Origin of the sequence: Streptomyces sp. NPDC020747, from assembly GCF_044334695.1 — a bacterium.
GTDB lineage: Bacteria > Actinomycetota > Actinomycetes > Streptomycetales > Streptomycetaceae > Streptomyces.
The window spans coordinates 169,287-225,538 of record NZ_JBIRTJ010000015.1; the positions used below are offsets into that span (position 1 = coordinate 169,287).

Consider the following 56,252-nt stretch of genomic DNA (forward strand, 5'->3'; position numbering starts at 1 on the left):
GCCAGTGCAGCAGATCGAGCAGGACGGAACTGTGCGCGCGCCGGTCCCACTCGGGTCTGCCGGTCAGCCGCGCCAGGGTGAGGGCGGTGGCGGCCTGTTCCAGGATCATCGTCTGCTCGGGACCGATCGGCGGACCGGACGCGTGGGGCAGCATGATCAGCCGCCCCCACCGTCTGCCCCGGTCCTCGACCGGCGCCACGAGCCAGCCCTCGGGCCCGCTCGCCGCCGCCCGGTCCGGCGTCGGGGCGTTGCGCGAGCGCCGCGGCCAGGCCTCCAGGACCTGTCCGTCGGGAGGGCCGGCGGTCCGGCAGATCACCGCATGGTGGATCAGGTTCTCCAGGACCACCGGACACCCGGTGAGGTCCGCCGCGGCCTGGACGAACTCCTCCGGGTCGGCGCCGCGCAGGGTGAGCGAGGTGAACAGCTCGCGCACCTGCTGAGCGCGGCGCAGCAGCTCGCCCTGCGCGTCCAGGATCAGCGCGTGGACGGTCTGGGTGACCTCGATGAACCGCACCCCGCGTGCCAGCACGATCAGCGGCAGGTCCCTCTCCCGGCAGGCGGTGACCAGTTCCTGCGGCGCGTGCTGGTAGCGGCGGCCCAGTTCCACGACCAGCCCGGCCACGCCCACATCCGCCAACGAGTCGACGTAGCCCCGTAGTTGGGTGGGATCAGCCGGGTGCGGCATACCGGTGGTGAGGACGAGTTCGCCGCCCTCCAGGAAGGAGGCGGGGTCGAGCAGCTCGGTGACATGGACCCAGCGGACCCTGCGCGACAGCTGGTCCTCGCCTGCCGCCACCCGGGGCAGACCGGCGGCGATGACGGGCAGCCGCAGCACGTCCGCGACCGTGAGGAACGGCATGGGGACAGCTCCAGTCCGACGACGTGCCGACCGACCCGGCACGATGTCCGGACCACTCTGAAGGGTGAGACAGACCGGCGCAAGGCCCGATTCCCCAGCTCAGCGCCGTGCCCCGAAGGGGCGCGGGGAACGGCGCGGGCAACCACACCGAACCGGTAGCCGCGAACGCACCACGCGCCCCGGGACGAGAAGGCGAGCAGGCGACCAGAACGAGCGGGACGGATGTCAGGGCCGCCGCGCGATCAGATCCGCGACCGTGGCGATCGGAGACGTCCGGGCCCGCCCACCCGCCTCGTGCCGGTCCGCCCACCCGTAGGCGACGTACAGCCCGCGCACGCCCAGCCAGCGCAGCGGTTCCGGCTCCCAGGTGCCGGGGCGGTGCCCGGTCCATGGCAGCCGGGTCAGCCGGGACTCGCGCCGGAGCACCAGATCGGTGAGGGTGCGGGCAGCGAGGTTCGTGGAGGTCACCCCGTGCCCGACATAGCCGCCGGCCCAGCCGAGCCCCGTGGCGCGGTCGAGTCCCACGGTGGCGGACCAGTCGCGGGGCACGGCGAGCACACCGCACCAGGCGTGGTCGACCCCGGCACCGGCGGTCTGCGGCAGCATCCCGTGGAGCGTGTCGGTGAGCTGGCCGATCGTCCGGGCGTCCACCTGCCCCGCGTCGTCGGTGCGGGAGCCGAAGCGGTACGGGACACCGCGCCCGCCGATCGCGATCCGGTCGTCCGGGGTGCGCTGCGCGTACATGTGCCCGTGCGCCGTGTCGCCCAGCGTCTCGCGGCCCGCCCAGCCGATCTCCTCCCACACCTCCTTCGGCAGCGGTTCGGTGGCGATCATCGAGCTGTTCATCGGCAGCCAGGCACGGCGCAGCCCCTTGAACGAGGCCGTGAACCCTTCGGTCGCACGCAGGACGACGGGCGCACTGACCGTGCCGTGCGCGGTGACCGCCCGCCCGGGCTCGATGGCCGTGACCGGGGATTTTTCGTGGAGGGTCACACCGAGCCGTTCGACCGTCGCGGCGAGCCCCTGGACCAGGGCGGCGGGCTGCAGCCGGGCGCAGTGCGGGGTCCAGGCCGCGGCCGTCATACCGGCGACGCGGATGCGGTCCGCGGCCTCCTCCGGTGTGAGCATCACGGCATCCGGCACGCCCCACTCGTGGTCGGCCGCGGTCTTGTGGCGCAGCCGGGTCGCCTGCGCGGGGGTGCGGGCCACGCGCAGGGTGCCGCCCTTGACGATGCCGGCGTCGATGCCCTCGCGTTCGGCCACGGCGACGATCTCGTCGACGGACTCGTTCATCACGCGCTGGTAGTCGAGCACGGCATCCCGCCCGTACCGCTTCGCCAGCCGGTCACGGGCGCCCGGCACGAGCCCCGACGCCCAGCCGCCGTTGCGGCCGGAGGCACCGAACCCGGCGAACTCGGCCTCCAGGATCGTGATCCGCAGCGAGGGGTCGGCCAGTTTGAGGTAGTACGCGGTCCACAGTCCGGTCAGACCGGCGCCCACGATGCACACGTCGGCGTCGCGGTCACCGGGCAACGCGGCGCGTGGGGTGGGCAGTTCGGCGAACCAGTGGGAGATCCGGCCGTTGACCGGGCCGGGCCGGCCGAGCGTGCTGGCGCTCACGGGGTGTCCTTTCAGGGCGGCTGGACGAGGAGATGACGAAGCTCAGACGCCGAGCAGGCCAGGCAGCTCGGAGAGGTCGCTGATCTCCTCGTACGGCTGGTAGGCGGCCGACCCCGGGAAGCCGTACCGGTTGACCCAGATCCGCCGCATGCCCTGGTACCGCTTGGTCGGCATGATGTCGTACTCCCAGCCCTGCGCGGTGTGGATGATGTCCTCGGGGCCGCGCCCGGTGGCCTTCATCAGGTAATCGAAGGCCTGCGGCAGCGGCTTGTACGCTCCGGCCTGCTCGGCGGTGAGGACGTAGTCCCACTCCACGCCGAGCTCGTCGACGGCGTACGAGATGAGGTCGTCCTCGCTGTTGGAGAGGATGGCGATGTCGTACTCGCCCTTGAGGCGGCGCAGCGCGTCCGGGACCTCGCGGAACGGCGTGAACTTCTTGATGGCCTCGATCAGCGCCTCGCCGTCCTCGTCCCGGTACTCCAGGCCGTGCAGCAGCATGACGTTGCGCAGGGTGCGGCGGACGACCTCGCGGTAGGGGCGGTAGTCGTCCACGACGCCCTGGAAGCGCATGACGTACGCGTCGTGGTGGAACCGGTCCGGGTCGACGCCGAACTCGGCCAGGCGGTCCTTGACGATCTCGTGCGTGGCGGTCCGGGTGTCGAAGTTGATGAGGGTCCGGTAGCAGTCGAAGCTGACGACCTTGCGCATGGAGTGAACTCCTCTGTGTGGGACGGGGGTTGAGGTGTTTTACAAGCGATGTGGTGACGGGGCGAGCGGGTTCAGGACCGGCTGCTGGCCTCGGTCAGGCCCAGATCCTTGGTCTCGGGGGCGAGGAAGTAGGAGACGACGAGTCCCACCAGCGTGATCGCCACGGCGATGCCCAGCGTGCCGCGTACGCCAAGGTCCTCGGCGGCAATCGGCAGGAGGAACGTGGAGGAGGCGGAGCCCACGCGGCTCATGGCGGTGGCGATGCCCACGCCCGTGGCCCGCAGATCGGTCGGGAACAGCTCGCTCGGGTAGACGAACTGCAGACCGCTGCCCGCCGCCTCGAAGAACTGGAAGGCCGCGAACAGGGCCACCACCGCGAAGGCCCAGTGCAGCGGCAGGACCGCCAGCGCGATCAGCGAGATGTTGATGCACACGAAACTGCTGATCAGCAGCGAGCGGCGGCCGATCCGGTTGACGACCACCAGGCCGAGCCCGATGCCGGCCACCGCGATGGTGGTGATCAGCGCGCTGGCACCGTATGTGCTCCCCACGCCGAACGCGGACAGCATCTGCGGCTGGAAGGAGCGGACGGCGAAGGCGGGCGCGACCTGACAGATCCAGAACACGGAACAGAAGACGACGGGGACGGTGTAGCCGCGTTTGAAGATCTCGACGAGATTGCCGAGCCCGGAGCCGCCGCGCTGTTCCTGGCGGCCCTCCGCGAGCAGTTCCTCGTCGCTCACCTCCTGGCCGAGGTGCTTGCGGACGACGGCCTTCGCCTCGTCCATGCGGCCGCGTGAGGCCAGCCAGCGCGGGGACTCGGGGATGCCGGCCCGCATGAAGAGGAAGATCAGCGCCGGGACCGTGCCGGAGGCCAGCATCCAGCGCCAGGAGTCGTCGCCGAGGCCGGTCAGCGCCCAGCCCACCCAGTAGCTCACGCCGTAACCCACCCACCACGCCAGGACCAGGCCCGACAGGGCCGGGCCGCGCATCCGGCGGGGCACCAGCTCGGTGGTGAGGGCGGAGGCGATGGGGTAGTCGGCGCCGATCGCGATGCCGATCAGCAGTCGCAGCACCAGCAGCTGCCAGGCCTCGGTGACGAAGAACTGGAGCGCCGAGAAGACGACGAAGGTGGCCAGGTTGAGGACGTACATCAGATGGCGGCCGACCCGGTCGGTGATCGGGCCGAAGACCGCTCCGCCGATGAACACACCGACCAGGACGGAGGCGGCTATCAGGCCCGTCCACAGGGTGTCGAGGGCGAGTGCGGGCGTGATGAGGCCGAGGGCGACGCCCATCACTCCGAGCAGATAGCCGTCGCAGAAGGGGCCGCCCATGGCGACCACCATGATCCGGCGGTGGAAGGAACTGACGGGCGCGTCGTCGAGCGACGAGGCGCCGCCGGTGGTTGATGAGGTCATGGACATGCTTGAGGCTCCTGGGGGACGCGGGAAGGCGAGGGGGACGCGCGCCGGCAGGGGGACCGGGCGAAGGAGGCTTCGTACGTCAAGCATTGGAAAGCGGGGGTGGGGGGATTTTTTTGAGGGGGAAGGCGCACAACGCTGTACGCGGTGCGGACCGGTCGTCACCGGGGTGGCCGGGCGAGGCGGTCCGGGGTTGGCCATCACCCTGGTTCAGCGCGGATCCACCGTCAATGAACATGGTGTTCTCTTGAGGGACGGCGGGTGGACAGTGTGTTCCATGGCCGCAGACCGGTTGACACACTGTCCACAGCGGCCGTCCCGGGAGAACACCGTGGTCATTGACCCTTGCGGCACGTCCCCCGGAGGGTGGGAGCGGTACCTCGTACCAGCCGCCCCGCACCGTCTCACGCCGTGGGAGAACCGCCTTGGCCGACCGACTCGTCGTCCTGCACCGCGGCATCCTGCCGCACAACGCCGCCCGCGTCGAAAGCCTCGCGGACACGGTGTACGCCACCGAAGAGGAGCTGCCGCACCTCCTGCCCGGCGCCGACGCCCTGCTCTGCTGGCACTCGATCACCCCGGCGGTCGAGGCGGCCTGGCCCGCGGACCCGTCGAGCGCACCGAATTGGGTGCACGTGGCCGCCGCCGGCGTCGACTCACTGCTCTTCCCGGCCCTGGTCGACAACCCCCGGGTGCTGCTCACCAACTCGCGCGGCGTCTACGACCGGCCCATCGCCGAGTACGTACTCGGCCTGATCCTGGCCCTCGCCAAGGACTTCCCGGGCACCTGGGAACACCAGCGGCGCCGCGAATGGCGGCCCCGGGACAGCGAACGCATCGACGGCCGGACCGTCCTCGTGTGGGGCACGGGCCCCATCGGCCGTGCCGTGGCCCGCATGCTCCGCGCCGTCGGCATGCGGGTGAGCGCCGTAGGACGTACGGAGTGTGCGCAGGACCCCGACTTCGGCACGGTGCACGCCCTCTCCGGGCTGCGTCCCGCCCTCGCCGGGGCGGACTACGTCGTGCTCGCGGCTCCCCTCACGGCGGCCACCCGGGGCATGGTCGACGCGTCCGTGCTCGCGTCGATGAAGCCCGGCGCGCGGCTCGTGAACGTGGGCCGGGGCGGACTCGTCGACGAGGAGGCGCTCGTCCGGCACCTCACCGACGGCCGCCTGGCCGGAGCGGCCCTGGACGTCTTCGCCCACGAGCCCCTGGCCTCCTCCTCACCCCTGTGGGACCTGCCCGGCGTCATCGTCTCCCCGCACACGGCCGGCGAGGTCACGGGCTGGCGCGACGACCTCGCGGACCTCTTCCTCGACAACCTGACCCGCAGGACCGAGGGCAGGCAGCTGCGCAATGTGGTCGACAAGGCACACGGCTATGTACGGGAGGACCGGGTGGGGACGTCGCCGACGTGACCCGTTCTCGTGCCCCTGTACGTGTCGTCGGACCGGGTGGCGGACGGTGCGGCGGTGCGGTCGGCGGCAACAGGCAAGGCACCACACACGCACGGCCGCTGTCACCGCGGCCGCGCGTGTGTGGTGCCTCGGGTGGGCGTCAGTCGCGCTTCGGCGGCGTGTAGAAGTCGCCCTCGGACGTCCAGACCCCGTTCTTCACGACGACGCGCTGCACGCTGCGGGTGCCGAGATGGTTGGACGGGCTGAAGCTCATGACCGGCGACACGCCCGGATCCACCTTCGTCGCCTTCTGGTACGCCTTGTCGATGGCGTCGGACGTGACGGGCCCCTTGATGGTCTTCGCGATCTCCGCGAACACCTTCGCGTTGCTCCAGCCCCACAGCGCGAGGAATCCGGCAGTCTCGTCGGGCTCGTACTTGGCCATCGCGGTCCGGAACTCCTTCACCGCGGGATCGGGGTCGGAGGGCGCCTTGACCAGTTGCACGGCCTTGAGCCCCTCGGCCGCGTCCTTGGCCAGGGAGATCGTGGACTCGGCGGCGACGGGCGCGTAGGCGTACGTGGGCAGGGAGAGCCCCTGGAGCTTCGCCTCCTTCACGAACGCCGCGGCCTCGGGGGAGGTGAGGATCAGGATGACCGCCTGCGGCTTCTTCGCCTTCACCTTGCTGATCACGGGCGTGTAGTCGGTCGTCTGGAACTTGACCGTCAGCCGGTCCACCTCGACCGCGGGGTTCACCTTCTTCGCGACGGGCTCCACCTGCTTGGCGACATTGACGAACGCGGCCGGGTCGCTGTGCACGACGAGGATCTTCTTCGCCCCGTCCTTCGCCGCCCAGGCGGCGACCGCCGCGGCCTGGTCCTCGTACAGCGTCTGGGTGCCGAACAGACCGGGGCGCGGCGGGTCGTACCAGGACTCCGAGCCGCCGCCCTCGTTGACGATCGGCACCTTGGACTGCTGGAGGACGAACGGGAAGGCGGCCTCGGCCTGGGCGGTGCCGTTCGCGTTGACGATGGCCGCGACCTTGTCCTGGCCGACGAGCTGGCGTGCGATCTGCACGGTCTGCTGCGGGTCGAAGGCGTTGTCCTTGACGATCCAGCGGACCTTGCGGCCGTTGATCCCGCCCTTGGCGTTGAGCATCTTGAAGTACGCGTCGGCGCCCGCCTTCTGCGGCACTCCATATGCGGCGACGGCTCCGGTGAGGGGCATCCACGCACCGATGGTGATCTCTGAGGAATTACCGCCGGCTCCCGCGGAGTCCTGGCCCGCGCAGGCGTTGGCGGTCAGGGTGACTGCGGCCAGTGTGGCGACGGTCCCCGCGATACGGCGAAATCCATGGGTTCTCCGGAACACGATCCACCTCGTTTGCAACCTGAGTTCAATTCGGTTCAGTGGGCGCAGGCCGCCGTGACGGCGAACTGCGCCTGATCAGGCGGTGGTTGCGGCAGTCTGCCGCTCGCCGCTGAAGTACGCCGCCTCCGCGAGGGTCGCGAACGACGGATCGCCGGGCCGTCCCTGGGCGGCGATGACGCCCTCGTGCAGCACGACCACCTCATGGCACACGGACATGGCACGGCTGAGCAGTTGCTCCAGCAGTACGACCGTCAGTCCGTCGTGGGCCAGCCGGACCAGCCGGTCGTAGACCTCGTCGACCAGCGCGGGAGCCAGACCGAGCGCCGGTTCGTCGACGATCAGCACGTCCGGCCGCACGATCAGGGCCCGGGCGATGGCCAGCATCTGCTGCTCGCCACCGGACAGCCCGGCGGCGGACACCGACATCCGGTCCCGCAGCCGCGGCGGCAGCCACAGGGTGGTCTCCTCAAGACGCTCGCGCAGCGGCGCACCCGTGATGCCCGCCGCGTACGCCGCGACTTCGAGGTTCTCCTTGAGGGAGAGCGTCTTGAACAGGGCCCGCCCTTCGGGAGCCAGGCTGGTACGCACGGTTCCGCCGGTCCGCCGGTCGCCCCGGGAGGGTTTCAGCGAGCCGTGCAGGATCCCGGCGAGGGTGCTCTTGCCCGCGCCGTTGGCTCCGGCGATGCCCAGCACGACCCCCTCACTCACATCGAGGTCGATGTCGCGCAGGGCGACCACGCCGCCGTAGGTGTGGCCGATCCCGTCGAGCCGGATCACGCTGCGCTGCTCGCCGGTCCGTTCGGGCAACTGGGCCCGGCCGCCGACCGTGCCGAGATACGACGACCGCACCGCCGGATCGTCGAGCACCGTGTCCGGCGTGCCTTCGCCGATCGTGCGCCCGAAGTCGAACGCGAGCACCCGGTGGGCCACGGAGAACAGGTCGTCGAGGACGTGGTCGATGATCAGGACGGAGGTGCCGCTCTCGTGCAGACGCCTGATGTGCTGGGCCAGCAGCGCCCGTTCCCCCGCGTCGAGGCCGCCGAACGGCTCGTCGAGGACCAGCAGTTTCGGTTCCTCGGCGATCGCGCGGGCGAGGTCGAGACGCTTCTGCAGGCCGAACGGCAGCTCACCGGGCCGGCGGTCCGCCACGTCGGCGAGACCGACCGCCTCAAGCAGCTCAGCCGCGGCCACCCGGTCCCGGGGCCTGATCCGGCGCCGGGTGCACAACACGTTCTCGGCTACGGTCAGTTCGGAGAACACCTCCGCGTGTTGGAACGTACGGCCCATGCCGAGCCGCCGTCGCGCGGTCGACCTGGCCTTGAACAGCTGCGTACCGGCGAAGTCGGCGGTCCCGCTGACCCGGCCGCTCCCGGTGAGCCCCGAAAGGGCGTTCAACAGGGTTGTCTTTCCAGCCCCGTTGGGACCGATGACGGCCAGGACCTCGTCCTCCCGCAGCGACAGGGAGGCGTCCTCCAGCGCCTTGAGCCCGCCGTACGCGACCGACAGATGCTCCACCCGGAGCAGGACCGGCGCGTCCGCCCGGGTGGGTCGCATCGGCTGGAGTCCGCTCACGGTCTCCGGTGCGGGTCGCGCCGACGCGGGAGGCGGAGTCGGCCGCAGCTTCCGGAGCAGGGTCCGTGCGGGCCTGGCGAGGAACGGCACCACCCCGCCGGGAAGGAAGAGGAGCACCCCGACCAGGACGATGCCCTGCACGACCGGCTGGGGCAGTCCGACGGCGGACGACAGCGAAGGGTTCCAGGTCAGATAGATCCCGCCGGCGACCGCGCCGACGATCGTCCCCACGCCGCCGAGCACACACGCCGCGATCAGCGAGATGCCGAAGTTGAGCGAGAAGGGATCCGGGCTGACGAATCCGGTGATCAGCCCGAGCAGCACACCCGCGAAGCTCGTGGCCGCGGCGCTCGCCGCGAACGCCAGCGAGGACTGGGCCTCGGGCGCGATGCCGATCGTACGGGCCGCCAGAGGATGCGACTTGGCCGCCACCAGCCGCATCCGCAGCCCCGAGGCGGCGGCCGGCACGGCGATCGCGAGCACCACGGCGGCCGCTCCCACCGCGAGGTACTGGGGCTCGACGCCGCCGCCGGCCAGGGTGCCCAACCCGAGCGCGCTGTCCAGCTGGATCACCGGTATCCCCTGGTCACCGCCGGTCACACTGCTCCAGCGGTTGATCACCTCCAGTGCCACCATGGTGAAGGCGAGGGTCAGCAGGGCGATGTAGAGCGTCGAGAACCTGGCACCCGCGAAGCCCAGGAAGGCCCCGAGGACGGCGCCGGTCGTGACCGCGCCGAGGATCACGGCCTCCAGTGACCAGCCGTGACCGCTGCCGTACGCGGCGAAGTAGGCGCCGATGGCGAAGAACGCCGGGTGACCCACCGACCAGATGCCGGACCAGCCGGCCAGCAGACCGACCGACAGCACCACGATCGTGTACACGGCGGCGAGCGCCACCGAGTACATCTGGTAGGCCGGGATCGCGCCGGACGCCATGAAGGCCATGAGCACCGCGCCGGCGGCCGGCCCGAGTGCGGCCTTCGCGAGGAGGGAACGGTTGAAGACCATGGATACGACCCCTCAGACCCGTTGGAAGGTGCGGGTGCCGAAGATGCCCTGGGGGCGGATCAGCAGCACGAGAACAGTGAACGAGAAGACGAAGGTGTCCCGGAGGCTGGCGGAGGCGTAGTTCGCCGCGAGGTTGTCCAGCACACCGACCGTGAGCCCGCCGACGACAGCGCCGTACATGCTCGTCAGGCCGCCGAGGAAGATCCCGGCGAAGGCGCGGAACAGGGGTGCGACGAGGGCGGTCGGTACCAGCCCCGACCTCGGTGCGTACAGACACGCGGCGAGTGCGGCGAGGCCGAGGCCGAGTGCCCAGGCGATCCGGGCGAGGCGCTGGGCCCCGAGCCCGACGACGCGCGCGGTTTCCGCGTTCTCGGCCACCGCGCGCATCGCGGAGCCGAGCGTGGTGCGGGCGAAGAGGTAGCCCACGACCGCCATCGCCACCGCGGCGACGGCGATCGTCACCAGGCTCTGGACCGGCAGTGCCGCGCCCGACCAACTCACCGTGCCGTTGACCAGGTTGGGGAACGACTTCGGCTCGTCGCCCCAGACCGAGCTCGCGATGTTCTCGACCACCAGGGACACGCCCATCGTGACGACCAGCGCGGAGAACAACTGCCCCTGGCCCAGGGGCCTGATCACGGTCTCGCGCACCAACAGGCCCGCCACGACGGTGATGGTGACGGCCGCGACGATGCCGAGCACCGTCGCCACCCCCTGGTCCCGGAGCGAGATCGCGACGTACAGGCCCAGGGTCGCCAGGGACGCCATCGCGAAGTTCACGACGTCCGTGGCCCGATAGATGATGACGAGGCCGAGTCCCATGAGGCCGTACACGGCTCCGCTGGCCACGCCGCTGACCAGGACCAGCAGAAACTGACTCACGGTCCCTCCTTCTTCGAAGAGCTTCGAGAAGCGCGGGCGGCGTGTTCGCGCCACGTGCTCGAAAGCCGTGTTCGCGCCACTCGCCGCTTTAGTAAAGTGAACTCAATTCAGTAAGCTAGGCACTCCGGTGCCGGGCGGGCAAGACTCGTGCACGGGATTTGTCGGAGTGCGGGTGGTCTGGTGCCTGTCCGGCAAGATCCGCCGGACAGGCAGACAGGGCAGGACAGGCAGGCAAGCCCTAGCCCTGGCGCAGCGCGGTCCGTGCCGCCGCCAGGCCGAACACGAGCGCGGGGGCGAGGCCGCCCGCGTAGGCACGCCGGTAGAGCCCGCCCGCGTCCGCACCGGCCACGAGCAGGCCGGGCACGGGGTGCCGGCCGTCCGCCGACAGGGCGCGGGCCTCGGCGTCGATCAGCAGACCGCCGAAGGTGAACGTGATCGCGGGCGCGGCCTCGATCACGTAGAAGGGCGGCTCGTCGAGCGGTTGCCGGTCGAGCAGTCGCCCGGGGGCCGGCTCGCCGCCCCCGCCGACGGTGGCGTTGTACTCCTCGACCCGGTCACGGATCCTGGCGCCCGGGTAGCCCCACTCCTCGGGCATCCAGGCGAACTCCTCCAGGCTGTCGGCGACCGCGCTGCGGGCGCCCGCCCGATGGCAGAGCTGGAACTTGTCCACGCCGGGGATGCCCTCCACGTACGAGGCGGAGATCCATTCGCGGTGCACGCGCGCGTCGGCCACCAGCAGTCCACGGGCCTGCGGTCTTTCCAGCAGCGCCATGGTGGTCAGATGGTCCCCTACGGTCTCGTCGACGAACCGTTCGCCCGTGATGTCGAAGAGCAGGGCGTGCTCGCTGTAGTAGAGGGCGAGGTCCACGAATCGGGCGGGGTCGTCGAGGGAGACGCCCGCGGGCATCAGATGCCCGTAGAAACCGGCGTCCTTCTTGCCGAAGGCGGCGCCCGCCGCGAGACCGAGCGACAGCCCGTCGCCCCGGCTGTGCGGGTTGGCCCGCAGCTCGATGTCCGCGGCCTGGGGGTGTACGTGTTCCGTGCGCAGGCCCGGATCTCCCTGGAATCCGCCGGTCGCGAGCAGGGTCCAGGCGGCCTCGATCCTGCGGAGCGACCCGTCCGGCAGCACGCACTCCGCGCCCGTGACCGCGCCGTTCTCCGTCAGCAGGGTGCGTGTCGAGGTGGCGGTCAGTACCTCGCCGCCCCGGTCGCGGATCAACCGCTCGCACGTGTCGAGGTAGTGGTTCGTGTCGAGTTGATGCCCCCGGCCGAAGCCGAGGACGGGCACCGGCGGCCGGCAGTCCACGCCGAGCGACCGGATCCAGGCCACCGCGTCGGCGAACCCGTCCACCAGGGCCGCGGCGAGTTCCGCGTCGCCGTCCGGGTTGACGCGACGCAATTCGTCGAAGGTGGGGGTCGTCCATACGAAGCCGGCGAAGCGCGCGGAGCCGCCGGGGCGCTCCGCCTTCTCCACGAGAACCACGGAGCCGCCTTCCGCGGCCACCCGGGCGGCGGCCGAGAGCCCGGCCATTCCGCCGCCCACCACCAGCAGATCCACTGTTCCAACACCCATAGCGGGTCCCACCGCCTTGTCGTGTCATTGAGTGACCTGAACCCTAATTGAACTCACTTCTGTAGTCGAGAGGTGTGTCGGTACCAGCTTCGGCAGGACTGCTTTCGGCCGGGCGAGGCGGTCCGGATCAGTCGGGGACGAGTACCGTACGCCCCCGCGTGCGGCCGGAGCGCAGTCTGTCGATCGCCTCCGGCGCGCTCGACAGGGCGAACTCCTCCGTCTCCACCCTCACCGCGCCCTTGCGTGCCAGGGCGACGATCTCTTCGAGCTCCGGCCGCGTCCCCCAGAAGGGCAGCGAGATCCGTACCCCGGGAGGCAGTGCGCCGGGCTTGCGCACGGCGAGTTCCCCGCCGCCACTCCCGACGACGGCCAGCTCGCCGCCCGCCCGCAGGGCGCCGACCCCGAGCTCCAGGCTGGAGTGGCTGCCGACGAAGTCGAGCACGGCGTCCACGCCGACCCCGCCGACCCCGCCGGCCCGACGCCGGAGCACCGCCGCGGTGTCGGGCCTCAGCAGCGTGCCGAAGTGCGCGCCGCAGGCGTCGGCCAGCGACAGCGCTTCCTCGCGTACGTCCACGGCGAGGACCTGCGCCGACGTCGTGGCCCGCAGGATCTGGACCGCCAGATGCCCGAGCCCGCCGACTCCGATGACAGCCACGCTCGCACCGCCACCGCCACCGCCACCGCCACCGCCACCGCCACCGCCGTCGCCGTCGCCGTCGAGCGACAGCGTCGGCCGGATCCCGGCCACGGCGTGGTACGCGGTGAGCCCGGCGTCCGACAGAGGCGCGGCCTGCGAGGCGGGCAGATCGCCCACCGGAACCAGCAGCCGCCCGGACGGTACGAGCAGGAGGTCGGCCATGCCGCCGTCGCGCCCGAGCCCCACTCCCGTACCGGTCCGGGCCGCGTCGAGTTCCGTACGGCGGTCGCAGTAGTTCTCAGCGCCGGCCGCGCAGCGGCTGCACCGGCCGCAGCCCCAGGGGCCGTAGACGACCACGCGCTCGCCCACCGCCGGACCGGTGGCCCCGGGGCCACGCTCGGCCACGCGCCCGGCGACCTCGTGCCCGAGAGTGAACGGAGTTCGGTACGGCAGGACGCCGGGCCGGGCGTCCAGGACGTGGAGGTCGGAGCGGCAGACTCCCGCTGCCTCGACCCGGATCAGGACCTCATCTGCCCTGGGTGTCGGCCGTGCTAAGTCGGTCAGCACCGGTGGGCCGCCCCAGTGCGTCATCCGGACTGCTCTCATCCTGCCTGTTGACATGTGCGAAACGGTAGCAAAAATGAAGTCAGTTCAATAAGTGGGCGGAGGCGAGTGGATCCCATGAACGACGAAGACATGCCACACGGACGTTTCACAGGCAGAGCCGCGCTGGTCACCGGAGCCGGCTCCGGCATCGGCGCGGCGGTCGCCCGGCGACTCGCGGCGCAGGGTGCCGCGGTCTTCGCCGCGGACGTCGACGGCTCCGCGGCCGAGGCGGTCGCCAAGGAACTGTCCGGTGCGCGTCCGGTGGAGATGGACGTCTCCGACGCCGACCAGGTCGACCGCGCGATCGAAGAGGTCGTACGGGAACGCGGGCGCCTGGATGTCGTGGTGCACGCGGCCGGAGTCGACGACCCGCAAGCGAAGGAGTGGATCGCCGAGGCGCTGCTCGAACAACGGTCGCCCGAGGTCGTCACCCGGCTCGACGGTGCCGCGTGGCGGCGTGTCATGCGGGTCAACCTGGACGGCACCTTCCATGTGCTGCGCGCCGCGCTGCGGGTCATGGCGCCCCACCGGTCCGGGGCCATCGTCACCATTGGCTCCTCCTCGGCCTTCGACGCCCCGGTCGGTTATCCGCACTACGCGGCCTCGAAGGCCGGTGCGCACGCGTTGAGCCAGGCCGTCGCCAAGGAGGCGATCGCGTTCGGCGTCCGCGTCAACACGGTGGCGCCGGGGCCCACCGATACGGGGATGGCGGCGCGGACGCCTGCCGCGTTGCGGCAGGACCTGGCCGATCCTCGGGTCCGGCCGTACGCGACTGCGGACGAGATCGCCGATGTCGCGTTGTTCCTGGCGAGCGACGAGGCGGTCAATCTCGTCGGGGCCGTGCTGCTCGCCAACGGGGGGCGGTTCACGGTGTGAGGCGCCCGTGGGGGTTGTGGATCGCGTGATCGCCGCGGGTTGGTCGTGGCTGGTCGCGCCCACGCGGCGGAGTCGCCCGATGTCACAGCCTCGCGCCCCTGACGAGGCGCCCATGGAACCGGAGTTGTTCGATCTAGGGAGGCCTGGTGTGAACCGGCTCGATGTGGATCCGGCGGTGTTGCTGGAGACCGAGGAGCGGCGTCAACTGCGGGCGGTTCTGCGGGACTTGCTCGCCGAGACCTGTGGTTCCGAGGAAGTGCGCAAGCAGGTGGAGAGCCCGCGTGGATACGACCAGGTGCTATGGGCGCGGCTCTCCGGTGAGATCGGGGTGCATGGGCTTGCTCTGCCGGAGGAGTACGGAGGTGGGGGCTACACCTTCGCCGAACTCGCCGTGGCTCTGGAGGAGGTCGGGCGCGTGCTGTGTCCGGCGCCGCTGCTGTCGACCGTCGTGCTCGCGGGGCACGCCCTGCTGGGCAGCGGTGATCGGCGGGCCTGTGAGCGCTGGCTGCCCGGGATCGCCTCCGGCGCGGTCACGGCCACGGTCGCCGGGTTCGTGCAGGCCGCCGACGTGACGGCCGAGCGCGGGCCCGACGGCTGGGTGCTGCGCGGGGAGGCCGACTTCGTGCCCGACGGCGAGGGCGCCGATCTGCTGCTGGTGGTGGCCCGGGCGCCGGACGGGGAGCGGCTGTTCGTCTGTGAACCGGCGCCGCCGCACGGGACACACGGCTCGACCTGCGATCGCACGGCCCGGCGCGTCCTCGATCCCACCCGCCGCCAGGCGCTCGTCCGCTTCCGGGGAACGCCGGCCGAACCGGTCGGCGAACCCGGACAGGCGCCCGGAATCGTGGACGCCGTCCTGGACGCCGGGCGGGTGGCGCTCGCCGCCGAGCACGTCGGCGGCAGCGCGCATGCCCTGGACGCCATCTTGGAGTACGTCTCGCAACGAACTCAATTCGGCCGTGCCATCGGCTCGTTCCAGGCGGTCAAGCACCGACTGGCCGATCTGCTGGTCGAAGTGGAAGGGGCGCGGTCGGCATCGGCGTACGCGAGCTCCTGTCTGGCGGAGTGGACCCCGGACCTGCCGGTGGCCGCGAGCGCCGCGGCGGTGGCGTGCACCGGCGCGTACCGCCTCGCCACGACCGAATACGTGCAGCTCCACGGCGGTATCGGCTTCACCTGGGAACACCCGGCCCACCTGTACGTCCGCCGCGCGCGGGCCGACGAGGCGCTGTTCGGTACGGCCGACGACCACCGCCTGCGGTTGGCGGGGCTGCTCGGCCTCACCGGCGGTTCGGGCTGAGCGACGGTTCCCGATCCATTGACAGGGGCATCTACTGCCCGCAGAATCGTACTGAATTCAGTTCAGTTTGGAGGAACTCATGGCAGTCGAAGACGAGATCCAGTTCGAGCGGGACGGTCACGTCGCGCGGGTCTGGCTGAACCGGCCGCACAAGAAGAACTGCGTGACCGTGCCGATCCTCAACCGGCTAGACGAGATCATCACCGAGGTCGACGCCGACCCCGAGCTGCGCGTGCTGGTGCTGCGCGGGCGGGGCAACACCTTCTGCTCCGGGTTCGACCTGGACAGCCTCAAGGCCGACTTCATCGGCAGCTCCACCGCCATCGACGTCGCCGTGCTGTCGGCGAAGGTCTGCGACCGGCTCTACTCGATGAAGACGCCGTCGATCGCCGTCCTCGAAGGCCATGTCACCGCCGGCGGCTTCGAGTTGATGATCTCCTGCGACTTCGCGATCGCCGCGGACGACGCCCTGATCGGCGACTTCCACATCCGCCGCGCGCTGTTCGGCGGGGCCGGACCCATCTACCGGGTGCCGCGCATGATCGGCGTCCGCAAGACCAAGGAGCTGATGCTCACCGGCAAGCTGCTCACCGGTGTCGAGGCCGCGGAGTTCGGCCTCATCAATTCCTCGGCGCCGGCGGACAAGCTGGACGCCACGGTCGAGGAGTTCTCCGACCAGCTGGCCGACAAGAGCCCGTTCACCATGTGGATCACCAAGATGACCATCGACCGCAGCCTCGACGCCGACATCCAGTCGCTGATGGTCATGGAGCACCTCGCGGTCGGCGTGATGCTCAACTCCGAGGACGCGGCGGAGGGTGTGGCGGCCTTCCTGGAGAAGCGGGAACCGCAGTGGAAGGGACGCTGAGCACCATGACGGACCCCGGGAGCCGGCTGCGCGGCTCCCGGTGCGCCGGCTGCGCGGTGGCCGTCTACCCCGCCGACCCGTCGTGTCCGCGCTGCGGGGGACCGGCCGAGCAGGTCGCTCTCTCCGGTACGGGCACGCTGTGGACGTGGACCGTCCAGCGGTACGCGCCCAAGTCGCCGCCGTACGCCCAACCCGCCGCCGGATTCCAGCCGTTCGCCGTGGGATATGTCGAACTCCCGGAGGGCGTCCGGGTGTTGGCCGTGCTGGACATCCGGCCCGAGGACGTGGAGATCGGCATGCCGCTGAGCCTTTCGGCGGGCGACGGCGTGCCGAGGGCCGTGGGAGTCACCGCATGAGCGCCGAAGAGGTGCTGGTCTGCGGCGCCGGAATCACCTCCTTCGCCCGTACGGAGGATGACGGCAGGCAGCTCGCCGTGCGGGCCGTCCGATCCGCACTGGCCGACGCCGGACTGCCCTGGTCCCGGGTGCGGGCGGCCTTCGGCGGCAGCGACGCGGCAGGCAACGCCGACACACTCGTCAGCGAACTCGGCCTGACCGGCGTGCCGTTCATCAACGTCCGCAACGGCTGCGCCACCGGCGGCAGCGCCCTGGTGTCGGCCGTGGGCGCGATCCGCTCCGGGGCGGCGGACGTCGCCCTCGCCGTCGGCTTCGACAAACACCCGCGCGGCGCCTTCGACCCGCGGCCCGCCGACTGGGGGCTCGACGAGGCCTACGGACGCGACGGACTCATGGTCACCACCCAGTTCTTCGCCATGAAGATCCAGCGGTACATGCACGACCACGGCATCAGCGCCCGCACTCTCGCACTGGTCGCCGAGAAGGCGTACGCGAACGGGGTCCTCAACCCCCACGCGTGGCGCCGCAAGCCGATCGACGCGGCCGAGATCCTCGCGTCCGGCATGGTCAACGACCCGCTGACCCGGTTCATGTTCTGCTCGCCAGGACAGGGCGCGGTCGCCCTGATCCTGTGCAGCCGCGCGGTCGCCGACGAACTGGACGGCACCCCGGTCGCACTGCGGGCGGCGGTCGTACGGACCCGGCGGTTCGGCTCCTTCGAGGTGTTCAGCCCCTGGGCGCCGCCCGGGACGCCGACCAGCGTGAGCGCGGACGCCGCCCGACTGGCCTTCGAGGAGGCCGGGCTGGGCCCGGGCGACATCGACGTGTGCCAGCTCCAGGACACCGAGAGCGGTGCCGAGGTGATGCACATGGCCGAGTGCGGGTTCTGCGAACACGGCGAGCAGGAACGGCTGATCCCCTCCGGCGCCACCGCGATCGGCGGGGCGCTGCCGGTCAACACCGACGGCGGCTGTATCGCCAACGGCGAGCCCATCGGAGCCTCGGGACTCCGCCAGGTCCACGAGATCGTCCAGCAGTTGCGCGGCAGGGCGGGCGAACGGCAGGTGCCTGGCGAGCCGTCGACCGGCTTCACACACGTCTACGGGGCGCCGGGCGTCAGCGCCTGCACCGTGCTGACCCGTTGATCCCGGCACCTGATTCGCCGAAGGGAGGACCATGAGCGAGATCCCCGAACCCGAGGAGTTCCGTGCCGAGGCCCGGCGCTGGCTGGCCGGCGCGGCGCAGGCACGCGCCGCGCGCCAGGAGTGGGGCAGCGGCGACGACTCGGTGGCCGTCTTCGAGAACTGGACCGAGACCGAGGAACGCGCCCACACCGACCGGATACGGGACTGGGAGCGCACCCGGTACGACCGGGGCTGGGGCGCGCTCGACTGGCCGCCGGAGTACGGAGGCCGCGAACTGCCCTCGTACTACGAGCAGTTGTACCGGACCGAGGAGGCCGCCTTCGACGTGCCCCGGCGCACCGAGGTGTTCCCGGTCACCCAGCAACTCGTTGCCCCCGCTATCCGCGTCTGGGGCACCGACGAGCAGAAGGCTCGCTGGCTGCGCCCCATGCTCCGCACGGACGAACTCGCCTGCCAGCTCTTCTCCGAGACCGAGGCCGGTTCCGACCTCGCCGCCGTCCGCACGCGAGCGGTACGCGAAGGGGACGGCTGGCTGCTGCGCGGCCACAAGGTCTGGACGTCCGGCGCCCGCGTGGCCACCTGGGGCGTCGCCGTCTGCCGCACCGACCCGGACGTGCCCAAGCACGCGGGCATCACGGTCTTCCTGGTCCGGATGGACGCGCCCGGTGTGACCGTGCGGCCCATCCGGCAGATGACCGGCGGCTCCAGCTTCAACGAGGTCTATCTCGACGACGTGTTCGTACCGGACGCCGACCGGCTCGGCCCGGTCGGGCAGGGCTGGCGGGTGACGCTCACCGTGCTCGCGGCCGAGCGGCTGGACTCCGGAGGCCTCGGGCTGGACAACGCCGACCGTGCCCTCCACCTCGCCCGCCGACTGCCCCGCCCGCTTACCGGCGGTGAACGGCAGCAGGCGGCGGACCTGTACGTCCGCACCCTCGTTCAGCGCCTCATCGGACTGCGCGTCACGGCAGCCGTGGCCGCCGGCCGTGAACCGGGCGCGGAGGCCTCCGTCGGCAAGCTCCACGCCACCGCGACCATGCGGGCCACCACCGACCTCGTACAGCAGTTGCTCGGACCGCGGCTGGCGGCCGACACGGGGGAGTGGGGCACGTTCGCCTGGACCGAGCATCTGCTCGGCGCACCCGGATACCGCATCGCCGGCGGCAGCGACGAGATCCAGCGCACGATCCTGGCCGAGCGGGTGCTGGGACTGCCCAAAGAGCCGAAAGGGGCGGTGAGTTGAGTACCGCGACCGACGTGACGGCACTGGCCGGACGGGTGCGCGAGCAGCTTGCCGCCCGGCATCCGGGCGTGCCCTTCGGGGAGTTGCGCACCCTGCCCGGCGGCCACTCGGGGCTCACCTACTCGATGGCGGCGGGATCGGACTCGTACGTCGTGAAGGCGGTGCCGCCTGGGCAGCAGCCCGTCGGGCGCAACGACGTGCTCCGCCAGGCCGAGGTGCTGCGTGCCCTCACCGGATCGCAGGTCCCCGTGCCCGAGGTGGTGGCCGTGGACGAGCGTGAACCGGCCTGGTTCGCCATGGATTTCGTGGACGGCGAGGCGGTCGAGCCGGTCCTGGACGAGCACCGGCTCGATCCGGGCCTGTGCCGGACACGGATGCTGGCCCTGGCCGGAGTACTGAGGGATCTGCACGGTACGAAGACCGGGGTCACCTCGGAACTCCTCGATCCGGCAGGCGAGTTGGCGCGATGGGGACGCACCATGCGGGCCGTGCCGGAGAACCTCCGGCCGGGTGCGGAGGAGTTGCTGAGCCGCCTCGCCTCGATGGTCCCGGACGGCATGCCACCCACCCTGACCCATGGCGACTTCAGGCTCGGCAACGTCCTGTGCCGCGGCGAGCGGCCCGCGGCCGTCGTCGACTGGGAGATCTGGGGCATCGGAGACCCCCGCATCGACCTCGGCTGGTTCCTCCTCTTCGCAGACCACCGGAACTTCCCTCAGCTGGGGCGCCCGGTACCAGGCCTGCCCACCGAGGAGGAGCTGCTCGCCGCCTACACGGACGGCCGCACCGAACTCCCCGACCTCGCGTGGTTCCGTGCCCTGGCCCGCACCAAGATGGCCGCGATCATGGGCCACAACCTGCGCAGACACCGCGAGGGCAAGCACCACGACCCCGACCAGGAGCGGTTGCCGCCGACCATCGCGGCGATGATCCGCAGGGCGCTCGACATCCTCGCGCAACGGTCTTGAAGGAGCACCACCATGGATTTCGGACTCTCCCCGAGGACCGACGAACTCCGCTCGCGCATGGCCGCGTTCATGGACGAGTACGTCCTTCCCGCCGAGCCCGTGTACGACCGGCAACTGGCCCAGGCGGGCAATCCGCACGAACTGCCGCCGGTCATGCGTGAGTTGAAGGAGAAGGCACGCGCCGAGGGGCTGTGGAACCTCTTCCTCGCACACGGCGACCGGGGTGCCGGCCTGACGAACCTCGAATACGCGCCGCTCGCCGAGCTGGCAGGTCGGTCGGTCATCGGCCCCGAGGTGTTCAACTGCTCGGCCCCGGACACCGGCAACATGGAACTGCTCTCCCTGTTCGGCACACCGGAGCAACAGGAGCGCTGGCTGAGGCCGTTGCTCACGGCCGAGATCCGGTCGTGCTTCGCGATGACCGAGCCGGAGGTCGCCAGCTCCGACGCACGCAACATCCGTACCCGGATCACCCGCGACGGCGACGAGTACGTCGTCAACGGCCACAAGTGGTACACCTCCGGGATCCTCGATCCGGACTGCCGGCTGATCATCCTGATGGGGGTGACCGACCCGGACGCACCCACGTACCGGCAGCAGAGCATGCTGCTCATCCCGCGAGACACCCCCGGCATCACTCTCCTGCGCGATCTGCCGATGTTCGGCTACACCGACCGCTGCGGCCACGGGGACGTCCTCTTCGAGGACGTACGGGTGCCTGTGTCCGCCCTGTTGGGCGGTGAGGGAGAGGGATTCGCCCTGGCCCAGGGGAGGTTGGGGCCGGGTCGCATGCACTACGCCATGCGCGCCGTCGGATTCGCCGAGCGGGCGCTGGAGTTGATGTGCCGCCGGACCCTGACCCGTACGGCCTTCGGCGGTGCCCTCGCCGAACAGGGGGTCGTCCGCGAGTGGATCGCCCGCAGCCGGATCGAGATCGAGCAGCTGCGGCTGCTGGTCCTCAAGTCCGCCTGGCTCATGGACACTTCCGGCAACGCGGCCGCCCGCACCGAGGTCGCCGCCATCAAGGTGGCCGCGCTGGAGGTCGCCCACCGGGTGGTCGACCGGGCGGTCCAGGCGCACGGGGCCGCCGGGGTCAGCGACGACACCGTACTGGCGCGGCTGTTCGCCATCACCCGGGCGCTGAAGATCGCCGACGGGCCCGACGAGGTGCATCTGCGGACCGTGGCACGCCGTGAACTGACCAAGTACCGCGAGGAGTCGGCATGAGCGGACACGCACTGAACGGCCGCGTCGCCGTGATCACCGGCGGTTCCCGGGGCATCGGCCTGGGCATCGCCAAGGCGTACCGGGAGGCGGGCGCCCATGTGGTGATCGCCGCCCGCAAACCGGACGGACTCGCCGTCGCACGCGAGGAGTTGCTCCGGGTCAAGGGCGACGGCGAGATCCACGAGGTGGTCGCCAACGCCGGGGAACCGGACGACGCCGAGCGCTGTGCCGAGGAGACCATGGCGCGGCTCGGCCGTCTCGACATCCTGGTCAACAACGCGGCCACCAACCCGTACATGGGAGACCTGCTCGACCTCGACCTGCCGCGCGCGGAGAAGACCGTACGGGTCAACCAGTACGGCATGATCGCCTGGACCCGGTGCGCCTGGCGGGCGTGGATGGCGGAGCACGGGGGAGCGGTCGTCAACATCGCCTCCGTCGGCGGGCTGATCGTCGATCCGCACATCGGCTGGTACAACGCCACGAAGGCGGCGATGCTGCACATGACACGGCAGCTCGCGTACGAACTCGGCCCGCGGGCGCGGGTGAACGCGATCGCGCCCGGCCTGATCAAGACCGAGCTGGCGCGGGCCGTCTGGGAGCCGAGGGAGCCGATCCTCACCGCGAAGCTGCCGCTGCGCAGGCTGGGCACGGTCGAGGACGTGGCGAACGCGGCGGTGTTCCTCGCCTCCGACGCGTCGGCGTGGATGACCGGCCAGACGCTGGTCCTGGACGGCGGAGCGACCGTGCTGCCGATCGGGGTGGACGCATGACGACGGCCTCCCCGACGAACCGCGACACGGACCTGTTCTCGCTGCACGGCCGGACGGCCGTAGTCACCGGTGCCTCCTCAGGGCTCGGGGCCCGGTTCGCGACCGTCCTGGCCGCCGCCGGCGCCACGGTGTTCGCCGCGGCCCGCAGACCCGACCGGCTGAAGGAACTGGCCGACGACGATCCGCGCATCCACCCCGTCGTCTGCGACGTCTCCCGGGAGGCGGACCGCGTGCGACTGGCCGAGACCGTGCTCGCGGCCGGCGGACGCTTCGACATCCTCGTCAACAACGCGGGGGCGCCCGGAGCGGTACGGGCCCAGGACGAGAGCCCCGACGACTTCGCGGACGTACTGGCCGTGAACCTCGTGGCCGCCTTCCACCTCGCCCGGCTGCTGGCCGAGGCGCCGACCTCCGGCCGTACGAGATCCATCGTGAACGTCTCTTCCGTCCTCGGGCTGGTCTCCGGTGCCCCGATGGGCGGTGCGGCGTACGCCGCCTCCAAGGCCGGACTCCTCGGGCTGACCCGTGAACTGGCCGGTCAGTGGGGGCAGTCGGGGATCCGCGTCAACGCCCTGGCCCCCGGCTGGTTCCGCACCGAGATGACCCATGAGCTGTTCGCGGACGAGCGGTCCCGGCGATGGGTCGAGCGCGGCACGATGCTCGGCCGGGGCGGCGAACAGGGCGAACTGGACGGGGCGTTGCTGTACCTGGCCTCGGACGCGTCCTCGTACTGCACCGGGCAGGTGCTCACCGTGGACGGCGGGTGGACGGCGCGATGAGGGTGACGGTCGAGGTCGACGGTGACGGCATGGCGCGCGTCGAGATGCGCCGCGGGGACGGCAACGCGATCGACCTGGCGATGGCCGGGGGGCTGCTGGACGCCGCGCGGGAGTGCGAGCGGGCCGGAGCGCGGGCGGTGCTGCTCACCGGGCAGGGGCGGCACTTCTGTGTCGGAGGCGACCTCAAGGAGTTCGCGGCCCTCTCCGAAGAGCGGCTGGTCGCGCATCTCACCGAGGTCACCGACGCGCTGCACGGAGCGCTGCGGATCCTCGCCGGTCTCGACGCGCCTCTCGTGACGGCCGTGCAGGGGAGTGCGGCGGGGGCCGGCCTTGGGCTCGCCGCGGCGGCCGACCTGTGCCTCGCGGCCTCGGACGCCGGCTTCACCGCCGCGTACACCGGGATCGGGTACTCGCCGGACGCCGGGGTCAGCTGGTCGCTGCCCCGGCTCGTCGGACCGAGACGGGCGATGGACCTGCTGCTGACCAACCGCAGGATCCCGGCCGCCGAGGCCCTGGAGATGGGACTGGTGAGCAGAATCGTCGAGCCGGAGCGGCTGTACGAGGAGGCCGCCGAGGCCGCGAGCGCGCTGGCGCGCGGGGCCACGGGGGCGTACGGGGCGACCCGGCGGCTGGTCGCCGGGTCGTTGTCGACGGGGCTCGGCGAACACCTCGACGCGGAGGCCCGGCAACTGGCCGCCGCCGCGGTCTCCGCCGAGGGACGGGAAGGCGTGGCCGCGTTCCTCGCCAAGCGCCGGCCCGACTTCACGCACGCCCCGGTCCCGTGAACACCGGGGTCGGGCCGGGAGCCGCTCTTCCCTTCGTCACCGTCCTTCCATTCGTAACCGACTTGAACTTGGGTCTACTCTCGGACACCCGAGCGGTGATCGGAGCCGGTCGTGGAGAGAAGAGGGAGAGACGATGGTGAGCGCGCGGATCGTGGATCCGGACGAGGGGCCCAGGTCCAAGCGGACGGCGATCCTCGTGGCGGCCGTGGAACGGTTCGGGGAGGACGGCTACGAGAACACGAAGTGGTCCGAGGTCGCCGACCGGGTGGGTATCGGGCAGACCGCCCTGTACCACTACTTCGAGTCCAAGGCGCACTGCCTGCTGACCATCATGCGCTTGGAGCTGCAGCGCTCCCACGACATGTTCGTCGAGGCCACGGCCGGGAAGTCGGAGCCGGTCGAGGAGCTGCGCGCCGGGGTCCGTACCGCCTTCGCGGTCACTGAGCAGGAGATCCGCCAGATGCGCATCCTCCAGGCCAACATGTCCCTGCTCGCGACCCCGCGGAAGTCCAAGCGCGAGGAGACCGAGCGCGTAGCGGCCCGCCAGCTGGTGCAGATGGTCGAGCGGGACTGGACGAGCCTGCTGATGCGCGGCATGTCCAAGGGAGCCTTCCCGGTCCGGGACGCGCACACTCTCGGGCTCGCCGTTCTCGGAATGATCGTGAGCGTCTGGCGCTGGTACCGCCCGAGCGGAGCCATCCCGCTCCCGGAGATCAGCGACATGATCGAAGGATGCGTGGTGCGCATGGTCGCCGAATAGCGGTCCGGGCCCCCCGGCCACGTCCCGCCTCTTGCCGGGGGCGGGACACCCGCCTTACATTCAAACTGAAGTGAACTCAGGTTGTTTTAGGACGCAGGAACGCTGACAGGAAACGCTGAGGAGAACGATCAGCATGGTGCTTCGCGCATACATGGCCGCCATGGACGGCCAGGATCCCGACAAGGCCCTGGAACTCCTGGAGCCCGACTTCCGCTTTCTCATCGCGCTTCCCGGCGGGCAGCGGACCGGGGAGTCCCGCGAGGACTTCGCCGGCTACATCGCCGGGCGTGCCGCGGTGGACCGTACCCACGAGATCGTGCGGAGCTCGGTCGACGGCGACGTCGAGACGGTGTACGGCTTCGTGGTCGAGAAGGGCGTGGCCACCGGCGCCTTCCTCTCCGCCGCGCAGATCTCGCCCGCCGGGCTGATGGCGCGCTACCAGTCCTTCTTCACCACCGACTTCGACCTGGTGGACCGGCCATGACGACTCAGTCCCGCGATTCCCGGCCCGCCGCCTCGCAGCTCGGCGCCTCGTTCCTGACCACCTGGTTCGCGATCCTGGACGGCGAGGACGCCGACCGGATCCTCGACCTGATCAGCGACGACTTCTCGTTCGCCATCCTCTTCTCCACCGGCGGCGACGGTGCGACCGACTTTCACGGCGGCCGGGCCGAGATGGAGGGCTACCTCGCCCAGCGCGAGGTGGGCGTCCGCACCCACCACCTGCTCTCCGCGAGCACCGTCGGCCAGGACGAGCTGTTCCTGGGCGAGGTGCGGCGCCACGGCGAGCTGGAGGCGACCTTCGTGGCCTCCGCGCGCCTGACCGACACGGGCCGGGTACGGCGGCTGATCATCGGGCGCTCGCCCTCCGTGCTGTTCACCTGACGAGCCCCCGGAAGCCCGAGAAGTCCGAGAGGTGTGAGGAGAGACGATGTACAACCTCGTGCTGCTGGCCGCCCGGCCGTCCGACTGGACCCATGAGCGGTTCATCGACTGGTGGCGCGGCGACCACGCCGAACTGACCCGCACCCTGCCCGGACTCAGGTCCTGGCGGCACACCGAGATCGACACGGCCCTCGAACCGCGCTCCGAGGGCTGGGACGGCGTCTCCATCCTGGGCTTCGACACCGCGGAGGACCTGCGGAAGGCCCTCGACAGCCCCGAATGGGCGGCGGCCGTGGCCCAGGTCGGCGACATGAAGGGCCGCCGGATCGCGGTCATGGGCGGCGAGAAGGACATGCTCGCGGGCTGAGCGGGCTGAGCGGATCTTGTGGGCCGAGCGGGCTCAGCGGGTCCGGCGGGCCGAGCGCGTCGGTGGGCGGGCCGGCCGGCGGGGACGAACATCATCACCCTTCGCGCGACGAGGCGAGGAAGCGGATGCGACAGACAGTACGAGCTTTCCAGGAGCGGGCCGAGGAGGCCGACTTCACGGCCGTCGTCGACGACGTCGGGCCGCACACCGCACGCGAACTCCTGGCGCGCGCGGCCGACCTGGCCGACACCATGACACCTGACGGAACACCCGGCGGCACGGTCCTCCTCCAGGCCGACAACACCTGGCGCACGGTCACGGCGACCCTCGCCGTGGGGATGACCGGCGGTGTACTGGCCCTGGTCAACCGGCATACGACCCGGGCCGAGTTCGCCGCCGCGCTGGAGGACATCCGCCCCGACGTCGTGATCGCCGAGCCGGCCGCGCTCCAGGAGTGGCACGGCCGGGAAGGCATGCCGGGCGCGCGGCATGCCGAGGCCCTGGACGGCTGGACGGTCCTCGCCGGCCGCGGCCCGCGCGATGTCTCCCGCTGGTCCGGCGGCACCCTCATCGGCCTCACGTCCGGCTCCACCGGACGGCCCAAGGGCGTCGTCCAGTCCGAGAGCGCACTGCGGTACGCCTGCTCCAGCACCGCCGACATCAACGGGCTGCGCGACGGTGACGCCGTGGCCGCCGTCGTCCCCCTCTCCTCCACCGCCGCGTACTGCTTCGGCGTCTGTATGGCGCTCATGCTCGGCGGACCGCTCGTCCTGAGCGGACGATGGGACCGCGAGGAGGCGCTAGCGCGGATGGCGGCCCACGACGTCCGGTGGACCATGTGCGTGCCGACCATGGCCCTCCAGATGGGCTCGGCGGCGGCCGGATCGCGCGTCCTCGAAGGGGTCCGCTCGATCACCGTCGGCGGCGGCCCCATGGACCGCGGCGCGCTCGCCCGCGCCGAACGCTCCCTCGGCACGAGGATCCTCAGGGTCTTCGGCATGTCCGAGTGCCTCGGGCACACCTCGCCGCGACCCGAGGATCCCGAGGAGCTCCGCCTGGACCGCGACGGCCGCCCCTTCCTCGGCACCCAGCTGCGTGCGGTCGCCCCGGACGGAACGGTCCTGGGACCCGGCCGGACGGGCCGGGCCGAGGTCCGCGGCCCCTCCCTCTTCCTCGGCTACGCCCGCGACGGCAAGGTCGAGCCGCCCACCCTCACCCCGGACGGCTTCTTCCCCACCGGCGACCTGCTCATGACCGGCGACGACGGAACGGTCACCATCATGGGCCGCGAGAAGGACGTCATCATCCGCGGCGGCCGCAACCTGGACATCACCGAGATCGAGCGCGCCGTCGCCGGGCACCCCTCGGTGGCCCGCGTCTGCGTGACACCCGTACCGGACCCGCTGCTCGGCGAGCGCGCCGCTGTCCTCGTCGTGCCCGAGGACAGCGGCGACGCCCTCGGCCTCGACGAGATCACCGCACACCTCGCCCGCACCGGCCTGTCCAAGGCCAAGTGGCCCGAATTTGCCTTCACCGTGGGCGAGTTGCCGCAGACGACCGTCGGCAAGCTGGACCGGTCGGGAGCCCGCGAACTCGCACGCGAACTGCACGCACGGCTCTCCGCCGAACCGGCCCCGGAACAGGAACGACAACTCCCTCCTCAAGGAGACGCATGACCTCCCCCACGACCCGCGTCACCCGCTTCGACCGCGGCAGGTGGGCGGAAGCGGGAGCCGAGACCGTACGCCCCGGCGTCCACCGCATCCCGCTGCCGCTGCCGGACGACGGACTGCGGGCCGTCAACGTCTACGCCCTCGAAGGGCTGACGGAAGGGGTGGTCCTGATCGACGGGGGCTGGTCGATCCCCGAGTCCCGCAAGGCACTTGAGGACGCGCTGGGCGGGCTCGGCCACGACCTCGGCGCGATCAGTCACGTCCTGGTCACCCACATCCACCGCGACCACTACACCCAGGCCGTCGAACTGCGCAGACTGCTCGGCTCCCGGGTCTACCTGGGCTCCGGTGAGCGTCGCGGCCTGGAACTGCTCGGCGAACTGCGTACGGACCAGCCGGTCGGCTCACTCGGGACGCTGCGCCGGGCCGGCGCCCACGAACTCGCCGAGCGCATCGCCGCGATGGACCACGGCGGTTTCGACCCGAGCGTGTGGGAGGCGCCGGACCGCTGGCTGGAGAGCGAGGAACTCCGGTTCGGGGACGTCAGGTTGACCGTCGTACCCACGCCCGGCCACACCCGCGGCCACGTCGTCTACCTCGACCGGGCCCGGGGCCTGCTGTTCTCCGGGGACCATGTGCTGCCGCACATCACCCCCTCCATCGGCTTCGAACTCGGCGGCGGCACACTGCCGTTGGGCGACTACCTCGACTCGCTGCGGCTGATGACCACGCTCGCCGACACTCAACTGCTGCCCGCACACGGCCCGGTCGGCGACAGCGTCCACGCACGCGTCGGCGAGCTGCTGGCCCACCACGAAGACCGGCTCGCCGAGACACTCACGGTCCTCGGCGACCGTACGCTCAACGCCCATGCCGTGGCTGGGGAGTTGGGCTGGACCCGACGCAAGGTGGCCTTCGCCGACCTCAGCCCGTTCAACCAGATGCTCGCCGTCAGCGAGACCGCGGCACATCTGGACGTCCTGGTGGCCGACGGCCGCGCGCACCGCACACAGGAGGACGGCGTCGACCTGTACGCCGCCGCTCCCGCCACTGCCTAGCGGGCCCCTCCTCGAACAGGCCGCACCAGCACCCTGAGACATCACAGGATGTGCCCGTCCCCGTTGGATGCCAAGGTCGGTGACCGTGACCATCGAACGGAGGAACCGATGCTGACGTCACGGCTGTTGAGGTCCCGAACAGGCTCGGCGGCCGTCGCGGGGTCGGCCACCGTCCTGCTCGCCGGGGCCGGGCCGCTCGCGGCCACGCCCGCCCAGGCGGCGCCGCGTCCGTGCCCCGGCGCAGGCGCCGGTGACCCGGCCCGCTGCGCCCAGGTGACCGGCATCGACCCGGGCTCGGCCCTGGTGATGCGCACCGCACCCGACTACGGCTCGACGCCGGTGGCCCGCTGGGGCAACGGGCAGTGGCTGGAGGCCAACTGCTGGACCACCGGCGACCCGGACGCGGACGGCCACGGCTACCGCTACTGGATGAAGGTCTCCACAGGAAGCTCCAGCGGCTACGTCAACGACTGGTACCTGGACGCGGGTGGCCCGGGCATCTGGAAGTCCCAGATCCCGCAGTGCTGAGCCGGGCCGTGCGACCGACTCACCGCGTCTACTGCGGCGGGGCGGGGCGCACGGCCGGTACTCCGTATGGCGGGGCCGCCGGTCAGGTCCCCGTCCCACTCATCTCGCCGTCCAGCCCCCGTCGACGTACAACTCCGAGCCGGTCATGAAGCTCGCGTCGTCGGAGGCGAGGAAAGCGACCGTCGCCGCGACCTCCTCGGGTGTGCCGAGGCGGCCGAGCGGGGTGCCTTCGAGCATGGCGGTCAACCGGGGGGTGTCGCGCCACAGTTCGCGGGAGCGGGGTGTCTCGATGAAGCCGGGATGCAGGGAGTTGACCCGTACGCCGCGCTTCGCCCAGTGCAGCGCGGCGTTCTTCGTCATGAGGCGTACGGCCCCTTTGGCCGCGTGATACGAGAACTGGGCGCCGAAGCCGCCGACCGTGCCGAAGATCGACGCGACGTTGACGATCGAGCCGCCGCCCGAGCGCTCGATGGCCGGGCCGCCGTGCTTCATGCCGAGCCAGACACCGGTCTGCGTCACGCCGATGACCCGGTCCCAGGTCTCCTGGGTCTCCGTCTCGACGGTGGCCATCGCGGCGATGCCGGCGTTGTTGACGAGCACGGACAGACTGCCCAGCTCGGCGGTCGCGCGGGTGACGGCCGCCTCCCAGGCCGACTCGTCGGTGACGTCCAGGGCCAGGCCCACGGCACCGCCCCCGACCTCCTCGGCGAGTTTCGCGCAGAGGTCCGCGTCGACATCGGTCACCACCACCGCCGCGCCCTCGGTCGCCAGTCGACGTACGACCGCGTCGCCGATTCCTCCGGTCGCGCCGGTCACCAGCGCCACCTTCCCGGCCAGTCTCGGTTCCATCGTGTCTCCCACGTGCTCAGTCCTTGACGCCGCGCCAGGCCAGCGCGCCGCCGTCGATCACATACGAGGAGCCCGTGATGAACGCCGCGTCGTCGGACGCGAGGAAGCAGGCGAGGCGGGCCACCTCCTCCGGCCGTCCGAGCCGGTCCACCAACTGCGGTGCGGTCAGCTCCCGTTCCATCGCGTCACGGTCCTCGGCCGCCGCGAAGAAGTCCTGCGCGAGCGGTGTGTCGATGACCCCGGGGCAGAAGCAGTTGCAGCGCACGGGGGCGAGATCGACGGCGGTGACCTTGGTCAGATGGATGACCCCCGCTTTCGTGACGCCGTAGGCGGGGGCGTTCGGGAAGCCGACCAGACCGGAGACGGAGGCGGTGTTCACGATGGCCGGGCCGCGCCGGGAGGCGCGCAGGAAGGGCGCCGCGTACTTGGTGGTGAGCCACACGGCCTTGAGGTTGACCTCGTAGACCGCGTCCCACACCTCCTCGGCGAGTGTGTCGACGCTCCGGCCGGGGGCGGCCGTGAACGTGGTCTCGATCACCCCGGCGTTGTTCACCAGCACGTCGAGCCCGTCGAACCGCTCCGCCGCACGCGTCACCATGGCCTCGATGTCGTCGCGCACCCGCAGATCGCAGACGATCGACTCGGCCTTCGCGCCCGCGGCGCGCACCAGCTCGGCCGTCTCGGCGGCGGTTTCGGCGTTCCGGTCGGCGACGACGACCGCCGACGCCCCTTGGCGGGCGAACTCCACGGCGATCGCCCGTCCGATGCCCTGGCCCGCCCCGGTGACGAGGGCGGTCCTGCCGTCGAGAGAACCCATCATTCCGTTCGCTCCCGTCCGTGAGCCGTCGGGTCCAGGAAACTGAACCAACTTCAGTTCGATGTCGAGTCTAGGTCCAGGACGCGAGGGCGACAAGGCTCGGAACAGCTCGGAACACGCCTTCGGCCGGGGGCCCGGCGCCGCCCGGTGGCAGGGCGGGCCCAGGGAGGCGTACGTATGGCCGCTGAGGTCCCCTCCGTGGCCGCGCGGACCAGTTCGCGCCGAGCGCCCCGTGCATAGGTTTCCGGCAACACCGGCGAAGTGCTGCGCCAGGAGGCCGTGGACGGCGGAAACTCCATGCCGCACTCCGGGCGGCGGGACCTCAGCGGCAGGAGGTCAGGCCGGTGAAGTCCCGTGCCAGGCACCTGGCACCGCGTGCGCTCGGCTCAGCCCGGTTGCCTGATGCTCTCGATGATGCGGGCGAAGCTCTCCTCTCCGTGGCCTGCGTCGATCTGGCGTCGGATGAGCCGCTGGACCATGCCGACGACCTCGGTGCTGATGCCCTGGTCGGAACTGGCGGCCAGGAGATGGTCGAGGCTGGAGAACTCAAGGCTCTGCTGTCCGGCGACGGTGTAGTCCCCGCCGTCGACGACAGCGGCGAACCCTTCGAAGGCACCGGTCATGGCGGCCAGCCACGGCGTGGCCAGGGCGGCGAACTCGCGCGCTGTCACACCGGCCGGCGCGACCATGGCGGCGCCGTGCGCGAATCCGGCGAACATGACGTACATGCCCGCGAGCAGGGCGAGGTCGTACAGGGACGCCAGCCCGGCGTCCTCACCGAAGTAGGTACTGGTACCCCACAGTTCGAGCAACGGCTTGTACTCGTCGAAGACCTCGGTCGATCCGCTGTAGAGGATCGATGACCCGGGCCGGCCGATCATGCCCGGCACGGCCATGATTCCGCCGTCCAGATACGCGACCCCTGCCTGGGCGGCCCACTCCGCCAACTCCCGTGCCTGCGCCGGAGATGTCGTGGTCACGTTGACCAGGGTTCGTCCGGCCAGTTCGTCGGAGAGCGGATCGAGCACCTCATGGACCGAGGCGTGGTCCAGCAGACACACGACCACCAGTCGGCCCGCCAGGACCGCGTCCCGGGCCGTGGCGGCCACCTCCGCACCCTGCGCGGCGAGTTCGTCCGCCTTCCCCGGCGAGCGGTTCCAGCAGGTGGTCGCGTGTCCGGCCTTCACCAGGGCGCCCGCGAGAGCGGTCCCCATCGCACCCAGCCCGAGAACACTCACCTGGACACTGCCTGCGGTCGTGGTTTCCGGGTTGTCTGTCGTCATTTCCGGCGTTTCCCCTCGTGTTTGCGGTTCGGTTCGATCCTCTCCGCGGCCGGTAGGGTTGACCAGTACTGACTAATTAGTCGGGTACTCACCTGGTGGTAAGTACCTCTTGGGGTCTTGGTCTTGGTTCTTGGGCATTGGGGGACGGATGGCGACTACGGCACGACGTGGTCCCTATTTCTGCGGCATCGACGCGGCCATGGACGTGGTCGCCGGAAAGTGGAAGTCGCTGATCCTCTGGGAGTTGAACCACTACGGGGTCCGCCGGTTCGCCGAGCTGCGCCGCGGACTGCCGGGCGTCAGCGAGAAGATGCTGATTCAGCATCTGCGGGAGATGGAGGAGGACGGGCTCGTCCATCGTGAGGTGTACCGAGAGGTGCCGCCGAAGGTCGAGTACTCCCTGACGGAGCACGGCGTCTCGCTCAACGCCGCCCTAGCCTCCCTCGGAGCGTGGGGCACCGAACGCATCCGGCGGATCGGCGCCGAGAAGGTCCCCGTCGACGTCACGGGGACCCCTCGGAGCTAGGTACCTGTACTGCCGGGTACAAGCCGCACTACGCGTGCCTGTCCTGCCGTGTCGGCTTCAAGCAGTATGCGGATTTCGGACGCGCGCACCCGTGCCCGAACCGCGCCCGCCCTCTGATGTGCGCCGGTCCGGGGTTCCCGCCCCGCCTTTGTCCTCGTCCTTGTCCGCGTCCTCGGGGTGGTCGGGGGCGGTGTAGCCGACGTCGGTCGTGTCGGTGAGCGGGGGAGTGGTGAGTTCGGCGACCGCTGCTGCCAGTTGTTGTCGCAGTGGTTCGGGGAGGGGCTCGCCCTGGACGGCGCCCACCATGTCCTGGGCCAGGTGGTGCAGCTTGGTGTTGGTGTTCTGGGAGACCGTCACCAGGACGTTCCAGGCGTTCTCCGGGCTCAGGCCGAAGGAGGCCATCAGGACTCCGCGGGCCAGGTCGATGACCGGCCGGGTCCGCATGGCGCGCTTGAGCTGGACGACTTCCGCGCGCAGGTCCCGCTCGGCATCGTCGGGCAACGCGTCCTCCTCCGTGGGGCGTTGTTTCGTGTCGGGGCGCGCGTCCATGCCAGGAGGGGCCACGGCCCTGGCGACCTCACCCGCGGGCGTGTACGGAGGTGCGAAGGCGGGCTCGAACAGCGGCGACGTCTCGGTGACGGCGAGCAGTCGCTCGACCACCGGGCCGGCGGCCTGGACGACGACGGTCTTGGCGTCCTTCAGCGCACGCCGACGCAGGCGCAGCAGGACGTTGAGGCCGGAACAGTCGCAGAACTCGACTCCGCTCAGATCGAGATCCACGCCCGTGACCGACTGGGCGAGGGCTCGACGCAGCTCCTGTTTCAGCAGCTGCTCACCGTCGAGGTCGATCTCCCCGGCGATCACGACGGCTGTACGCGCGCCGACTTGGTGTGCCTCGATCTTCAGGGACGCCGACGGGGGCCCCTCCGCCGCGATGACTGATGCCGCGCGGACGGGCTCGTACCCACTCTCGAACTGCGAGGAAAGTGCGGTGTCTCGCATGGCAGCCGCTCCTGAGGCATCCGGCCGTCTCTAACGCCACCAGGCTCAGCTTCCGAGGCTCACACGTCAAGCGATACATGAAAATTCTTTCGCCCTTTTGAATGCGTGAATGACAGGTCCTATGCTGTGGCGCATGGGTGGAGTACCTGAGACACATTCCGGCTGGACGTTCCTCACCAACCACGCCCGCGTACTGGCTGCCATCGCGGATGACCAGAACACCCGTATCCGGGACATCGCCGCGCGCTGCCGACTCACGGAACGCGCCGTGCAGAAGATCATCGCCGATCTGGAGCAGGGTGGATACCTCACCCACACCCGGCAGGGGCGTACGAACGAGTACCACATCGAGCCGGGGACCGGCCTGCGCCACCCGGCCGACGCCGGGCTGTCGGTCGCGGGTCTGCTGTCCGTGCTGGCGCTGCACGACGCCGAGCGCGACACCAGAGCCCAGCGACTGCAGACGGCGTCCGTCGCCGAACAGGGTTCCACCGCCGACGAGTGACGAGTGGCGCCAGGGCCACTCCGACCGCGGCAAGATCGACTGGTGAGGCCCGGCACTCAGGACTACCGTCGGTACAGCGAACGTGGGCCTTCACGACGTCGTACGGCGTACCCGCAGGACAATCCCATGACGGACGGTCACGCGACACCCTCGGAAACTGCCAAGTCCCCGGAGCGGGGCCGAGGCAGGGGGATCGCACTTCTCGTCATCGCCTCCTGCCAGTTGATGGTGGTCCTCGACATCACCATCGTGAACATCGCCCTTCCGCACATCCAGAGCTCGCTCGGCTTCTCGACCGAGAACCTGTCCTGGGTGATCAACGCCTACACGCTGACCTTCGGCGGTCTGCTCCTGCTCGGCGGGCGGTTGGGCGACATCCTCGGCCGTCGCCGGGTCTTCATGTTCGGCGTCCTGCTCTTCGTGCTCGCCTCGCTGCTCGGCGGACTCTCGCAGGAATCCTGGCAGTTGCTCGCGGCGCGCTCGCTGCAGGGTGTCGGCGGTGCCATCGCGTCCCCGACGGCTCTCTCGCTGATCACCACGACGTTCGAGGAAGGGCCCGAGCGGAACAGGGCGTTCGGCGTGTTCGCCGCGGTCTCGGCCGGCGGCAGCGCGATCGGCCTGCTGGCCGGCGGACTGCTCGTGGAGTGGCTCGACTGGCGCTGGGTCCTCTTCGTCAACGTGCCCATCGGCCTGCTGATCGTGCTGGCGACACCCCGCTACATCCGGGAGTCCGAGCGCCATCCGGGCCACTTCGACATCCTCGGCGCGCTCACCTCCACCGTCGGCATGGTGATGCTCGTCTACGGATTCATCCGCGCCTCGGAGGACGGCTGGAGCGACAGCCTCACCCTCGCGGCCTTCGCGGCGGCCGTCGTGCTCCTCGCCGCGTTCATCGCCATCGAGCGCCGGTCGAAACAGCCCATCACACCGCTGTGGATGTTCCGCGACCGCAACCGGGCGGGCGTCTACGCGATCATGCTGAGCCTGGCCGCGGCGATGTTCGGGATGTTCTTCTTCCTGACGCTCTTCGTGCAGAACATCCTGGGCTTCAGCCCGCTCGAAGCCGGTCTCGCCTTCCTGCCGGTGAGCGCGATCATCGCCATCGGCGCGGGATTCGCCTCACAACTGCTGCCCAAGTGGGGGCCCAAGCCCTTTATGACGGTGGGCGCGGTCCTGTCCGCGATCGGACTGGGCTGGCTGACCCTGACCGGGGTCGACAGCACGTACGCGGGCAGCATTCTCGGCCCCATGCTGGTCTTCGGCTTCGGTATGGGTCTCAACTTCGTGTCGCTGACGCTGATGGCGGTCTCGGGAGTGGAGTCGAAGGACGCGGGAGCGGCCTCCGGGATCCTCAACGCCACCCAGCAGGTGGGTGGTTCGCTCGGTCTGTCGGTCTTGGTGACCGTCTTCGGTACGGCCAGCCGCAACGAGGCCACCGATCAGGTCAGCGACTTCATGGCGGAGGCGACCCCGGCCCAGCGCCTCGAGTTCCGCAGAACCGGGGAACTGCCGTCGCCCTGGAGCGACCAGGTGCTGACCTCGGGCATTTCGGCCGCGTTCGTCGTCGCGGCGATCATCGCCGTCGTGGGCGCTCTGGTCGCACTGATCGTCATTCAGGTACGCCCCGACGACCTGGAGCGCCTCCAGGGAAACGGTGCCATGGCGCCCGTGGCGGCCGGCGATGTTCCGGAGGCGGAGGCCAAGGACGTACCGGAGAGCCCGGCCGACGCGAGCCGGCCGGCTTCGGACCCGCCAGGGTCTCGCCAGGGACCCCACGAGGACCCTCCCTCGCACGGCTGAGCCTCAAGGCAGCGGCTGTTCCGTCCAGATGACCTTCCCGGCGGGGGTGTAGCGCGTGCCCCAGCGTTCGGCGAGCTGGGCCACGAGGAACAGGCCACGTCCGCCCTCGTCCGTGCTGGCCGCGTACCTCAGGTGCGGTGAGGTGTTGCTGCCGTCGAAGACCTCGCAGATCAGGCTGCGGTCGCGCAGCATACGGACCCGGATGGGGCCGGTGCCGTACCGGATCGCGTTGGTGACCAGCTCGCTGAGCATCAGCTCGGTGGCGAACGACAGGTCGTCCAGCCCCCACTCCGTCAGCTGCCGGGTGACCGACGCGCGAACCTCGCCGACGGCGGCCGGGTCGGACGGCACCCGCCACTCGGCGATGCGGTCGGCTCCGAGGGCACGGGTACCGGCGACGATCAGGGCGATGTCGTCACCGGGTCGGTCGGGGAGGAGGGCGTTGAGGACGCCCTGGCAGGTGTCCTCGGGCGACCGGCCGGCGCCGGCCAGCGCGGTACGCAGCAGTTCGAGGCCCACGTCGATGTCCCGCTCCCGGTCCTCGACGAGCCCGTCCGTGTAGAGAACAAGGCGGCTGCCCTCCTCCAGCGTGAGTTCGGCCGTCTCGAACGGGAGGCCTCCCAGACCGAGCGGCGGACCCGCGGGCACGTCGGGGAACTCCACGCTGCCGTCGGGGCTGACGACGGCCGGCGGCGGGTGACCCGCCCGGGCGACGGTGCACTTCCGGGAGGTCGGGTCGTAGACGGCGTACAGGCAGGTGGCGCCGGTGATCGCGGCGCCGCTGTCCTCCGCGGCCTCGTCCTGGTCGATGCGGCCGACCAGCTCGTCGAGGAGCCCGAGCAGCTCGTCGGGCGGCAGGTCGAGCGCGGAGAAGTTGTGTACGGCGGTCCGCAGCCGCCCCATCGTCGCCGCGGCGTGCAGGCCGTGGCCGACGACATCGCCCACCACGAGCGCGACCCGGGCGCCGGACAGCGGCAGTACGTCGAACCAGTCGCCACCCACCCCCGCCTGCGCGGGCAGATAGCGGTAGGCGATGTCCAGGGCGCTCTGTTCGGGCAGATTGCGGGGCAGCAGACTGCGCTGCAGCGTCACGGCCATCGTGTGCTCGCGCGTGTAGCGGCGCGCGTTGTCGATGGAGACCGCGGCACGGGCGACCAGCTCCTCGGCGAGGGCCAGCTCCTCCGCGTCGAACGGCTCGGGCTTCTCCGAGCGCCAGAAGTTGACCACGCCCATCACCAGGTGCCCCACCCGCACCGGAACGATGATCAGCGAGTGGATCCCGTACTCCACGACCTGCGCGGTGCGCTCCAGATCCTGCGCGAGCCACCCCGGAGCCTCCCGGAGGCTGGGCTCGACCACGGCCCGGCCGGTGCCGATGCTGCGGGCCTGAGGCGTGGACGCGACGAACCTGATCCGCTCGCCCACCGGATAGAGAGGAGCGTCCTTGCGGATGCCGCTGAACGCCGTGCGGCGCAGATCGGTGCCCGCCTCCGGCTCCTCGCCGCTCAGTACGGCGTCGGCCAGGTCCACGGTGACGTAGTCCGCGAACCGCGGCACCGCCACCTCCGCCAGTTCCTCGGCGGTACGGGTCACGTCCAGGCCCGTACCGATGCCCACCCCGGCGTCGTACAGGAGCTTGAGATGCTCCCGTGCCACTTCGGCCTTTCCGGACAGGGCGCGCAGCTCGGTAGAGTCACGGAGTGTCGCGACGCTGCCGGCCGGGCCGCCCTTGAGGTCCGTGGGCCGCTGGTTGATCGCCAGCAGCCGGTCGCCGACCAGGTGCACCTCGTCCGTCGCGACGCGCCCCGAGGCCAGCAGGCCGGCCGTGTCCGCGTCGAGGCCGAGTTCGAGCACATGCCGCCCCTCGGCGTCCCTGGGAAGATCCAGCAGCCGGTGCGCCTCGTCGTTGGCGAGCAGCAGCCGCCCCTCGCCGCTGGCGATCATCACGCCTTCCCGGACCGCGTGCAGCACCGCGTCGTGGTGCTCGTACATCCGGGTCATCTCGAACGGGCCCAGCCCGTGTGTCTGGCGCAACAGCCGTCTGCTCACCAGGGCCGTCCCGCCCAGGGCCAGGGCGAGTGCGACGGCCGCGGCCGTCAGCAGGAGCGGGAGCTGCCGGTCCGCGACACCACCGACGTTCTCGGTCGTGATGCCCGCCGACACCAGGCCCACGACCTTGCCGTCGTCCGACTTGACGGGAACCACGGCCTGCACCAGCGGCCCGATGGTCCCCGTGATCTCCTCGGTGAAGGAGCGGCCCTCCAGTGCCGGTTCGAGGGTCCCGACGAACTTCTTGCCGATCCGGTCGGGCTTGGGGTGGGTGTAGCGGACCCCGTCGGTGTTCATCACCACGATGAAGTCCACCTTGGACTGCTCACGGGCCGCCTCGGCCCGCGGCTGGAGGATCGCGGTGGGATCGGGGGAACTCAGGGCGTCGCGGGTGCCGGGAGCGTTGGCGAACGTCTCGGCGACGGCCAGGGAACGGTTCGTGGCCTCCTGGGTGCTGTCGTGCCGCACCTGCAGCACCAGGGCCACCACCGCCGCCACGACCAGCAGCAGCACGATCGCCACTTGCAGGACGAACACCTGGCCCGCGAGGCTGCGCCCGCCCAGCCCGGACCGCGGCCGCGCCGAGGGCCCGTGCCCGCCGTCGTGGGCCACCCGGGGATCGACTGGATGGCGCGGCGTCTGCCGAGCTCGCCGTGCGTGCGCCCGGCGAGGGCGGTCACGCCTGCGCCGCGCACGCAGGCCATTGAGGCGGGGGGTCGACCGAGCCCAGGATCGACCCAAGAGTCGGACCATAAGCCCATGTCTACACTGCCGGACGCCATGAGGCGAGAGGGTCGTACCCCGGGAGGGGCCCCGGCCCCCGGGCCAGGGTGGCCCAGACCAATGGCGGGAGGTGGGCCTCAGGTCCGTGGGGCGGCACGGCTCGGGCACATGGGGTGGTACGTGGTGGCCGCGGCCCGGTGACGACGGTTCCGGGCCGTTCGGCGCTGCCGTCGGCGCGATCTCGCCGCATCATGGAGAGGGGTTCGTTTACGCACATTTGTTCCTCAAGTGCGGGAGGTCGTCATGCACACCCCGGACCGGTACCGGCTGACCTTCACCCATGGGGGATCGGGTGTCGGCGCGACCACGGACAAGGTGGTCGTCGAACGGACCGACACCCTGGGACCGGGCGGAAACCCGGTCTACTGCGATCCCACCGGCATTCTCCGTGCCGAGATCAGCCCGGCCGGCGAGGTGCGGATGCTGGCCAGCGGCGGCTACCAGTCACCCCTGCCACCGTCCGCCGAACCGCTCCGGCAGTCCTAGGAGAGTGCGGGGAACCCCAGGTGGGCCTTGGCCGACTGCTAGACGAGGAGCAGCGCGGCGGCGCTGCTCGCGCCGACGGAGGCACCCGCCACTGTCTGTGCGGTGGAGTGGTAGCCGAGCGCGACCCTTGACCAGCACACTCCGGCCACGAGGACGTACGCGGCGAGCCACCACACGGTGTGCGTGGCGGCCAGCATCGCCACGACCCCGGACGCGACGGCGGAGTCCACGCTGATCTTCCACGCCGTGTTCACGGCGAGCAGCACGACCGTCGTGGCCCACAGTCCGAGCATCGCGACCAGGATCCCCGTGGGTGCGCCGCCGAGGAGCATGACCAGGGTCCCGAGCCCGAGGGAGCCGAGGATCACGAAGAAGATCGGTGCCCGCTGCGTCCGGTCCACCACATGCCGGTCGCCCCAGGTGCCGCGCCCGCGCTCCCACTGGATGTACGCGGCAGGCACGATCCCCGCGCACAGGGCGCCTAGCAGGCCCCACGGAACGCCGGTCCAGTCACCCGCTGCGGCCGCCCCGATCCCGGTCATTCCGGCGACCAGGACATTGCGGGGCTGAAGGACGTCGGTCAGGACGCGGGCGATTCTCATGTACTCGGCTTCACGGGTTCGGGGCGGGTGGTCGGGCAGCGGCCCAGCATGTCATGTACGGCACGGGCGGCGGAGTACGTCACATGGCACGACGCGCCTGGCCGAAAGAACCGTTGGTCCTGTGCCGGGTCCCGATTAGCGTGCCTTTCAACCGGTCATCAGGGGGAAACGGCATGTCAGCAGGGCCCGTTGTCGATCTGCGGCAACTCGGAGGGGACTTCACCCGCGATCCGTATCCCGTCTACGCCGAACTCCGTGCGGCCGGGCCCGTACACCGGGTGCTCGACACCGACGGCGAGGAGTTGTGGCTCGTCGTCGGCTACGACGCGTGCCGCACCGCCTTCACCGACCCCCGGCTCAGCCGGGACTGGCGCAAGTCCGGGAACATCGGCCAGATCATCAACACCCGGCAGGACCAGCCGGCGCTCGCCCACATGCTGATGTCGGACCCACCGGACCACACCCGGCTACGACGGCTGGTGGCAAGGGAGTTCACCCCCCGACGTATCAACGCCCTGGCCCCCCGGGTCCAGCAGATCACCGACGAACTGCTGGACGCGATGCTCGCGGGGGAGGGGCGGCAGGCGGATCTGGTGGCATCCTTCGCCTTTCCCCTGCCCATGACCGTCATCTGCGAACTGCTCGGCGTGCCCGCGCTCGACCGGGACGCCTTCCGCGGCTGGTCCAACGAGATGGTCGCCCGTACGAGTCCGGAGGCGGAGGGACGCGCCTACCAGGAGATGCCGGCGTACCTCGCCGAACTCGTCGCGGCCAAGCGGAAAGTGCCCGGCCAGGACCTGCTGAGCGCGATGATCCACACCGTGGACGAGGGCGGCGACCGGCTCTCGCCCGACGAACTCATCGGCATGTGCGTGCTGTTGCTCATCGCCGGCCACGAGACCACGGTCAACCTGATCGGCAACGGCATGCGGGCCCTGTTCGCGCATCCCGGCCAACTGGCCGACCTGCGCGCCGACTTCGGCCTGCTCGACGGAGCGATCGAGGAAATGCTGCGCTATGACGGCCCGGTGGAGAACAGCACGGACCGACTGGCGCTGGAGGACGTGGAGATGGGCGGGGTGACCATCCCCGCCGGCTCCACCGTCCTGATCGCCGTGGGCGGCGCCGACCGTGATCCGGAGCGCTTCCAGCAGGCCGACCGGTTCGACATCCGCCGGGACTCCCGCGGCCACGTTGCCTTCGGCCACGGCCTGCACTACTGCCTGGGCGCCCCGCTGGCCCGGTTGGAGGGCCGCGTCGCGATCCGTACGCTCCTGGAACGCTGCCCGGACCTGACACTGGACGCCGACGAGACCGAGCTGCCGTGGATGCGGGGACTGTTGGTCAGGGGCGCCCGTGAACTTCCCGTGCGCTGGTGACCGTCGGCATACCGCGCCGGTGACCGACGGCGAGTCACCCCTCGCCGGTTACCAGTAGTAACCGGACCGCTCTCGCCGGGATCTCGGCCGCCACCAGTACCTACGCGGTGGCGGTCCTCATCGACAACATGACTTCGCGGCGCCCGGCAGGCCTGTCTGCCGGGCGCCGCAAGGCGTTTCCGGTCCGGCGCCCGCTCTGTGGCGATGAAGGCGGCACGGATGCGGCGCGCGCTCGCCGCTCCCGCTCTGGGGTAAGGTCCTCGTCACTTCGGAGGCGCCCGTATCTCTCTGTCACATTGCCCGGCCGTGTACACCTGCCGGACGACGGGGCGTACGCGGACGAGGAGCAAGAAGCCGTATGGCGCCCCCGGGTCGGCTGGTTCATGAGAGGTTGCTATGAATCCGCGGGATGTTTGAACACTCGGGGCCTCCCCTCCGTATAGGGCGGGGGATTTCCATGCCGGCTCCGGCAACAGAAGCGTAGGAGTGGATCCTTGGGACGCAACACGCGCAGACGCCCAACAGGCGCACGACGCGCGACCATTGGGGCGGTCGCGCTGATGCTGGGGGGAGGCGGGCTGGTAGCGGCGAACGTCTACGCGACGGCCTCCGAGAGTGGTCAGGGCCAGGACGGTCAGGTGCTGGCCTCGGGAGCCGCCACGATCGACTGCCCGGACGTGGGCAGCCGACTGACGGCGGTGCCGGACCAGGCGAAGGCGGAGGTCGACACGGAACTCGCCCTCCTGGACAAGCAGATCGCCGAGGCCTACCAGCGGTTGCAGCAGTCGGGGCAAGCCATCCAGCAGGACGGCGCCTTCGCCGAGAACTCGATCATGAATCCCCTGAAGGAGAAGCGAGCCGCGACCATCGAGCGGATCGCGATAGCCGTCGACCGGGTGGGAGACCGTCCGCAGGGTCTTGAGCCCTTCGCGGCCTGCATACTTCGCGCCTCGGGCAACCAGGGCGGCGACGGCCAGAACGGCGACCAGGGCGGCGAAGGCCAGCAGCAGGGCGGCGAGAACCAGGACGGTCAGGGTCAGGACGGTCAGAACCAGGGCGAAGGCCAGGACAACGGCCAGAACCAGGACAACGGTCAGGGCCAGGGCGACGAGCAGGGCGATCAGCAGGGCGGCAACGGCGGCCAGGCCGGCAATGGTCCTGTGGCCGCCGACTTCGTGGACATCAAGACGGTCCAGCCCAACGTGCAGAGCGCGCGCAAGCAGGGCAACGCCTCCCGCGGCACGTTCAGCACCGCCTGCGGTGTGAACGCGAACGGCCTGTTCAACTCCGACAACGTGATCGTGGCCCCCGGTGTCACCAACGGCGCCCACCACTTCCACGACTACGTCGGCAACCAGGACAACAACGCCTTCGCGAGCGACCAGGACCTGGCCAACGGCGACACGTCCTGCGAGAACAAGGGCGACAAGTCCTCGTACTTCTGGCCCGTGATCCGTCTGCAGAACGGCGCCCAGGAGCAGGACGCGGGTTCTCCCGGCGGCGGCATCGAGGGCAACGCGGGTGAGATCGTCACGCCCAAGCAGGTCACCATGACCTTCGTGGGCAACGCGCAGAGCAAGGTCACCGAGATGCCGAAGCTGCTGCGCATCATCACCGGTGACGCCAAGGCGTTCGTCAACGGCACCGCCAATGCCAACGCCTCGTGGAGCTGCACCGGGTTCGAGGACCGGCAGTTGAAGGACAAGTACCCGCTGTGCCCCCAGGGCAGTGACGTGGTCCGCACCTTCAAGTTCCAGAGCTGCTGGGACGGCAACAACATCGACAGCGCCAACCACCGCACCCACGTGGCCTTCGCCGACGCCAACGGTGCCTGCGGGAACGGCTTCAAGGCCATCCCGCAGCTCGTCCAGCGGATCGTCTACGACGTCGACGCGCCCAGCCTGAACGACGGCGGCCGGACGACCCCGCTGTTCGCGGTCGACTCCTTCCCCGAGCAGCTGCACAAGCCGGTCACGGACCACGGCGACTTCATCAACGTCTTCGACGAGGACCTGATGGGGGAGATGGTGGACTGCATCAACGGAGGCCGGAAGTGCGACGCCGCCGACGGTGCGGGTGGCGGCGCGGGCGAGGAACCGGGTAACAACTCCCCGTCGCCGACGCCCGAGAACCCGCCCGGCGGGAACAACGGGGACGACGACCCGGCCGACAACGGGAACGGGAACGGTGGTGAGAACACCCCGTCGCCCACGGCCACCGCCCCGTCCGGTGGGAACAACCAGGACGACGACCCCGCCGACAACGGTGCCGAGAACACGCAGAAGCCCTCCACCGACAGCACGCAGGCCCCCGACCCCGCCGACGGCGAGGACCAGGGCAGCGGCGAAGCGGTGCCGAAGGTCGATTCGTCCCCGTCGGCCGTCCAGAGCGAGGCGGCCGCGGCGACGGGGGGCGACGACAACGACCTCGGCGGCGCCGTGCCGGGCCCCGAACCGTCGAGCGCCTCGGCGCTCGTACCGCAGGCGACCTCGGGCGGACTCGCCGACACCGGGACGCAGTTGTGGCCGGCCGCGGCCGGAGCACTGCTCCTGCTCGCGGGCTTCGTACTGCTCCGCCGCATCAACAGCAGGCAGACGTGACGCGGTGACGCCAGAACGAGGCAGCGCCACAACGCGGTAACGGCGCACCGCACCAACGGCGCAACGAGGTGGCGCCGCATCGCAGTGACGGCAGCGAGGAGCCGGCCGGGGAAACCCGGTCGGCTCCTCGCTCGTGTGCGCGCCCGTCTACCGCGGCGCCTCGTCCGGCCCCGTGCCGAGCACTCCGGCGATGAAGCTCGCCAGTTGCTTCCGCAGTTCCTCCCGGGCCGCGCCCTTCTGGCCGGCCAGGTGCTCGACGAGGTCGGCTCGGACGGTGGCGAGCAGTGCGTGCGCGGTGAAGTCGCTGTTGGTGAGACCGGGAACCCGCTCCAGTGCGGACCGGAGCAGGCCGTGCCATCGCTCGTAATGCTCCGCCTGGTAGGGGCTGTCGCTGCCGGTCGCCTCCAGGGCCAGGGCGAGATGGCGGTTGTCGAGCTTGAAGCACAGGAGCGCGTCGAGCAGGGCGGGTACGCGCTGAAGCGGCGGAGTGCCGGGCCCCAGTGGGGGTGGGCCCTCCTCGACGGCGCTCCCGACCGGTTCGAGTCGTGTCGCGTACAGCGCCCGGATCAGTCCGGTGCGGTCGCCGAAGGACCGGAAGAGCGTTCCCTTGCCGACGCCGGCCGCCGTCGCGATGTCGGCCATGGTGACGTCCTCGGGGCTCTCGCACTCGGTGAAGAGCGTGTCGGCGGCCGCGAGTACGGCAACCCGGTTACGGGCCGCGTCCTTGCGTGGCCTGCGCTCGGTCATGCTGCTCCTCCATTTGCAAAGCGGACCCAGGGTCCGTATCTTCAATCGAAACGGACCGCTGGTCCGTATCGTACTGGACGGAAAAGCGCATGCCCGCGAACACCTCACCGGCGGAGCTGTACCGCCACAGCCTGCGGTTGCTGCTGGAGAAGGACATTCCCGCCTGGGTCGACCTGTGGGCCGAGAACGGCATCCTGGAGTTTCCCTTCGCGCCCCAGGGCTGGCCCGGGCGGCTGGAGGGCAAGGAGGCCATCGCCTCCTACATGCGCCACTATCCCGACCACATCGACCTGCACGACTTCCCCGACGTGCGGATTCACCAGACCACCGAACCGGACGTCATCGTCGTCGAGATGCGCGGTGTGGGCCGCCTGGTGGAGACCGACAGCCCCTTCGACATGACCTACATCGCCGTAGTGACCGTCCAGGAGGGGCTCATCTCCTCCTACCGCGACTACTGGAACCCGCTCGCCGTTCAGGAACCCGGCGTCGACTTCGTCGCGAGCGGCACCCGATGAGCATCACCGGCACCGCTCGGCCGATGAGCGTCACTGGCATCACGCTGGTCATCGGTGCCAGCGGCACCACGGGAAGCCGTACCGCCGCGCGGTTGACCGCCGCCGGTCATCGCGTAAAGGCCGCCAGTCGTCGCGCGACCCCGGTGCCGGGCGCGGAACCGGTCCGCTTCGACTGGGGTGACCCCGAGACCCACGCCGACGCCCTCGACGGAGTCGACCGCGTCTACCTCATCCCGCCTCTGGGTGACTCCGACCCGGCCTCGGTCATGCTGCCCTTCCTGCGGCAGGCCCGCGCCGCCGGGGTGCGCCGCGCGGTGCTCCTCAGCTCTTCGGCCATATCCGAGGGCGGTCCGGCGGTGGGAATGGTGCATCAGGCCCTGCCCGGCCTGTTCGACGAGTGGGCGGTACTGCGGCCCTCGTGGTTCATGCAGAACTTCACCGGCACGCACGCCCACGCCGACAGCATCCGTGCGGAGGGCGCCATCCTGACCGCGGCCGGCACCGGCCGTGTCGGCTTCGTCGATGCCGAGGACATCGCCGCCGTCGCCGTCCGGGCCCTCACCGACGACCGCGCCCCCAACGCCGAACTGGTCCTGACCGGGCCGGAGGCGCTCAGTTACGACGACATCGCCGCGATCGTCACCGAGGTCACCGGTCGGCCCGTGGTGCACCACCCGCTGGCCCATGAACAACTGCGCGACCGCCTCGCGGCGTTCATACCGCTGGAGTTCGCCACCATGCTGGCCGACATGGACCGCGCCATCGCCGGCGGAGCCGAGAACCGCACCACCGGCACCGTCCAACTCCTCACCGGCCGCCCACCGAACGGCTTCCGCGCGGTTGCCGAACGGGAGTTGAACGATCGAGTCTCCTCGTAGGGGACGCCCCCGTTCGCCAGACGCCGTTCGCCGGACGCCGGGTCGGCCCGGCGCCCGACGAACCGCGTGCTGTCAGCCGTGGTAGCCGATGTACCCGTTGCCGTCCCTGTCGTTGTTCCGCTTCGTGTAGCTGTGCACGTCCGCACCGCTGCCGGAGGGCTTGTAGAGGTAGATGGTGTCGGCGTCGTTGTTCCACATGAAGTTGCAGTTGTCGCGGTATACGACGTTGTTGGCATCGGAGTCGTTGCCGTTGCCGCCGCGCAACTTCACGTAGTCACCGGGCTGGAGGTAGTGGTTCGCGGTGAACGCGAATCGGTTGCCGGTCTTGTCCTTGACGACATAGCCCTTGAGATTGACGGTCGCCGAGGACGAGTAGTTCTTGATGGTCAGGTATTCCTTGTACGTGTTGCCGGTGGTGCATCTGTTGGAGTCGCTGCCGGGTGCGTCGTACTGGATGCCCCGGACCTTCAAGGCCGACGTGTACTCGGCCGCCTGGGCCGGGGCGGCAACGAGAACCGCCAGTGCACCGGCTGTGAAGGACACGGCTATGACAGGGTGCTTTCGCATGGGAATCCCCCTCCAGATCGCTATGAGGCACTGGAGCCTAGCCATGCCGTGAACGAAGTGTGTCGGGTTGGGGTTTATCGCGTTTTCCGTCATGAAAACGTGATAGCGGGGCGTTCGTGTCGCGGGATCAGACCGCCGGGGCCGGGTACGTCGGATACTCCACCCCGGAGACGTGCTGGACGACTCGGATGACCTGGCACGAGTAGCCGAACTCGTTGTCGTACCAGAGGTAGAGGATCGCGTTGTCGCCGTCGACCTTGGTGGCGCCGGCGTCGACGATCGAGGCGTGGCGCGAGCCGATGAAGTCGTTCGAGACCGCGTCCGGGGCGCTGGTGAAGTCGATCTGGCGCTTGAGCGGCGAGGTCAGCGACACGTTGCGGAGGTAGTCGAGGACCTCGTCGCGGGTGGTCTCGCGGCCGAGCCGCAGGCTGAGGATCGCGATCGAGACGTCCGGCACGGGCACGCGGATCGAGCTGCCCGTGATCGGCGCCTTGAGGTCCGGCAGCGCCTTGGCGACGGCGGAGGCGGCACCCGTCTCGGTGATGACCATGTTGAGCGGCGCGGAGCGGCCGCGGCGGTCGGCCTTGTGGTAGTTGTCCAGCAGGTTCTGGTCGTTGGTGAACGAGTGGACGGTCTCCACGTGGCCGCGCACCACGCCGTACTCGTCCGCCATCGCCTTCAGCGGCGGCACGATGGCGTTGGTGGTGCAGGAGGCGCAGGACAGGATCTGCTCGTCCGGCTTGATCGTGTCGTGGTTGACGCCGTGCACGATGTTCGGGACGTCGCCCTTGCCGGGCGCGGTCAGGACGACCTTGTCGATACCGGGGCGCAGGTGCCCCGACAGGCCCTCGCGGTCGCGCCACTTGCCGGTGTTGTCGATGAGGATGGCGTCCCTGATGCCGTACGCCGTGTAGTCGACCTCCGACGGGTCGCTCGCGTAGATCACCTTGATCTCGTTGCCGTTGGCGATGATCGTGCTGTTCGCCTCGTCGACGGTGATCGTGCCCTGGAACTGGCCGTGGATGGAGTCGCGGCGCAGCAGCGAGGCGCGCTTCACGATGTCCTGCTCGCCACCCCGGCGTACGACGACCGCGCGCAGGCGCAGACCGTTCCCCGAGCCGGTCTTCTCGATGAGCAGGCGGGCGACGAGGCGGCCGATACGGCCGAAGCCGTAGAGGACCACGTCGCGCGGCTCGCGGCGCTCGATCTTGTTGGCACCCGTGGCGCCCGCGACGGCCCCGGCGGTGAACTCGCGCACGGACAGACCGCGGTCGTCGGCCTTGTACGTCGCGGCGAGCATGCCGAGGTCGATCTGAGAAGGTCCGAGATCGAGCTCGGTGAGGGTCTCCAGGAACGGCAGCGTCTCGGTGACCGAGAGCTCCTCGCCGGCTATCTGCCGGGCGAATCGGTGGGTCTTGAGGATGCTGACCACCGACTTGTTCACCAGGGAGCGGCTGTGCAGCAGGACTGTGACGTCCCGCTCCCGGTGCAGCTTCCCGATGAGCGGGATCATCGACTCCGCGATCTCCTCGCGGGTCTTCCAGTTGGTGAACGAGTCGTCATTGGCAGTCACAGGTTTATCTTTCGAGCTAGGCGGCGCTCATATGGTAAACCGTCGCCTTTTTGATCATGTCAGCGGCATCGTCAGCGGCACCGGCCGAGCGGATGGCGCGCTCGCTCGCCGTGGCCGAACGGCGTCGCTCAGCGTCCAGGAGGCGTGCCCGGCCCGGGTGCTCCCACGCGCAGCCCGTCCATGATCAGGTCCAGGAGCCGGGTGGCGCGGGGCTGCCAGTCGCCGGCGGGGTCGATCAGCCAGAGGCCGCCGATGGCGAGGGTGAAGTCGTCCGCGGTCACGCCCGGGCGGATGGTGCCGGCCTCCTCGTTGGCGCGGAGGAGGAGTTCGGCCGCGTCGGACACCGGGGCGTGCCCCGGCTTCGCCATGTTCCCCGGGCCGCTCGTCGCCTGCTGGATCGCGTTCGCGAGGCCGGCCTTGGCCATGCCGAACTGGGCGAGCCGGTCCATCCACTCACGCAGTGCCTGCTCGGGTTCCCGCGTCTGTAGCAGCTGGGCCGCGCTGTCGGCGACCTGCTGCATCTCGTGGCGGTAGATCTCGAGGACGAGGGTCTCCCGGTTGGGGAAGTTCCGGTAGAACGTGCCCTGCCCGACGCACGCCTTCTTGGCGATCACGCTGAGCGGGGTGTCCGCGGACTTCGTCAGCTCGACCAGGGCCACTTCCAGGATGCGTTCACGATTCCGCTGCGCGTCCGACCGCTGGGGTGCGTCCTTCTTCGGCTGCACTCGTCCTCCTCGCGGGTCCGTGTCCGAATCCCGACCTTGCTTAACCGGACAACTGTCCGTTACGTTTTCTGTGAGCGGACAACTGTCCGGTTGCGCCCATTCTAGCGGTGGGCACGGCCGGTGCGGGTGCCCGGTGACCGGTGTCACCGGCATTCCCTCTCTGAATTCTTCTGCCCGCCGGACCGTCCCTGGGACGCGCTCCGGAAACGCGAAAGAAGGCTGATCATGGCCCCAGCCACCCCCTCGACGTACAGCGCCATAAGCCTGAACGTCAACGGCGAGAAACACACGCTCTCCGTCGACCACCGCACCACCCTGCTCGACGCCCTGCGTGAGCGCCTCGACATGACCGGTACCAAGAAGGGCTGTGACCAGGGGCAGTGCGGTGCCTGCACCGTCCTGCTCGACGGCCGCCGGGCCGTGTCCTGTCTGCAGCTCGCGGTGGCGGCGGAAGGGCGTGAGATCACCACCATCGAAGGCATGGCCGCGGGCGATCAACTTCACCCGGTGCAGCAGGCGTTCCTCGATCTGGACGGCTACCAGTGCGGCTACTGCACGCCCGGCCAGATCTGTTCGGCGATCGCGGTGATCGAGGAGCACGCGGCGGGCTGGCCGAGCGCCGTCACCGACGACGTCCGGCCCGAAGCCGTTCCACCACCACTGAGCGCCGACGAGATACGCGAGCGGATGAGCGGCAACCTGTGCCGCTGCGGCGCGTACGTGTCGATCGTCGAGGCCGTCGCCCGGGCGGCCGATGCCGACACGCGGGACGCGACGCGGGCCGTGACGTCCGCGGACCTCGCGCGGGCCGAGGAGGCGGCGGCATGAGGGAGTTCGGATACCAGCGGGTGTTCGACGTCTCCGGCGCGGTCGCGCTGCTCGACGCCGATCCGGACGCCCGCTTCCTGGGCGGCGGCACCAATCTCGTCGACCTGATGAAGACCGGCGTCGAGCGGCCCGCCCAGCTTGTCGACGTCCGCGAACTACCGCTGGACACAGTCGAGTCGACCGAGGACGGTGGCCTGCGCATCGGTGCGACCGTCACCAACAGCGACCTCGCCGCGCACCCCGAAGTCCGGCGCCGCTACCCGGCGTTGACCCAGGCGGTGCTGGCCGGCGCCTCCGGGCAGCTGCGCAACATGGCCACCGTCGGCGGGAATCTGCTCCAGCGCACCCGCTGCGGCTACTTCGCCGACGTGACCAAGCCCTGCAACAAGCGCGCCCCGGGCAGCGGTTGCCCCGCCATCAAGGGCGAGCACCACAACCACGCGATCCTGGGCGCCTCCGACCACTGCGTGGCCACCCACCCCTCGGACATGGGCGTGGCGCTGACCGCCTTCGACGCCGTCGTCTCGTACGAAACGGCCGACGGACCGGGCGAAGTGCCGCTCAGCTGGCTCTACCTGCCCGTGGGCGACACTCCGCACCGCGAGACGGATCTGCCGCAGGGCGCACTGATCACCCATGTCACGCTGCCGCCCGCCCCGGTCGCCGCCAACTCCCGCTACCGCAAGGTGCGTGAGCGGGCCTCGTACGCCTTCGCGATCGGCTCGATCGCCGCCGCGCTCGACGTCCAGGACGGCGTCGTACGCGATGTGCGCCTTGCTTTCGGGGCGGTCGCGTCCCGGCCGTGGCGGGCCCGCGCGGCCGAACGGGTGCTGGCCGGGGCACCGGCCGACGCCGAGACGTTCGCCGCCGCCGCGGACGCCGAACTCGAGGCCGCCCGGCCGCTGCCGCACAACGGATACAAGGTGACCCTGATGCGCAACCTCGTGGTGGCCGAGCTGACCCGACTCACCGAGGAGGCCACCCGATGACCACCGTCACGACCGGCACCAGGGCGGTGAAGGGAGCCGTCGGCACCGCGCACACCCGCGTGGAGGGACGCGACAAGGTCACCGGAGCGGCTCGCTACGCCGGAGAGATCCCCTTCGCCGAACTCGCCCACGGCTGGCTGGTGTTGTCGACCGTCGCCCGGGGCCGCGTCCTCTCGGTGGACACCGCACCCGTACTCGGCATGCCGGGCGTCCTCGCCGTCCTGCACCACGAGAACGCCCCACGGGTCGAGACCGACTACCCGGGGCTGCTCGGGTCCGCGCCGGATCCGACCGCGGCCGTGTTCCAGCACGACCGGGTGCCGCACATGGGCTGGCCGGTCGCCCTGGTCGTCGCCGACACCTCCGAACAGGCCCGGGAGGCCGCCGAAGCACTCGTGGTGCACTACGAGGAGGAGCCGCACGACGTCGACTTCTTCGCCGGGCACCCGGACGCGTACGCGGCGGAGGGCCATATGCCGGGCGTGACGGCGAAGGGCGACCTGGAGGCCGAACTCGCCACGTCCGCCGTCGTGGTGGACGAGGAGTACACCACTCCGGAGGAACACCACAACCCGATGGAACCCCACGCGGCGACGGCCCGCTGGGACGGCGGCCGGCTCGAAGTCGTCGACTCCAACCAGGGCACGACCTGGGTCGCGGGCGAACTGGCGAACCTGTTCTCGCTCGACCCGGCCTCGGTGAGGGTGCGGTCCGAACACGTCGGCGGTGGCTTCGGCAGCAAGGGCGTCCGCGCGCACCAGGTGGCCGCGGTGATGGCCGCGACCGAACTGCAGCGCCCGGTCCGGGTCGTCATGACCCGCCGTCAGATGTTCTCGCTGGCCGGCTACCGCAGCCCCACCACGCAGCAGGTCAGGCTCGGGGCCGACGCCGACGGGCGGCTGCGCGCGCTGGACCACAGCTCGCTGAGCCTCACCTCGACCGTGCACGAGTTCGTCGAGCCCAGCGCCGGCGTGGCACGCGTGATGTACGACGCCGACGCCCACCACACGGCCAACCGGGTCGTACGGCTCGACGTGCCGACCCCGACCTGGATGCGCGCGCCGGGCGAGGCGCCGGGGTCGTTCGCGATCGAGTCGGCGCTCGACGAACTCGCCGAGAAGTGCGGCCTCGACCCGATCGAACTGCGCGCACGCAACGAACCCGAGCTGGGCCCGGTGTCCGGACTGCCGTTCAGCAGCCGCAACCTCCTCGCCTGCTTCCGGACAGGCGCGGGCAGGTTCGGCTGGGCGGACCGCGATCCGCGTCCCGGACTGCGCCGCGACGGGCGCTGGCTGCTCGGCACCGGCACGGCGGCCGCCTCCTTCGGCGCGATGGCCATGCCGTCCACGGGGGCGATCACGGCGGAGGCGGACGGAACGTTCACCGTGGGGATCAACGCGGCGGACATCGGCACCGGAGCCCGGACCGCGCTCACCCTGATCGCGGCCGACGCGTTGGAGGTGGCACCGGACCGCGTCCACGTGCGCCTCGGCGACAGCGACCTCGGACCGGCGATGATCGCGGGCGGCTCGGCGGGCACCCGTTCCTGGGCCTGGGCGATCACCGCCGCGGCCGGCGACCTGCGGGAGCAACTCGCCCTGAGCGACGGCATTCCACCGGAAGGGATCACGGCGCGGTCGAACACGACCGAGGCCATCGGCGCCCTTGCTCCGAAGGAACGCCACTCCTTCGGCGCCCAGTTCGCCGAGGTGGCCGTGGACGTCACCACCGGCGAGGTCCGGGTGCGCCGCATGCTCGGCATCTTCGCGGCGGGCCGGATCGTCAACCCCCTCACCGCCCGCAACCAGTTCGTCGGCGGCATGACCTGGGGCATCTCCATGGCCCTGCACGAGGAAGCGGTCCGGGACCGGGCCACCGGCGGCCACTACGCCGCCGACCTCGCCGGCTACCACGTCTCCGCGCACGCCGACGTACCGCACATCGAGGCGGACTGGGTGGACGACCCCGACCCGGACGACCCCGTCGGGATCAAGGGCATCGGCGAGGTCGGCATCGTGGGCGCGGCCGCGGCGATAGCCAACGCGGTCTGGCACGCGACCGGCGTACGCCACCGGAGCCTGCCCATCCGGCCCGACCGCGTCCTCATGGCAGGCGAGCGTGCTTGACATCAGCGAGGAGTTGCACGGCTGGGCGGAGGAGGGCCGGGACTTCGCCGTCGCCACCGTGGTGGCCGTCGGTGGCAGCGCGCCGCGCGGCCCCGGCGCCGCCCTCGCCGTCGACAGCGAGGGCACGGTCATCGGTTCGGTGTCGGGCGGCTGTGTGGAAGGCGCGGTGTACGACCTGTGCCAACAGGCGTTGGCAGACGGTGGGACCGTCCTGGAGCGGTTCGGCTACAGCGACGAGGACGCCTTCGCGGTCGGCCTGACCTGCGGCGGGGTCATCGACATCCTGGTCACACCGGTGCGCGCGACAGCACCCGCCCGGACGGTGTTCCGGTCGGCGCTGTCGGCCGCCGCCGGGGGCGAGCCGACGGCTTTCGCACGGGTCGTCCGGGGCCCGGCCGAACTCCTCGGCCAGGCCCTGCTCGTACGGCCCGACGGGTCGTACGAGGGCGGGCTCGGCGGCCACCCCGAGCTGGACCGGACGGCGGCGGCGCAGGCCCGCGCCATGCTGGAGAGCGGCAGCACCGGAACGATCGAGTTTTCAGCGGACGGCTCGCACTGCCCGGGCGGCGTCACACTGCTCGTCGAGTCGAACGTCCCGCCGCCCCGCATGATCGTCTTCGGCGCGATCGACTTCGCGTCCGCGCTGGTCCGGGTCGGCAAGTTCCTCGGCTACCACGTGACCGTCTGCGACGCACGGCCCGTCTTCGCCACCCGGGCCCGCTTCCCCGAAGCCGACGACATCGTCGTCGACTGGCCGCACCGCTACCTGCGAGGCACCACGACCGACTCCCGCACGGTCCTGTGCGTACTCACCCACGACGCCAAGTTCGACGTGCCCCTGCTGACGGAGGCCCTGCGGTTGCCGGTCGCGTTCGTCGGCGCGATGGGCTCACGCCGCACGCACAACGACCGTGAACGCCGACTGCGCGAAGTGGGCTTGACGGAAGGGGAGTTGGCACGGCTCAGCTCGCCGATCGGGCTCGACCTCGGCGCCCGTACGCCCGAGGAGACGGCCCTGTCCATCGCGGCGGAGATCGTCGCGGCCCGGCGGGGCGGCACGGGCGTCCCGCTGACCGGCTCGGACGCACCGATCCACAGAGAGAACAGAGAGAACGGGAAGAACGGGAAGAACGGGAAGAACGGAGAGAGCAGAGACAGAGGAGAGCGGGGCGCCGCTGTGGCCGCCTGAAGGGGCGTCAGCCGAGCCGGGACACGTCGAGCGCGATGAGGGCCACATGCAGTTCGGTCCGGCGCTCGCCGGATTCGAGGTCGAGGTCGAGCAACCGCTCGATGGTGTGCAGCCGTTGGTAGAGCGTCTGCCGGGACAGCTCGCCCCGGCGTGCGGCGGTGGTCTTGTTGCCGGCGGCGTCCAGGTAGTGGCGCAGCGTCGTCAGCAGGCTGGTGCCGTGCCGGCTGTCGTGGTCGATGAGCTGGGCGAGCTGCCGCTCGGCGAAGCCCTGGACGCGTGGGTCCTGGCGCAGCGCGTACAGGAGGTGCCGCAGACCGATGTCGGACAGCTCGTGGAAGGGCTTGTCCGAGGAATGCGGCAGGGCCGCCTCCGCGACACGCGTCGCCTCGCGGAACGAACGCGCCGCCCGGGAGAGGTCGGTGACCTCGGAGCCGACGCTCACGACGGCACCCGGGTCCAGACCCAGCGCGGTGCGGCCGAGCTGTTCGACGGTGGGCCGCCAGGACCCCGAGGGGCGCAGGGACAGCAGTACGCCCACGCGGCCGGGGGCCAGTTCGCCCACGAGGGCGGGCACGGTCACCGTCCGCAGATCCTCGGTCAGCCGGGTTTCCAGCTCCTCGCCGCCCGGGTGTGTGCGGGTGTCGATCAGGACGGCGAGGAAGCGGCACTCCTCGGTGGGCAGGCCCAGCGCGGCGGCGCGGGCCCGGGCCTCGTCGGGGGAGCGGTGGCGCTGCTCGGCGATGTCGCGAAGGGCGCTGCGGTGCGCGCTCCGCTCCCAGGTCGTGGCGTGGATGAGGCGGGCGATGGTCAGCGTCATCGCCGTCCGTTCCAGCACGGCCACGTCCTCGGGCCCGAACGACGGGGTACGGGCCGGGGCGGGGAGCATGATGACGCGGCCCCACGGCTCGCCCCGGTACTCCACCGGTGCCACGAGCCAGTGTTCGGGACCGAGCACCTCCGTGTGGTCGCAGGGAGGCGTCGCCCGGGAGCGCCGCTCCCATCCGGTGAGCGCCTCCTCCACGGTCCGCCCCGAGGGTTCGCAGATCACCGCGTGGTGGACCAGGTTCTCCAGCACGACGGTGTGGCCGCTCGTCTCCGCCGCCGCCCGGACCACCTCGTCCGGGGCGGCGCCGCGCAGCGTCAGCGCGGTGAACGCCTCGTGGATCTGCTGGGTCCTGCGCATCGCGTGCATCTGGTTGCCGACGATGAGCGCGTGGACGACCTGGGTGACCTCAAGGAAGTTGACGTCCTTGGACAGGGTGACGAGCGGCAGACCGCGGCTCCGGCAGGCCTGCACCAGCGCCTCGGGCGGGCGGTGGTACCGGCGGACCAGTTCGATCACGAGCGCCGCCGCACCGATGTCGGCGAGCTCGTCCACGTACCGCCGCACCTGGGCGGGCTGCTCCGGCAGCGGCATGCCGGTGGTGAGGACGAGCTCCCCGCCCTTGAGGAACGAAGCGGGATCCGTGAGTTCGGTGATGTGCACCCACTGGACCGGCCGGTCGAGACCGGCCTCGCCGGTGACCACCCGGGGCTGCCCCGCGGCCAGCACCGGAAGCCCCAGCACGTCGCCCACGGTGAGGGGGCGGCCCGTCACGGCCTCCGTTTCGTTCCCGTGCGGCGGCCCGGCCGTCCGGTGTTCCTCGCTCACGGTGCCTCCATACGTGCCCGGCCACTCTGACAAGCACCCGCCACCTGCGCAAGGTCGGCCCGAGGCACGTCGACCAGGTCGTTGACGACGGTCCTCGCCCCGGGAGGTTGACACAACGTCCAAATGCCGTGCCCGGAGCGGACAGATCAGACGTTGTGATGGTCCGGATCCCTGGAAATGCTGAAGACGCCGAGCGTAGAACGCGAGAAACGCGAGAAACGCGAGAAACGACCGAGCGACATCCGACACAGCGCCGGGAGACGAACATGACCACACTGTCGCCGCACCTTCGCCAGGCCACGCCCGTGGTGGCGGTCCGGGGCGAGGGCGTCCACCTGTACGGGGAGGACGGCCGCCGCTATCTCGACTTCACCGCCGGCATCGGGGTCACCAGCACCGGCCACTGTCACCCCAGGGTCGTCGCAGCCGCCCAGGAGCAGGTCGGCACGCTCATCCACGGCCAGTACACGACGGTCATGCACCAGCCGCTGCGGCAGCTGGTCGACAGGCTCGGCGAGGTGCTGCCGGCGGGGC

Annotated in this window: 52 protein-coding genes (2 of these 52 cut by a window edge); 32 read left to right on the plus strand and 20 right to left on the minus strand. The window is 70.7% G+C overall.

Translation table 11 applies throughout. The features are described from left to right. The 4 genes from ACH4YP_RS34565 to ACH4YP_RS34580 all read right to left on the minus strand — a co-directional run. On the minus strand, positions 1–859 hold the 5' portion of the coding sequence (locus tag ACH4YP_RS34565; protein ID WP_398494787.1) for a PucR family transcriptional regulator. The gene continues 755 nt to the left of window position 1, outside the view; 859 of the gene's 1,614 nt are visible here — the first part of the coding sequence; the start codon lies at positions 857–859; its stop codon lies off the left edge, out of view. Between the two features lie 225 nt (positions 860–1,084). Further along, positions 1,085–2,479, minus strand: a complete 1,395-nt coding sequence (locus tag ACH4YP_RS34570) for an NAD(P)/FAD-dependent oxidoreductase (protein ID WP_398494788.1) — start codon at positions 2,477–2,479, stop codon at positions 1,085–1,087. A gap of 42 nt (positions 2,480–2,521) precedes the next feature. Beyond that, positions 2,522–3,187 carry an HAD-IA family hydrolase gene (locus ACH4YP_RS34575; protein ID WP_398494790.1) on the minus strand — a complete coding sequence of 222 codons (666 nt, stop codon included), beginning with the start codon at positions 3,185–3,187 and terminating at the stop codon, positions 2,522–2,524. Between the two features lie 71 nt (positions 3,188–3,258). Continuing rightward, on the minus strand, positions 3,259–4,608 hold the full coding sequence (locus tag ACH4YP_RS34580) for an MFS transporter (protein ID WP_361055765.1): 1,350 nt from the start codon (positions 4,606–4,608) through the stop codon (positions 3,259–3,261). 428 nt (positions 4,609–5,036) lie between these two features. Between ACH4YP_RS34580 and ACH4YP_RS34585 the strand changes: the two genes are divergently transcribed. Continuing rightward, entirely contained in the window at positions 5,037–6,029 is a 993-nt protein-coding gene (locus ACH4YP_RS34585; protein ID WP_361055763.1) for a D-2-hydroxyacid dehydrogenase, read from the plus strand. 139 nt (positions 6,030–6,168) lie between these two features. Here the strand turns inward: ACH4YP_RS34585 and ACH4YP_RS34590 are convergent, their stop codons facing one another. The 5 genes from ACH4YP_RS34590 to ACH4YP_RS34610 form a co-directional block, all read right to left on the minus strand. Further along, on the minus strand, positions 6,169–7,377 hold the full coding sequence (locus ACH4YP_RS34590; RefSeq protein WP_398494791.1) for an ABC transporter substrate-binding protein: 1,209 nt from the start codon (positions 7,375–7,377) through the stop codon (positions 6,169–6,171). Between the two features lie 75 nt (positions 7,378–7,452). Continuing rightward, entirely contained in the window at positions 7,453–9,957 is a 2,505-nt protein-coding gene (locus ACH4YP_RS34595; protein ID WP_398494793.1) for an ATP-binding cassette domain-containing protein, read from the minus strand. 12 nt (positions 9,958–9,969) lie between these two features. Then, on the minus strand, positions 9,970–10,839 hold the full coding sequence (locus tag ACH4YP_RS34600) for a branched-chain amino acid ABC transporter permease (RefSeq protein WP_398494795.1): 870 nt from the start codon (positions 10,837–10,839) through the stop codon (positions 9,970–9,972). A gap of 238 nt (positions 10,840–11,077) precedes the next feature. After that, positions 11,078–12,412 (minus strand): FAD-dependent oxidoreductase, encoded by a 1,335-nt coding sequence (locus ACH4YP_RS34605; RefSeq protein WP_398494797.1) that lies wholly within the window; start codon positions 12,410–12,412, stop codon positions 11,078–11,080. A gap of 127 nt (positions 12,413–12,539) precedes the next feature. Beyond that, positions 12,540–13,655 carry an NAD(P)-dependent alcohol dehydrogenase gene (locus ACH4YP_RS34610; RefSeq protein WP_398494910.1) on the minus strand — a complete coding sequence of 372 codons (1,116 nt, stop codon included), beginning with the start codon at positions 13,653–13,655 and terminating at the stop codon, positions 12,540–12,542. A 75-nt stretch (positions 13,656–13,730) separates the two neighbouring features. Between ACH4YP_RS34610 and ACH4YP_RS34615 the strand changes: the two genes are divergently transcribed. The 18 genes from ACH4YP_RS34615 (at position 13,731) to ACH4YP_RS34700 (ending at position 29,246) form a co-directional block, all read left to right on the plus strand. Further along, a complete protein-coding gene (locus tag ACH4YP_RS34615; protein WP_398494799.1) occupies positions 13,731–14,531 on the plus strand; it encodes an SDR family NAD(P)-dependent oxidoreductase in 801 nt (266 codons plus the stop codon). A gap of 148 nt (positions 14,532–14,679) precedes the next feature. After that, positions 14,680–15,831: an acyl-CoA dehydrogenase family protein gene (locus tag ACH4YP_RS34620; RefSeq protein ID WP_398494801.1), complete on the plus strand. Its 1,152-nt coding sequence runs from the start codon at positions 14,680–14,682 to the stop codon at positions 15,829–15,831. Between the two features lie 79 nt (positions 15,832–15,910). Then, positions 15,911–16,699: an enoyl-CoA hydratase/isomerase family protein gene (locus tag ACH4YP_RS34625; protein WP_361066891.1), complete on the plus strand. Its 789-nt coding sequence runs from the start codon at positions 15,911–15,913 to the stop codon at positions 16,697–16,699. Between the two features lie 5 nt (positions 16,700–16,704). Then, positions 16,705–17,055, plus strand: coding sequence for a Zn-ribbon domain-containing OB-fold protein (locus ACH4YP_RS34630; protein ID WP_398494803.1), 351 nt, complete (start codon positions 16,705–16,707; stop codon positions 17,053–17,055). Continuing rightward, positions 17,052–18,200, plus strand: a complete 1,149-nt coding sequence (locus ACH4YP_RS34635; protein WP_398494804.1) for a thiolase family protein — start codon at positions 17,052–17,054, stop codon at positions 18,198–18,200. The genes ACH4YP_RS34630 and ACH4YP_RS34635 overlap by 4 nt, the downstream gene beginning before the upstream one ends. Before the next feature lie 31 nt (positions 18,201–18,231). Further along, complete coding sequence (locus ACH4YP_RS34640; RefSeq protein WP_398494806.1) at positions 18,232–19,443, plus strand: acyl-CoA dehydrogenase family protein; 1,212 nt, start codon at positions 18,232–18,234, stop codon at positions 19,441–19,443. Continuing rightward, on the plus strand, positions 19,440–20,411 hold the full coding sequence (locus ACH4YP_RS34645) for a phosphotransferase family protein (protein ID WP_398494807.1): 972 nt from the start codon (positions 19,440–19,442) through the stop codon (positions 20,409–20,411). Before ACH4YP_RS34640 ends, ACH4YP_RS34645 begins: the two co-directional genes overlap by 4 nt. Positions 20,412–20,423: 12 nt before the next feature. Continuing rightward, positions 20,424–21,638, plus strand: coding sequence for an acyl-CoA dehydrogenase family protein (locus ACH4YP_RS34650; protein ID WP_361066876.1), 1,215 nt, complete (start codon positions 20,424–20,426; stop codon positions 21,636–21,638). Then, complete coding sequence (locus ACH4YP_RS34655) at positions 21,635–22,411, plus strand: SDR family oxidoreductase (protein ID WP_361066873.1); 777 nt, start codon at positions 21,635–21,637, stop codon at positions 22,409–22,411. The genes ACH4YP_RS34650 and ACH4YP_RS34655 overlap by 4 nt, the downstream gene beginning before the upstream one ends. Further along, a complete protein-coding gene (locus ACH4YP_RS34660; protein WP_398494809.1) occupies positions 22,408–23,190 on the plus strand; it encodes an SDR family NAD(P)-dependent oxidoreductase in 783 nt (260 codons plus the stop codon). Before ACH4YP_RS34655 ends, ACH4YP_RS34660 begins: the two co-directional genes overlap by 4 nt. Next, a complete protein-coding gene (locus tag ACH4YP_RS34665; protein ID WP_398494811.1) occupies positions 23,187–23,975 on the plus strand; it encodes an enoyl-CoA hydratase-related protein in 789 nt (262 codons plus the stop codon). The genes ACH4YP_RS34660 and ACH4YP_RS34665 overlap by 4 nt, the downstream gene beginning before the upstream one ends. Positions 23,976–24,108: 133 nt before the next feature. Then, the gene (locus tag ACH4YP_RS34670) at positions 24,109–24,735 is read left to right on the plus strand and encodes a TetR/AcrR family transcriptional regulator (RefSeq protein ID WP_361066864.1); all 627 of its coding nucleotides are present in this window, start codon (positions 24,109–24,111) and stop codon (positions 24,733–24,735) included. A 133-nt stretch (positions 24,736–24,868) separates the two neighbouring features. After that, complete coding sequence (locus ACH4YP_RS34675) at positions 24,869–25,219, plus strand: nuclear transport factor 2 family protein (protein WP_361066862.1); 351 nt, start codon at positions 24,869–24,871, stop codon at positions 25,217–25,219. Next, positions 25,216–25,620: a hypothetical protein gene (locus ACH4YP_RS34680; RefSeq protein ID WP_361066860.1), complete on the plus strand. Its 405-nt coding sequence runs from the start codon at positions 25,216–25,218 to the stop codon at positions 25,618–25,620. The genes ACH4YP_RS34675 and ACH4YP_RS34680 overlap by 4 nt, the downstream gene beginning before the upstream one ends. Positions 25,621–25,666: 46 nt before the next feature. Then, positions 25,667–25,987 carry an EthD family reductase gene (locus ACH4YP_RS34685; RefSeq protein WP_361066857.1) on the plus strand — a complete coding sequence of 107 codons (321 nt, stop codon included), beginning with the start codon at positions 25,667–25,669 and terminating at the stop codon, positions 25,985–25,987. Positions 25,988–26,112: 125 nt separating this feature from the next. Further along, positions 26,113–27,663, plus strand: a complete 1,551-nt coding sequence (locus tag ACH4YP_RS34690) for a class I adenylate-forming enzyme family protein (protein ID WP_398494813.1) — start codon at positions 26,113–26,115, stop codon at positions 27,661–27,663. Next, positions 27,660–28,718 (plus strand): MBL fold metallo-hydrolase, encoded by a 1,059-nt coding sequence (locus ACH4YP_RS34695; RefSeq protein WP_398494815.1) that lies wholly within the window; start codon positions 27,660–27,662, stop codon positions 28,716–28,718. The genes ACH4YP_RS34690 and ACH4YP_RS34695 overlap by 4 nt, the downstream gene beginning before the upstream one ends. Before the next feature lie 108 nt (positions 28,719–28,826). Next, positions 28,827–29,246 (plus strand): hypothetical protein, encoded by a 420-nt coding sequence (locus ACH4YP_RS34700; protein WP_398494817.1) that lies wholly within the window; start codon positions 28,827–28,829, stop codon positions 29,244–29,246. Between the two features lie 99 nt (positions 29,247–29,345). On the opposite strand, the gene ACH4YP_RS34705 is transcribed toward ACH4YP_RS34700, so the two are convergent. The 3 genes from ACH4YP_RS34705 to ACH4YP_RS34715 form a co-directional block, all read right to left on the minus strand. Continuing rightward, the gene (locus ACH4YP_RS34705) at positions 29,346–30,095 is read right to left on the minus strand and encodes an SDR family NAD(P)-dependent oxidoreductase (RefSeq protein ID WP_398494911.1); all 750 of its coding nucleotides are present in this window, start codon (positions 30,093–30,095) and stop codon (positions 29,346–29,348) included. Positions 30,096–30,111: 16 nt separating this feature from the next. Further along, positions 30,112–30,915 (minus strand): SDR family NAD(P)-dependent oxidoreductase, encoded by an 804-nt coding sequence (locus tag ACH4YP_RS34710; RefSeq protein WP_398494819.1) that lies wholly within the window; start codon positions 30,913–30,915, stop codon positions 30,112–30,114. Positions 30,916–31,298: 383 nt separating this feature from the next. Continuing rightward, entirely contained in the window at positions 31,299–32,195 is an 897-nt protein-coding gene (locus ACH4YP_RS34715; protein WP_398494820.1) for an NAD(P)-dependent oxidoreductase, read from the minus strand. Between the two features lie 148 nt (positions 32,196–32,343). Here ACH4YP_RS34715 and ACH4YP_RS34720 point away from each other — a divergent pair, with 148 nt between their 5' ends. After that, positions 32,344–32,721 (plus strand): winged helix-turn-helix transcriptional regulator, encoded by a 378-nt coding sequence (locus tag ACH4YP_RS34720; protein ID WP_398494822.1) that lies wholly within the window; start codon positions 32,344–32,346, stop codon positions 32,719–32,721. A gap of 57 nt (positions 32,722–32,778) precedes the next feature. On the opposite strand, the gene ACH4YP_RS34725 is transcribed toward ACH4YP_RS34720, so the two are convergent. Next, on the minus strand, positions 32,779–33,723 hold the full coding sequence (locus ACH4YP_RS34725) for an anti-sigma factor antagonist (protein WP_398494824.1): 945 nt from the start codon (positions 33,721–33,723) through the stop codon (positions 32,779–32,781). Positions 33,724–33,856: 133 nt separating this feature from the next. Between ACH4YP_RS34725 and ACH4YP_RS34730 the strand changes: the two genes are divergently transcribed. Together ACH4YP_RS34730 and ACH4YP_RS34735 are read left to right on the plus strand one after the other, a co-directional pair. Further along, positions 33,857–34,228, plus strand: a complete 372-nt coding sequence (locus tag ACH4YP_RS34730; RefSeq protein ID WP_361066830.1) for a helix-turn-helix domain-containing protein — start codon at positions 33,857–33,859, stop codon at positions 34,226–34,228. Positions 34,229–34,354: 126 nt separating this feature from the next. Beyond that, positions 34,355–36,028: an MFS transporter gene (locus tag ACH4YP_RS34735; protein ID WP_398494826.1), complete on the plus strand. Its 1,674-nt coding sequence runs from the start codon at positions 34,355–34,357 to the stop codon at positions 36,026–36,028. Positions 36,029–36,031: 3 nt separating this feature from the next. Here ACH4YP_RS34735 and ACH4YP_RS34740 read toward each other — a convergent pair whose 3' ends face one another. After that, positions 36,032–38,830 (minus strand): SpoIIE family protein phosphatase, encoded by a 2,799-nt coding sequence (locus ACH4YP_RS34740; protein ID WP_398494827.1) that lies wholly within the window; start codon positions 38,828–38,830, stop codon positions 36,032–36,034. 273 nt (positions 38,831–39,103) lie between these two features. Between ACH4YP_RS34740 and ACH4YP_RS34745 the strand changes: the two genes are divergently transcribed. Continuing rightward, the gene (locus ACH4YP_RS34745; protein WP_361066821.1) at positions 39,104–39,346 is read left to right on the plus strand and encodes a DUF6296 family protein; all 243 of its coding nucleotides are present in this window, start codon (positions 39,104–39,106) and stop codon (positions 39,344–39,346) included. 38 nt (positions 39,347–39,384) lie between these two features. On the opposite strand, the gene ACH4YP_RS34750 is transcribed toward ACH4YP_RS34745, so the two are convergent. After that, complete coding sequence (locus ACH4YP_RS34750) at positions 39,385–39,948, minus strand: hypothetical protein (protein WP_361056377.1); 564 nt, start codon at positions 39,946–39,948, stop codon at positions 39,385–39,387. Between the two features lie 173 nt (positions 39,949–40,121). On the opposite strand from ACH4YP_RS34750, the gene ACH4YP_RS34755 reads away from it, so the two are divergent. Together ACH4YP_RS34755 and ACH4YP_RS34760 are read left to right on the plus strand one after the other, a co-directional pair. Next, a complete protein-coding gene (locus tag ACH4YP_RS34755) occupies positions 40,122–41,327 on the plus strand; it encodes a cytochrome P450 (RefSeq protein WP_398494830.1) in 1,206 nt (401 codons plus the stop codon). Positions 41,328–41,887: 560 nt separating this feature from the next. Beyond that, the gene (locus ACH4YP_RS34760) at positions 41,888–43,927 is read left to right on the plus strand and encodes a DUF1996 domain-containing protein (RefSeq protein ID WP_398494913.1); all 2,040 of its coding nucleotides are present in this window, start codon (positions 41,888–41,890) and stop codon (positions 43,925–43,927) included. A 147-nt stretch (positions 43,928–44,074) separates the two neighbouring features. Here ACH4YP_RS34760 and ACH4YP_RS34765 read toward each other — a convergent pair whose 3' ends face one another. Next, a complete protein-coding gene (locus tag ACH4YP_RS34765; RefSeq protein ID WP_398494832.1) occupies positions 44,075–44,674 on the minus strand; it encodes a TetR/AcrR family transcriptional regulator in 600 nt (199 codons plus the stop codon). Positions 44,675–44,763: 89 nt separating this feature from the next. On the opposite strand from ACH4YP_RS34765, the gene ACH4YP_RS34770 reads away from it, so the two are divergent. Both ACH4YP_RS34770 and ACH4YP_RS34775 read left to right on the plus strand, forming a co-directional pair. Continuing rightward, the gene (locus ACH4YP_RS34770; RefSeq protein ID WP_398494833.1) at positions 44,764–45,192 is read left to right on the plus strand and encodes a nuclear transport factor 2 family protein; all 429 of its coding nucleotides are present in this window, start codon (positions 44,764–44,766) and stop codon (positions 45,190–45,192) included. A 23-nt stretch (positions 45,193–45,215) separates the two neighbouring features. Continuing rightward, complete coding sequence (locus tag ACH4YP_RS34775; protein ID WP_398494835.1) at positions 45,216–46,070, plus strand: NAD(P)H-binding protein; 855 nt, start codon at positions 45,216–45,218, stop codon at positions 46,068–46,070. 72 nt (positions 46,071–46,142) lie between these two features. Here ACH4YP_RS34775 and ACH4YP_RS34780 read toward each other — a convergent pair whose 3' ends face one another. The 3 genes from ACH4YP_RS34780 to ACH4YP_RS34790 form a co-directional block, all read right to left on the minus strand. Then, positions 46,143–46,637 (minus strand): lamin tail domain-containing protein, encoded by a 495-nt coding sequence (locus ACH4YP_RS34780; RefSeq protein WP_398494837.1) that lies wholly within the window; start codon positions 46,635–46,637, stop codon positions 46,143–46,145. 127 nt (positions 46,638–46,764) lie between these two features. After that, positions 46,765–48,210, minus strand: coding sequence for a glyceraldehyde-3-phosphate dehydrogenase (locus ACH4YP_RS34785; protein ID WP_361056395.1), 1,446 nt, complete (start codon positions 48,208–48,210; stop codon positions 46,765–46,767). 128 nt (positions 48,211–48,338) lie between these two features. Then, on the minus strand, positions 48,339–48,935 hold the full coding sequence (locus tag ACH4YP_RS34790) for a TetR/AcrR family transcriptional regulator (RefSeq protein WP_361056398.1): 597 nt from the start codon (positions 48,933–48,935) through the stop codon (positions 48,339–48,341). A gap of 225 nt (positions 48,936–49,160) precedes the next feature. Between ACH4YP_RS34790 and ACH4YP_RS34795 the strand changes: the two genes are divergently transcribed. From ACH4YP_RS34795 to ACH4YP_RS34810, 4 genes are read left to right on the plus strand one after another with little or no spacing between them, the layout of a single operon-like run. Beyond that, the gene (locus ACH4YP_RS34795; protein WP_361056401.1) at positions 49,161–49,763 is read left to right on the plus strand and encodes a 2Fe-2S iron-sulfur cluster-binding protein; all 603 of its coding nucleotides are present in this window, start codon (positions 49,161–49,163) and stop codon (positions 49,761–49,763) included. Then, on the plus strand, positions 49,760–50,752 hold the full coding sequence (locus ACH4YP_RS34800) for an FAD binding domain-containing protein (RefSeq protein ID WP_398494840.1): 993 nt from the start codon (positions 49,760–49,762) through the stop codon (positions 50,750–50,752). The genes ACH4YP_RS34795 and ACH4YP_RS34800 overlap by 4 nt, the downstream gene beginning before the upstream one ends. Further along, the gene (locus tag ACH4YP_RS34805; protein WP_398494842.1) at positions 50,749–52,878 is read left to right on the plus strand and encodes a xanthine dehydrogenase family protein molybdopterin-binding subunit; all 2,130 of its coding nucleotides are present in this window, start codon (positions 50,749–50,751) and stop codon (positions 52,876–52,878) included. The genes ACH4YP_RS34800 and ACH4YP_RS34805 overlap by 4 nt, the downstream gene beginning before the upstream one ends. After that, positions 52,871–54,067, plus strand: coding sequence for an XdhC family protein (locus tag ACH4YP_RS34810; protein ID WP_398494844.1), 1,197 nt, complete (start codon positions 52,871–52,873; stop codon positions 54,065–54,067). Before ACH4YP_RS34805 ends, ACH4YP_RS34810 begins: the two co-directional genes overlap by 8 nt. Before the next feature lie 7 nt (positions 54,068–54,074). On the opposite strand, the gene ACH4YP_RS34815 is transcribed toward ACH4YP_RS34810, so the two are convergent. Then, entirely contained in the window at positions 54,075–55,718 is a 1,644-nt protein-coding gene (locus ACH4YP_RS34815) for a PucR family transcriptional regulator (RefSeq protein WP_398494846.1), read from the minus strand. Positions 55,719–55,984: 266 nt separating this feature from the next. Between ACH4YP_RS34815 and ACH4YP_RS34820 the strand changes: the two genes are divergently transcribed. Then, positions 55,985–56,252 carry the 5' end (the start) of an aminotransferase class III-fold pyridoxal phosphate-dependent enzyme gene (locus ACH4YP_RS34820; protein ID WP_361056416.1) on the plus strand. 992 nt of this gene lie beyond the right edge of the window, so the window shows 268 of its 1,260 coding nt (coding positions 1–268); the start codon lies at positions 55,985–55,987; its stop codon lies off the right edge, out of view.

Bases quoted from the DNA above. Each gene is read 5' to 3' on its own strand.
- ACH4YP_RS34575 (WP_398494790.1), bottom strand. From the start codon at position 3,187: ATGCGCAAGGTCGTCAGCTTCGACTGCTACCGGACCCTCATCAACTTC.
- ACH4YP_RS34580 (WP_361055765.1), bottom strand. From the start codon at position 4,608: ATGACCTCATCAACCACCGGCGGCGCCTCGTCGCTCGACGACGCGCCC.
- ACH4YP_RS34595 (WP_398494793.1), bottom strand. From the start codon at position 9,957: ATGGTCTTCAACCGTTCCCTCCTCGCGAAGGCCGCACTCGGGCCGGCC.
- ACH4YP_RS34605 (WP_398494797.1), bottom strand. From the start codon at position 12,412: ATGGGTGTTGGAACAGTGGATCTGCTGGTGGTGGGCGGCGGAATGGCC.
- ACH4YP_RS34610 (WP_398494910.1), bottom strand. From the start codon at position 13,655: ATGAGAGCAGTCCGGATGACGCACTGGGGCGGCCCACCGGTGCTGACC.
- ACH4YP_RS34615 (WP_398494799.1), top strand. From the start codon at position 13,731: ATGAACGACGAAGACATGCCACACGGACGTTTCACAGGCAGAGCCGCG.
- ACH4YP_RS34625 (WP_361066891.1), top strand. From the start codon at position 15,911: ATGGCAGTCGAAGACGAGATCCAGTTCGAGCGGGACGGTCACGTCGCG.
- ACH4YP_RS34630 (WP_398494803.1), top strand. From the start codon at position 16,705: ATGACGGACCCCGGGAGCCGGCTGCGCGGCTCCCGGTGCGCCGGCTGC.
- ACH4YP_RS34635 (WP_398494804.1), top strand. From the start codon at position 17,052: ATGAGCGCCGAAGAGGTGCTGGTCTGCGGCGCCGGAATCACCTCCTTC.
- ACH4YP_RS34640 (WP_398494806.1), top strand. From the start codon at position 18,232: ATGAGCGAGATCCCCGAACCCGAGGAGTTCCGTGCCGAGGCCCGGCGC.
- ACH4YP_RS34650 (WP_361066876.1), top strand. From the start codon at position 20,424: ATGGATTTCGGACTCTCCCCGAGGACCGACGAACTCCGCTCGCGCATG.
- ACH4YP_RS34655 (WP_361066873.1), top strand. From the start codon at position 21,635: ATGAGCGGACACGCACTGAACGGCCGCGTCGCCGTGATCACCGGCGGT.
- ACH4YP_RS34660 (WP_398494809.1), top strand. From the start codon at position 22,408: ATGACGACGGCCTCCCCGACGAACCGCGACACGGACCTGTTCTCGCTG.
- ACH4YP_RS34665 (WP_398494811.1), top strand. From the start codon at position 23,187: ATGAGGGTGACGGTCGAGGTCGACGGTGACGGCATGGCGCGCGTCGAG.
- ACH4YP_RS34670 (WP_361066864.1), top strand. From the start codon at position 24,109: ATGGTGAGCGCGCGGATCGTGGATCCGGACGAGGGGCCCAGGTCCAAG.
- ACH4YP_RS34675 (WP_361066862.1), top strand. From the start codon at position 24,869: ATGGTGCTTCGCGCATACATGGCCGCCATGGACGGCCAGGATCCCGAC.
- ACH4YP_RS34680 (WP_361066860.1), top strand. From the start codon at position 25,216: ATGACGACTCAGTCCCGCGATTCCCGGCCCGCCGCCTCGCAGCTCGGC.
- ACH4YP_RS34685 (WP_361066857.1), top strand. From the start codon at position 25,667: ATGTACAACCTCGTGCTGCTGGCCGCCCGGCCGTCCGACTGGACCCAT.
- ACH4YP_RS34690 (WP_398494813.1), top strand. From the start codon at position 26,113: ATGCGACAGACAGTACGAGCTTTCCAGGAGCGGGCCGAGGAGGCCGAC.
- ACH4YP_RS34695 (WP_398494815.1), top strand. From the start codon at position 27,660: ATGACCTCCCCCACGACCCGCGTCACCCGCTTCGACCGCGGCAGGTGG.
- ACH4YP_RS34700 (WP_398494817.1), top strand. From the start codon at position 28,827: ATGCTGACGTCACGGCTGTTGAGGTCCCGAACAGGCTCGGCGGCCGTC.
- ACH4YP_RS34705 (WP_398494911.1), bottom strand. From the start codon at position 30,095: ATGGAACCGAGACTGGCCGGGAAGGTGGCGCTGGTGACCGGCGCGACC.
- ACH4YP_RS34710 (WP_398494819.1), bottom strand. From the start codon at position 30,915: ATGATGGGTTCTCTCGACGGCAGGACCGCCCTCGTCACCGGGGCGGGC.
- ACH4YP_RS34715 (WP_398494820.1), bottom strand. From the start codon at position 32,195: ATGACGACAGACAACCCGGAAACCACGACCGCAGGCAGTGTCCAGGTG.
- ACH4YP_RS34720 (WP_398494822.1), top strand. From the start codon at position 32,344: ATGGCGACTACGGCACGACGTGGTCCCTATTTCTGCGGCATCGACGCG.
- ACH4YP_RS34725 (WP_398494824.1), bottom strand. From the start codon at position 33,723: ATGCGAGACACCGCACTTTCCTCGCAGTTCGAGAGTGGGTACGAGCCC.
- ACH4YP_RS34730 (WP_361066830.1), top strand. From the start codon at position 33,857: ATGGGTGGAGTACCTGAGACACATTCCGGCTGGACGTTCCTCACCAAC.
- ACH4YP_RS34735 (WP_398494826.1), top strand. From the start codon at position 34,355: ATGACGGACGGTCACGCGACACCCTCGGAAACTGCCAAGTCCCCGGAG.
- ACH4YP_RS34740 (WP_398494827.1), bottom strand. From the start codon at position 38,830: ATGGTCCGACTCTTGGGTCGATCCTGGGCTCGGTCGACCCCCCGCCTC.
- ACH4YP_RS34745 (WP_361066821.1), top strand. From the start codon at position 39,104: ATGCACACCCCGGACCGGTACCGGCTGACCTTCACCCATGGGGGATCG.
- ACH4YP_RS34750 (WP_361056377.1), bottom strand. From the start codon at position 39,948: ATGAGAATCGCCCGCGTCCTGACCGACGTCCTTCAGCCCCGCAATGTC.
- ACH4YP_RS34755 (WP_398494830.1), top strand. From the start codon at position 40,122: ATGTCAGCAGGGCCCGTTGTCGATCTGCGGCAACTCGGAGGGGACTTC.
- ACH4YP_RS34760 (WP_398494913.1), top strand. From the start codon at position 41,888: ATGCTGGGGGGAGGCGGGCTGGTAGCGGCGAACGTCTACGCGACGGCC.
- ACH4YP_RS34765 (WP_398494832.1), bottom strand. From the start codon at position 44,674: ATGACCGAGCGCAGGCCACGCAAGGACGCGGCCCGTAACCGGGTTGCC.
- ACH4YP_RS34770 (WP_398494833.1), top strand. From the start codon at position 44,764: ATGCCCGCGAACACCTCACCGGCGGAGCTGTACCGCCACAGCCTGCGG.
- ACH4YP_RS34775 (WP_398494835.1), top strand. From the start codon at position 45,216: ATGAGCGTCACTGGCATCACGCTGGTCATCGGTGCCAGCGGCACCACG.
- ACH4YP_RS34780 (WP_398494837.1), bottom strand. From the start codon at position 46,637: ATGCGAAAGCACCCTGTCATAGCCGTGTCCTTCACAGCCGGTGCACTG.
- ACH4YP_RS34795 (WP_361056401.1), top strand. From the start codon at position 49,161: ATGGCCCCAGCCACCCCCTCGACGTACAGCGCCATAAGCCTGAACGTC.
- ACH4YP_RS34800 (WP_398494840.1), top strand. From the start codon at position 49,760: ATGAGGGAGTTCGGATACCAGCGGGTGTTCGACGTCTCCGGCGCGGTC.
- ACH4YP_RS34805 (WP_398494842.1), top strand. From the start codon at position 50,749: ATGACCACCGTCACGACCGGCACCAGGGCGGTGAAGGGAGCCGTCGGC.